Source organism: Actinoplanes palleronii (genome assembly GCF_016862315.1).
Taxonomy (GTDB): domain Bacteria; phylum Actinomycetota; class Actinomycetes; order Mycobacteriales; family Micromonosporaceae; genus Actinoplanes; species Actinoplanes palleronii.
Map to the genome: position 1 here is coordinate 1 of NZ_BOMS01000018.1, position 55,652 is coordinate 55,652.

The 55,652-nt window shown below is 71.2% G+C and carries 53 protein-coding genes, 1 tRNA gene and 1 pseudogene (1 of these 55 running past the window's edge); 31 read left to right on the forward strand and 24 right to left on the reverse strand.

Annotated features, from left to right (window positions below; genetic code table 11):
- Positions 1-685 precede the first annotated feature (685 nt).
- Complete coding sequence (locus Apa02nite_RS06950; RefSeq protein ID WP_239164166.1) at positions 686-2,803, forward strand: galactose oxidase-like domain-containing protein; 2,118 nt, start codon at positions 686-688, stop codon at positions 2,801-2,803.
- Here the strand turns inward: Apa02nite_RS06950 and Apa02nite_RS06955 are convergent.
- Positions 2,797-3,372 carry a helix-turn-helix domain-containing protein gene (locus Apa02nite_RS06955; protein ID WP_203824320.1) on the reverse strand — a complete coding sequence of 192 codons (576 nt, stop codon included), beginning with the start codon at positions 3,370-3,372 and terminating at the stop codon, positions 2,797-2,799. The two genes, Apa02nite_RS06950 and Apa02nite_RS06955, sit on opposite strands and share 7 nt — an antisense overlap.
- Positions 3,373-3,454: 82 nt before the next feature.
- Here Apa02nite_RS06955 and Apa02nite_RS06960 point away from each other — a divergent pair, with 82 nt between their 5' ends.
- Positions 3,455-4,906 carry an MFS transporter gene (locus Apa02nite_RS06960; RefSeq protein WP_203824321.1) on the forward strand — a complete coding sequence of 484 codons (1,452 nt, stop codon included), beginning with the start codon at positions 3,455-3,457 and terminating at the stop codon, positions 4,904-4,906.
- Here Apa02nite_RS06960 and Apa02nite_RS06965 read toward each other — a convergent pair.
- Entirely contained in the window at positions 4,818-5,201 is a 384-nt protein-coding gene (locus Apa02nite_RS06965; RefSeq protein WP_067687958.1) for a MarR family winged helix-turn-helix transcriptional regulator, read from the reverse strand. The two genes, Apa02nite_RS06960 and Apa02nite_RS06965, sit on opposite strands and share 89 nt — an antisense overlap.
- A 102-nt stretch (positions 5,202-5,303) precedes the next feature.
- On the opposite strand from Apa02nite_RS06965, the gene Apa02nite_RS06970 reads away from it, so the two are divergent.
- The gene (locus Apa02nite_RS06970; protein ID WP_239164167.1) at positions 5,304-6,752 is read left to right on the forward strand and encodes an MFS transporter; all 1,449 of its coding nucleotides are present in this window, start codon (positions 5,304-5,306) and stop codon (positions 6,750-6,752) included.
- A 161-nt stretch (positions 6,753-6,913) separates the two neighbouring features.
- Positions 6,914-6,987: transfer RNA gene (locus tag Apa02nite_RS06975), tRNA-Met, on the forward strand.
- Positions 6,988-7,558: 571 nt separating this feature from the next.
- On the opposite strand, the gene Apa02nite_RS06980 is transcribed toward Apa02nite_RS06975, so the two are convergent.
- On the reverse strand, positions 7,559-8,326 hold the full coding sequence (locus Apa02nite_RS06980) for a YlbL family protein (protein WP_067697315.1): 768 nt from the start codon (positions 8,324-8,326) through the stop codon (positions 7,559-7,561).
- Positions 8,327-8,412: 86 nt separating this feature from the next.
- On the opposite strand from Apa02nite_RS06980, the gene Apa02nite_RS06985 reads away from it, so the two are divergent.
- Positions 8,413-9,261 carry an alpha/beta hydrolase gene (locus tag Apa02nite_RS06985; protein ID WP_203824322.1) on the forward strand — a complete coding sequence of 283 codons (849 nt, stop codon included), beginning with the start codon at positions 8,413-8,415 and terminating at the stop codon, positions 9,259-9,261.
- A 33-nt stretch (positions 9,262-9,294) separates the two neighbouring features.
- Here Apa02nite_RS06985 and Apa02nite_RS06990 read toward each other — a convergent pair whose 3' ends face one another.
- Positions 9,295-10,497, reverse strand: a complete 1,203-nt coding sequence (locus Apa02nite_RS06990) for a lamin tail domain-containing protein (RefSeq protein ID WP_239164168.1) — start codon at positions 10,495-10,497, stop codon at positions 9,295-9,297.
- Positions 10,498-10,542: 45 nt separating this feature from the next.
- Here Apa02nite_RS06990 and Apa02nite_RS06995 point away from each other — a divergent pair, with 45 nt between their 5' ends.
- Together Apa02nite_RS06995 and Apa02nite_RS07000 are read left to right on the forward strand one after the other, a co-directional pair.
- Positions 10,543-11,319: a pentapeptide repeat-containing protein gene (locus Apa02nite_RS06995; protein ID WP_239164169.1), complete on the forward strand. Its 777-nt coding sequence runs from the start codon at positions 10,543-10,545 to the stop codon at positions 11,317-11,319.
- 9 nt (positions 11,320-11,328) lie between these two features.
- A pseudogene (locus Apa02nite_RS07000) lies at positions 11,329-12,315 on the forward strand (TerC family protein); the annotation flags it as partial.
- A gap of 234 nt (positions 12,316-12,549) precedes the next feature.
- Here Apa02nite_RS07000 and Apa02nite_RS07005 read toward each other — a convergent pair.
- Together Apa02nite_RS07005 and Apa02nite_RS07010 are read right to left on the reverse strand one after the other, a co-directional pair.
- Positions 12,550-13,677 carry a translation initiation factor 2 gene (locus Apa02nite_RS07005; protein WP_203824324.1) on the reverse strand — a complete coding sequence of 376 codons (1,128 nt, stop codon included), beginning with the start codon at positions 13,675-13,677 and terminating at the stop codon, positions 12,550-12,552.
- Positions 13,678-13,835: 158 nt separating this feature from the next.
- A complete protein-coding gene (locus Apa02nite_RS07010; protein WP_203824325.1) occupies positions 13,836-14,687 on the reverse strand; it encodes a spermidine synthase in 852 nt (283 codons plus the stop codon).
- An 83-nt stretch (positions 14,688-14,770) separates the two neighbouring features.
- Here Apa02nite_RS07010 and Apa02nite_RS07015 point away from each other — a divergent pair, with 83 nt between their 5' ends.
- The 3 genes from Apa02nite_RS07015 (at position 14,771) to Apa02nite_RS07025 (ending at position 18,040) form a co-directional block, all read left to right on the forward strand.
- Complete coding sequence (locus Apa02nite_RS07015) at positions 14,771-16,327, forward strand: DUF1800 domain-containing protein (protein ID WP_203824326.1); 1,557 nt, start codon at positions 14,771-14,773, stop codon at positions 16,325-16,327.
- A 6-nt stretch (positions 16,328-16,333) separates the two neighbouring features.
- Positions 16,334-17,602, forward strand: coding sequence for a DUF1501 domain-containing protein (locus Apa02nite_RS07020; protein WP_239164170.1), 1,269 nt, complete (start codon positions 16,334-16,336; stop codon positions 17,600-17,602).
- A 66-nt stretch (positions 17,603-17,668) separates the two neighbouring features.
- Entirely contained in the window at positions 17,669-18,040 is a 372-nt protein-coding gene (locus Apa02nite_RS07025) for a hypothetical protein (RefSeq protein ID WP_203824327.1), read from the forward strand.
- Here the strand turns inward: Apa02nite_RS07025 and malQ are convergent.
- Positions 17,995-20,043 (reverse strand): 4-alpha-glucanotransferase, encoded by a 2,049-nt coding sequence (gene malQ, locus Apa02nite_RS07030; RefSeq protein ID WP_203824328.1) that lies wholly within the window; start codon positions 20,041-20,043, stop codon positions 17,995-17,997. The two genes, Apa02nite_RS07025 and malQ, sit on opposite strands and share 46 nt — an antisense overlap.
- A gap of 93 nt (positions 20,044-20,136) precedes the next feature.
- Here malQ and Apa02nite_RS07035 point away from each other — a divergent pair, with 93 nt between their 5' ends.
- Both Apa02nite_RS07035 and Apa02nite_RS51860 read left to right on the forward strand, forming a co-directional pair.
- Positions 20,137-20,391, forward strand: a complete 255-nt coding sequence (locus tag Apa02nite_RS07035) for a hypothetical protein (protein ID WP_067697331.1) — start codon at positions 20,137-20,139, stop codon at positions 20,389-20,391.
- A gap of 24 nt (positions 20,392-20,415) precedes the next feature.
- Entirely contained in the window at positions 20,416-21,666 is a 1,251-nt protein-coding gene (locus tag Apa02nite_RS51860; RefSeq protein WP_275412438.1) for a chitosanase, read from the forward strand.
- Positions 21,667-21,669: 3 nt separating this feature from the next.
- Here the strand turns inward: Apa02nite_RS51860 and Apa02nite_RS07045 are convergent, their stop codons facing one another.
- The 6 genes from Apa02nite_RS07045 to aroA all read right to left on the reverse strand — a co-directional run bounded on the left by Apa02nite_RS07045 (position 21,670) and on the right by aroA (position 27,947).
- Positions 21,670-22,920, reverse strand: coding sequence for a glycoside hydrolase family 16 protein (locus Apa02nite_RS07045; RefSeq protein ID WP_203824329.1), 1,251 nt, complete (start codon positions 22,918-22,920; stop codon positions 21,670-21,672).
- Between the two features lie 106 nt (positions 22,921-23,026).
- Positions 23,027-23,797, reverse strand: coding sequence for a carbohydrate-binding protein (locus Apa02nite_RS07050; RefSeq protein WP_203824330.1), 771 nt, complete (start codon positions 23,795-23,797; stop codon positions 23,027-23,029).
- An 83-nt stretch (positions 23,798-23,880) separates the two neighbouring features.
- Positions 23,881-24,438 carry a DUF5709 domain-containing protein gene (locus tag Apa02nite_RS07055; protein ID WP_067697327.1) on the reverse strand — a complete coding sequence of 186 codons (558 nt, stop codon included), beginning with the start codon at positions 24,436-24,438 and terminating at the stop codon, positions 23,881-23,883.
- Between the two features lie 29 nt (positions 24,439-24,467).
- Positions 24,468-25,196 carry an ATP-binding protein gene (locus Apa02nite_RS07060; protein WP_203824331.1) on the reverse strand — a complete coding sequence of 243 codons (729 nt, stop codon included), beginning with the start codon at positions 25,194-25,196 and terminating at the stop codon, positions 24,468-24,470.
- 382 nt (positions 25,197-25,578) lie between these two features.
- The gene (rsgA, locus tag Apa02nite_RS07065; RefSeq protein ID WP_157441641.1) at positions 25,579-26,652 is read right to left on the reverse strand and encodes a ribosome small subunit-dependent GTPase A; all 1,074 of its coding nucleotides are present in this window, start codon (positions 26,650-26,652) and stop codon (positions 25,579-25,581) included.
- Positions 26,653-26,654: 2 nt separating this feature from the next.
- Positions 26,655-27,947 carry a 3-phosphoshikimate 1-carboxyvinyltransferase gene (aroA, locus tag Apa02nite_RS07070; RefSeq protein WP_203824432.1) on the reverse strand — a complete coding sequence of 431 codons (1,293 nt, stop codon included), beginning with the start codon at positions 27,945-27,947 and terminating at the stop codon, positions 26,655-26,657.
- Positions 27,948-28,130: 183 nt separating this feature from the next.
- Here aroA and Apa02nite_RS07075 point away from each other — a divergent pair, with 183 nt between their 5' ends.
- The 5 genes from Apa02nite_RS07075 to rsrA all read left to right on the forward strand — a co-directional run bounded on the left by Apa02nite_RS07075 (position 28,131) and on the right by rsrA (position 31,196).
- Complete coding sequence (locus Apa02nite_RS07075) at positions 28,131-28,808, forward strand: SOS response-associated peptidase (RefSeq protein WP_203824332.1); 678 nt, start codon at positions 28,131-28,133, stop codon at positions 28,806-28,808.
- 192 nt (positions 28,809-29,000) lie between these two features.
- On the forward strand, positions 29,001-29,399 hold the full coding sequence (locus Apa02nite_RS07080) for a WhiB family transcriptional regulator (protein WP_067697288.1): 399 nt from the start codon (positions 29,001-29,003) through the stop codon (positions 29,397-29,399).
- Between the two features lie 46 nt (positions 29,400-29,445).
- The gene (locus Apa02nite_RS07085) at positions 29,446-30,060 is read left to right on the forward strand and encodes an alpha/beta hydrolase family protein (RefSeq protein ID WP_203824333.1); all 615 of its coding nucleotides are present in this window, start codon (positions 29,446-29,448) and stop codon (positions 30,058-30,060) included.
- Positions 30,061-30,114: 54 nt separating this feature from the next.
- Positions 30,115-30,915 carry a sigma-70 family RNA polymerase sigma factor gene (locus tag Apa02nite_RS07090; RefSeq protein WP_373872854.1) on the forward strand — a complete coding sequence of 267 codons (801 nt, stop codon included), beginning with the start codon at positions 30,115-30,117 and terminating at the stop codon, positions 30,913-30,915.
- A gap of 5 nt (positions 30,916-30,920) precedes the next feature.
- Positions 30,921-31,196, forward strand: coding sequence for a mycothiol system anti-sigma-R factor (gene rsrA, locus Apa02nite_RS07095; RefSeq protein WP_067697284.1), 276 nt, complete (start codon positions 30,921-30,923; stop codon positions 31,194-31,196).
- Positions 31,197-31,249: 53 nt separating this feature from the next.
- Here rsrA and Apa02nite_RS52315 read toward each other — a convergent pair whose 3' ends face one another.
- On the reverse strand, positions 31,250-31,324 hold the full coding sequence (locus Apa02nite_RS52315) for a 50S ribosomal protein bL37 (protein WP_369700219.1): 75 nt from the start codon (positions 31,322-31,324) through the stop codon (positions 31,250-31,252).
- 133 nt (positions 31,325-31,457) lie between these two features.
- On the opposite strand from Apa02nite_RS52315, the gene Apa02nite_RS07100 reads away from it, so the two are divergent.
- Positions 31,458-31,673 (forward strand): biotin/lipoyl-binding carrier protein, encoded by a 216-nt coding sequence (locus Apa02nite_RS07100; protein WP_067697281.1) that lies wholly within the window; start codon positions 31,458-31,460, stop codon positions 31,671-31,673.
- A 15-nt stretch (positions 31,674-31,688) separates the two neighbouring features.
- Here the strand turns inward: Apa02nite_RS07100 and Apa02nite_RS07105 are convergent, their stop codons facing one another.
- Positions 31,689-33,164, reverse strand: coding sequence for a tetratricopeptide repeat protein (locus Apa02nite_RS07105; protein ID WP_203824433.1), 1,476 nt, complete (start codon positions 33,162-33,164; stop codon positions 31,689-31,691).
- Positions 33,165-33,391: 227 nt separating this feature from the next.
- Between Apa02nite_RS07105 and Apa02nite_RS07110 the strand changes: the two genes are divergently transcribed.
- From Apa02nite_RS07110 to Apa02nite_RS07135, 6 genes are all read left to right on the forward strand, one after another.
- Positions 33,392-34,426 (forward strand): SIS domain-containing protein, encoded by a 1,035-nt coding sequence (locus tag Apa02nite_RS07110; RefSeq protein ID WP_203824434.1) that lies wholly within the window; start codon positions 33,392-33,394, stop codon positions 34,424-34,426.
- Between the two features lie 36 nt (positions 34,427-34,462).
- Positions 34,463-36,013, forward strand: coding sequence for a sensor histidine kinase (locus tag Apa02nite_RS07115; protein ID WP_203824334.1), 1,551 nt, complete (start codon positions 34,463-34,465; stop codon positions 36,011-36,013).
- Between the two features lie 405 nt (positions 36,014-36,418).
- Entirely contained in the window at positions 36,419-38,110 is a 1,692-nt protein-coding gene (locus Apa02nite_RS07120) for a nitrite/sulfite reductase (protein ID WP_203824335.1), read from the forward strand.
- Positions 38,107-38,265 carry a hypothetical protein gene (locus Apa02nite_RS07125; protein ID WP_203746324.1) on the forward strand — a complete coding sequence of 53 codons (159 nt, stop codon included), beginning with the start codon at positions 38,107-38,109 and terminating at the stop codon, positions 38,263-38,265. The genes Apa02nite_RS07120 and Apa02nite_RS07125 overlap by 4 nt, the downstream gene beginning before the upstream one ends.
- Positions 38,262-39,026 (forward strand): phosphoadenylyl-sulfate reductase, encoded by a 765-nt coding sequence (locus tag Apa02nite_RS07130; RefSeq protein WP_373872856.1) that lies wholly within the window; start codon positions 38,262-38,264, stop codon positions 39,024-39,026. The genes Apa02nite_RS07125 and Apa02nite_RS07130 overlap by 4 nt, the downstream gene beginning before the upstream one ends.
- Entirely contained in the window at positions 39,008-39,772 is a 765-nt protein-coding gene (locus Apa02nite_RS07135; RefSeq protein ID WP_203824336.1) for a sirohydrochlorin chelatase, read from the forward strand. The genes Apa02nite_RS07130 and Apa02nite_RS07135 overlap by 19 nt, the downstream gene beginning before the upstream one ends.
- A gap of 403 nt (positions 39,773-40,175) precedes the next feature.
- On the opposite strand, the gene Apa02nite_RS07140 is transcribed toward Apa02nite_RS07135, so the two are convergent.
- Both Apa02nite_RS07140 and Apa02nite_RS07145 read right to left on the reverse strand, forming a co-directional pair.
- Positions 40,176-40,430, reverse strand: a complete 255-nt coding sequence (locus Apa02nite_RS07140; protein ID WP_067697263.1) for a WhiB family transcriptional regulator — start codon at positions 40,428-40,430, stop codon at positions 40,176-40,178.
- Positions 40,431-40,839: 409 nt separating this feature from the next.
- Positions 40,840-41,790: a diacylglycerol/lipid kinase family protein gene (locus Apa02nite_RS07145; protein WP_203824337.1), complete on the reverse strand. Its 951-nt coding sequence runs from the start codon at positions 41,788-41,790 to the stop codon at positions 40,840-40,842.
- A 52-nt stretch (positions 41,791-41,842) separates the two neighbouring features.
- Here Apa02nite_RS07145 and Apa02nite_RS07150 point away from each other — a divergent pair, with 52 nt between their 5' ends.
- Positions 41,843-42,238 carry a hypothetical protein gene (locus tag Apa02nite_RS07150; protein WP_203824338.1) on the forward strand — a complete coding sequence of 132 codons (396 nt, stop codon included), beginning with the start codon at positions 41,843-41,845 and terminating at the stop codon, positions 42,236-42,238.
- Positions 42,239-42,276: 38 nt separating this feature from the next.
- Positions 42,277-42,984, forward strand: coding sequence for a FadR/GntR family transcriptional regulator (locus Apa02nite_RS07155; RefSeq protein WP_203824339.1), 708 nt, complete (start codon positions 42,277-42,279; stop codon positions 42,982-42,984).
- Here the strand turns inward: Apa02nite_RS07155 and Apa02nite_RS07160 are convergent.
- Entirely contained in the window at positions 42,962-43,369 is a 408-nt protein-coding gene (locus Apa02nite_RS07160) for an ATP-binding protein (protein ID WP_067697254.1), read from the reverse strand. The genes Apa02nite_RS07155 and Apa02nite_RS07160 overlap by 23 nt on opposite strands.
- Positions 43,370-43,482: 113 nt before the next feature.
- The gene (gene sodN, locus Apa02nite_RS07165) at positions 43,483-43,887 is read right to left on the reverse strand and encodes a superoxide dismutase, Ni (protein WP_067697252.1); all 405 of its coding nucleotides are present in this window, start codon (positions 43,885-43,887) and stop codon (positions 43,483-43,485) included.
- 88 nt (positions 43,888-43,975) lie between these two features.
- Between sodN and Apa02nite_RS07170 the strand changes: the two genes are divergently transcribed.
- The 4 genes from Apa02nite_RS07170 (at position 43,976) to Apa02nite_RS07185 (ending at position 47,317) form a co-directional block, all read left to right on the forward strand.
- Positions 43,976-44,284, forward strand: coding sequence for a S24 family peptidase (locus Apa02nite_RS07170; RefSeq protein ID WP_239164171.1), 309 nt, complete (start codon positions 43,976-43,978; stop codon positions 44,282-44,284).
- Between the two features lie 138 nt (positions 44,285-44,422).
- Positions 44,423-45,655 (forward strand): NAD(P)-dependent malic enzyme, encoded by a 1,233-nt coding sequence (locus tag Apa02nite_RS07175; RefSeq protein WP_203824341.1) that lies wholly within the window; start codon positions 44,423-44,425, stop codon positions 45,653-45,655.
- 308 nt (positions 45,656-45,963) lie between these two features.
- Entirely contained in the window at positions 45,964-46,905 is a 942-nt protein-coding gene (locus Apa02nite_RS07180; protein WP_203824342.1) for a zinc-binding dehydrogenase, read from the forward strand.
- 256 nt (positions 46,906-47,161) lie between these two features.
- Positions 47,162-47,317, forward strand: a complete 156-nt coding sequence (locus Apa02nite_RS07185) for a hypothetical protein (protein WP_198171042.1) — start codon at positions 47,162-47,164, stop codon at positions 47,315-47,317.
- A 73-nt stretch (positions 47,318-47,390) separates the two neighbouring features.
- Here Apa02nite_RS07185 and Apa02nite_RS07190 read toward each other — a convergent pair whose 3' ends face one another.
- From Apa02nite_RS07190 to Apa02nite_RS07210, 5 genes are all read right to left on the reverse strand, one after another.
- Complete coding sequence (locus Apa02nite_RS07190; protein WP_203824343.1) at positions 47,391-48,500, reverse strand: acetate/propionate family kinase; 1,110 nt, start codon at positions 48,498-48,500, stop codon at positions 47,391-47,393.
- A complete protein-coding gene (pta, locus tag Apa02nite_RS07195; RefSeq protein ID WP_203824344.1) occupies positions 48,497-50,569 on the reverse strand; it encodes a phosphate acetyltransferase in 2,073 nt (690 codons plus the stop codon). Before pta ends, Apa02nite_RS07190 begins: the two co-directional genes overlap by 4 nt.
- 234 nt (positions 50,570-50,803) lie before the next feature.
- A complete protein-coding gene (locus tag Apa02nite_RS07200; protein ID WP_198171041.1) occupies positions 50,804-50,980 on the reverse strand; it encodes a DUF6104 family protein in 177 nt (58 codons plus the stop codon).
- A gap of 58 nt (positions 50,981-51,038) precedes the next feature.
- Complete coding sequence (locus tag Apa02nite_RS07205; RefSeq protein ID WP_203824436.1) at positions 51,039-54,755, reverse strand: multifunctional oxoglutarate decarboxylase/oxoglutarate dehydrogenase thiamine pyrophosphate-binding subunit/dihydrolipoyllysine-residue succinyltransferase subunit; 3,717 nt, start codon at positions 54,753-54,755, stop codon at positions 51,039-51,041.
- A 140-nt stretch (positions 54,756-54,895) separates the two neighbouring features.
- The gene (locus Apa02nite_RS07210; protein WP_203824345.1) at positions 54,896-55,549 is read right to left on the reverse strand and encodes a hypothetical protein; all 654 of its coding nucleotides are present in this window, start codon (positions 55,547-55,549) and stop codon (positions 54,896-54,898) included.
- 93 nt (positions 55,550-55,642) lie between these two features.
- Here Apa02nite_RS07210 and Apa02nite_RS07215 point away from each other — a divergent pair, with 93 nt between their 5' ends.
- Positions 55,643-55,652 carry the 5' end (the start) of a GNAT family N-acetyltransferase gene (locus Apa02nite_RS07215; protein WP_203824346.1) on the forward strand. It continues 752 nt past the right edge of the window, so only the first 10 of its 762 coding nucleotides appear in the window; it begins with the start codon at positions 55,643-55,645; its stop codon lies beyond the right edge, outside the window.

The following is a 55,652-nucleotide window of genomic DNA, read 5'->3' on the forward strand; positions in this document are numbered from 1 at the left end:
CAAAACGGCCGTCAGGGCCAGCTCGGTCGTCTCGGCTGGGCGTGGCGGCCCTTCTGCGTGTGCCATATCGGCTGTCAGGGCCAGCTCGAGGGCCTCGGCTGGTGGTGGCCCCTTGGGCGGGCCGGCCGGGGTGGCCGGGGTGGCCGGGCCGCCGGGGTGGTCGGGGTGGCCGGCGGGGTCAACCTGGCCGGCTCGGTGCCCTTGGTAGCGGGAGTGGATGGGGCTGGGGGCTGTCCTATTCGGGTGGGGGACAGGGATGGGGACTGCGTCGGGGATGATCCAATTCGGATTGATGGGGTGGGGGCCGTTCGGGTGGGGTGGGCGGCTGTCCGTTTATTGATTGTGGTGGACATTGAAGGTCACCTTTGGTGGGGGTTATGGTGTGCCAAAGGTTGCTGTGATTGGCGGCGCTGAGGATTGTTGCGCGGGGGTCCATTGGTGAGTTCGCCCGATTGATCTTTTGGCGGGCTTTTGGCGTGGGTGGCGTGCTTTCTGGAATCGGGGGAGGCTCGCGGCCCGCGTTGTTGCCGGCTGGGTTCGGCGGGAAATGGGTTCCGATAGGCCTTTTGGGGTGACCGCTGGCTGATTTCGGCGGAGGGACTCATTCATGCGTTCGCGTCGGGCCCTGGTAGCTTCGGGAATTATGTTCGCCCTGATCCTTTTCGGATCATCCGTGGTGAGCCCGGTGGCGGGGCGGGCAGAGGCCGGTGAGCACGTCCACGAGCACGCGCCGGCCGCGGCGCCAGGGCACGAGCACGCGCCGGGTGCGGTGCCAGGGCACCTCCAGACGGAGACGGGTCATCTCCAGGAGGAAGCGGAGCACGAGCACGGGGCTCAGGCGGTGGACGACTCGCCGGAGCACATGGCGGAGGACCTGGTCGGCACCCCGGTGCGGGTGATCGAGGAGCAGACCGCGGCGACTGCGGCGCGGATCCAGCGGGAGACGGGGCTGCGGCCCGGGGTGGCGCGGTCCCGGGCGAACGTGGCCGCGGACCCGGGGGTGTCCGGCGAGTGGAGTCCGGTCACCGCGACCTCGGTGGTTCCGGTGTTCGTGGCGACACTGCCGAACGGCAAGATGTTGATCTGGGATTCGGTGGGTGACAACGCGGCCGAGTCCTATCCGGATCATAGTTTCACCCGGGCGATGGTATGGAATCCCGTCGATGGCACCGAGAAGCGCATTGATCTTCAGGGCACCAACATCTTCTGTGCCGGTTTCGCACACCTCGCGAACGGCAACATCTTGATCGCCGGGGGAAATGCGAACAAACAACTTCAGGGTACGGTCCGGACATATGTCTTCGACTGGCAGGCCGAAACGTGGACCCGCGGGAAAGACATGGCGGCCGGCCGCTGGTATCCGTCGGTGGCGCAGACCGCGAACGGCGAAGAAGTGATCATCGGTGGCGGCCCGGCGACCGCGGAGGTCTATCAGACAGATGGCGCGATTCGGCCGTTGTCCGGGTTCACCCAATACAGCGCGCGGCTCTATCCGTTCCTGGCGTCGCGGCCGGACGCCCAGCTCGGGCTGTTCGGGCCGCACGTCACCGGCTACACGATCACCACGGCCGGCAACGGCGTGATCACGGCGACCACCAACCGGGACGGGATCTACCGGGACTACGGGAGCTTCTCCACGTACGACATCGGGAAGTCGCTGGTGGTCGGGGGTGGCTCGGTCACCGAGGGCGGTGTTGCCAAGGTGCCGACCCGGACCGCGGTCGTGGTGAACAGCGGTGTCGGCTCGGTGCCCTCGTTCGCGGCGACCGGGTCGATGGCGACCGGCCGGCGGCAGTTCAGCGCGACGGTGCTCGCCGACGGTTCGGTGCTGGCGACCGGCGGGCTCGCCAGCACCGCGAAGTCCAGCCTGGTCGACCTGGACAACGCGGTGACGGCGGCGGAACGCTGGGATCCGGCGACCGGGCAGTGGACCGGGCTGGCGAGCGCGAGCCGGATCCGGCAGTACCACTCGACGGCCGCGCTGCTGCCGGACGGGCGGGTGATGACCGGCGGCGGTGGCATCTGTTCGACCTGCATGACGGTCGGCTACCTGGAGAAGAACGTCGAGTACTTCAGCCCGCCGTACCTGTTCGCGAAGGACGGCAGCGGCGCTCCCGCGGTGCGACCGGTGATCTCGACCGCGCCGGCGAGCGTCGGGATCAACACGAACTTCGCGGTCACCTCGGCCCAGGCGGCCGGGATCAAGAAGGTCGCGCTGGTCGGGCTGGCCGACGTCACGCACGGCGTGGATCAGGGCCAGCGCTACGTACCCCTGAAATTCTCGGTGTCGGGGACGACGCTGACCGTGACCGGACCGCCGAACGGTGGCGTGGCACCTCCCGGTTATTACATGCTCTTCGTGATCGACGCGAACGGCGTGCCGTCGGTCGCCAAGATCGTGCAGGTGGCCAAGGGCCCGAGCCCGGTGATGAGCCAGGTCAAGAACAACACCGGCCGGTGCGTGGACGTGCCGTCGTCGGCGATCGCCAGCCGCACCTACCTGCAGCTCTACAACTGCAACGGCTCCAAGGCGCAGTCGCTGACCCGGCTGCCGGACGACCGGACGCTGCGGATCATGGGCAACTGCCTGGACGTGCCGTCCGGGAACTACGTGAACAACCAGCGGCTCTGGGCCTACACCTGCAACCGGTCCGGCCCGCAGACCTGGCAGTTCAACGCGGACGGCACGATCCGGCCGGTGGGCAACACCACGCTGTGCCTCTCCGCGGCGTCGTCGCTGAACCAGGCGATTCTCCGCCTCAACACGTGCACCGGCGTGGTGTTCCAGAAGTGGACCTACTGACCGGCCGCCGGTCGGTCGCCGTGCGGGCCGTACAGGTGCAGGATCTCGGCGGAGGCGCCGCCCGGGCCGAACCAGTGCGGCTCGGCGGTGTCGAAGTCGGCCGTGTCGCCGGGGTGCAGCAGCAGCGTGCGGTCGCCGAGCAGCAGCCGGACCGTGCCGGACAGCACGTGGAACCAGGCGTGCCCGGGGTGGCTGACCAGGGCCGGCGGGGTGCGCCCGGCGCCGAGGATCTGTTTGAAGACCTGGAGCCGGCCCGGGTATGCGGTCAGCGGCACGATCACGCTCGGGTTCCCGGTGCGCGGCTCGGTGCGGTGCGGGGTCAGGTGGGCGCGCGGGTCGCCGGTCGGCGGGGCGCCGATCAGGTGGTCGAGCGCCATCCGGTGCATCCGGGCCAGCGGGATCAGCAGGTCCAGCGTGGGCCGGCGCTTGCCGGACTCGAGGCGGGACAGGGTGCTCACCGACAGGCCGGTCGCGGACGCCAGATCGTCCAGGGTGAGCCCGCGGTCCTGCCGGATCCGGCGCAGGCGCGGGCCGATCCCGTCGAGCAACTCGGCCAGGTCAGGGTCCACCCCTGCAGTTTGCGGTCTTCGCAAGTTCGCTGGGACGGCGGGGCCCGCGCGGCGACCATCACGGTGACACGAAGGAGCCGTGATGGAGAAGACACGTCGTTGGGTGGTGCTGGCGATCTGCTGCACCAGCATCTTCCTGGTCGGGATGGACACCACGGTGGTGAGCGTGGCGCTGCCGTCGATCGGCCGGGACCTGGGCCTCGGGGTCCGTGAGCTGGAGTGGGCGGTCGACGCGTACACGCTGGTGCTGGCGAGCCTGCTGATCACGTCGGGGGCGCTGGCCGACCGGGTCGGCCGCCGGCGGATCTTCCGGGTCGGGCTGGTGCTGTTCGCGGCCGGGTCGGTGGGGTGCGCGCTGGCGCCGGGGCTCGGTGCGCTGGTGGCGGCGCGGGTCGTCCAGGGCGTGGGCGGGTCGATGCTGAGCCCGGTGGCGCTGGCCATCGTGGTCAGCACGATCACCGACGCGCGGCAGCGGGCGCAGGCGATCGGGATCTGGGCGGCGGTGTTCGGGCTCAGCATGGCGGCCGGGCCGGTGCTCGGCGGCGCGATCGTCACGGGCCTGGGCTGGCGGCCGGTGTTCGGGGTCAACCTGCCGATCATCGCGGTCGTGCTGGTCCTGACCGTGATCTACGTGCCGGAGTCGCGGTCACCCCAGCCACGGCGGTTGGACCCCACCGGCCAGGTGCTGCTCACGGTCCTGGTCGGGACGGTGGTCGCGGTTCTCATCGAAGGGCCGCGGGTGGGCTGGTGGTCCGGTCCGTCGATGATTTCGTACGGGGTGATCGCGGCCGCCGCGATCACGTTCAGTGTGGTGGAGGCCCGTCGTGCCGAGCCGCTGATGGACCTGCGGCTGTTCCGGCGGCTCCCGTTCGCCGCGGCCGTCGGCGGCGCGGTGGTGATCTTCACGGCGCTGAACCTGACCCTGCTGCTCGGCACGTTCTACCTGCAGCAGGTACGCGGGATGAGCCCGATCGCGGCCGGCCTGGTCACGCTGCCGATGGCGGTCGCCGCGACGGTCTGCGCGCCGCTCTCCGGCTACCTGGTGGGGCGCTCCGGGCCGCGCCTGCCGCTGCGCCTGGCCGGGGTGAGCACCACGATCGGCGGGCTCCTGCTGGTCGGGCTGAACGAGCGGACCGGGGTGCCGGTGCTGCTCACCGCGTACCTTTTTGTGGGTGTGGGTGTAGGTTTCGCCAACGCGCCGATCACCAATACCGCGGTCAGCGGCCTGCCGGCGGCCCGCGCCGGAGTGGCCGGCGGGATCGCCTCGACGGCGCGACAGGTCGGCGCGGCGCTCGGCATCGCGCTCGCCGGTGGGCTGGTCGCGGACCCCGGCCCGGCCGGCCTGGCCGCGGCGACCCGCCCGGGCTGGTTCCTGGTCGCGGCCGGTGGCCTGGCCCTGCTGCTGATCGCCCAGGTCTCGCTGGCGCCCGGTGACGCCGGCCGGGTCAGCCCGGGGCCGGGCTCAGGTGCTCGGCCAGCACCGCGAGATGGGTCTTACGAGCCTCGGCCCAGCGTTCCCGGCCGGTCTCGGTGATCTCCACGAACACCCCGCGCCGGTCGTCCTCGCAGTGGGTGCGCTCGACCAGCTCGTTCTTCACCAGGCGGCTCACCGTCCGGGACAGGGCGCTCTGGCTGAGATACATCGTCTCGGCGAGATCCTGCATGCGCCGCTTGTCACACTTCTGGGTGGTGAGACGGTCGAGAGTCTCGTACTCACTGAGAGTGATGCCGTGCGCCTCGCCGAGGACCCGCTCGAGGTGACAGGCGACCTCGTTGTAGCTGCTCAGGAGTGCTCGCCAGCGCTCGACGAGGTCTGTTTCCCGCTCCATGGGGGGCATCTTACTCCGTACGAGTCAGTTGATGCATGTGAAATTAATGCTGCGGCATTGGATGCTTGAACATTAGATGCGCACGCATCTAATGTCTCCACCGTGACTATCACCGAAACTCCGGCCCCGTCGGCCTCGCCGGCGCAGGCCGCGGAACAGCGCTGGACACCACGGCTCTGGGGCGTGCTCGCGGTGTTGTGCGCGGTCCTGTTCCTCGACGGCCTGGACGTCTCGATGGTCGGGGTGGCGCTGCCCTCGATCGGCTCCGAGCTCGGCCTCTCCACCACCTCCCTGCAGTGGATCGTCAACGGCTACGTGCTCGGCTACGGCGGCCTGCTGCTGCTCGGCGGGCGCACCGCCGACCTGCTCGGTCGCCGCAAGGTCTTCCTGATCGCGCTCGGGGTCTTCACCGTGGCCTCGCTGATCGGCGGCCTCGTCGACGACGGCGGGCTGCTGATCGCCACCCGGTTCATCAAGGGCCTGGCCGCCGCGTTCACCGCGCCGACCGCGATGAGCATCCTGACCACCACGTTCCCGGAGGGCTCGGCGCGCAACCGGGCGCTCTCCATCTTCACGGTCTTCGGCGCCAGCGGATACTCCTCCGGCCTGATCCTCGGCGGCGTGCTGACCAGCCTGGGCTGGCGGTGGACGTTCCTGGTCCCGGTGCCGCTCGCGCTCGCCGCGCTGATCGCCGGGCTCGTGCTCATCCCGCGCGACAAGCCGGCCGCCGGCGGTGGTCACGACCCGATCGGCGCGGTCACCCTGGTCGGCGGGATGCTGCTCGCGGTCTACACCGTGGTCACCGCCCCGCAGCGCGGCTTCGAACCGCTCACCGTCGGCCTCGCGGTGCTCGCGGTGGCCCTGCTGGCCGGGTTCGTGATCGCGGAGAGCCGGGTCCGGCACCCGCTGGTGCGGCTGAGCATCTTCCGGATCGGCACCATCGTGCGGGCCAACGCCAGCATGGTCGCGCTGATGGGTTCGTACGTCAGCTTCCAGTTCATGATGACGCTCTACCTGCAGGACGTGCTGCACTGGACGCCGCTGCGGATGGCCCTGGCGCTGCTCCCGGCCGGCCTGATCGTCGCGTTCGGCTCACCGTTCATGGGCCGGCTGATCGACCGCTACGGCACCGCGCCGCTGATCGTGGCCGCGATGATCTCGCTCAGCTCCGGATACGTCTGGTTCCTGGTCACCGCCGGTAGCCGGCCCGGCTACCTGGTCACCGTGCTCCCGGCGATGCTGCTGCTGGGTGGTGGCTTCGCGTTCGGCTTCAGCTCGATCATGGCGCAGGCCACCGACGGCATCGACGACTCGGAGCAGGGCCTGGCGTCCGGGCTGGTGCAGTCGTCCGGGCAGGTCGGCACCGCGCTGGTGCTGGCGGTGGTCACCGGCCTGATCGCCTCGGCCACGACGGCGGCCTCCGTTTCCGGCTCCGGGGACTTCACGGCGTTCCGGCCCGGGGTCAATCTGGTCACCGGAGTGGCGGTGGCGGGGCTGCTGCTGAACGCGATTGCGATGATCGCGGCGAGATCCCGCCGCATTTCTGCCTGATTTTCAAAAATGGTCAGCTGATTTTCCGAAAAATGGCCGTTCCCGGCGAGGGGCTCACGCTTCCGTGAGCTCCTCGCCGTTCTTGTTTCCCCTGGTGGGAGTGGGTGCGAGGGGCCGGATTCGTCGTTCTCGGTATGAGTGCGCTAGTCTTTAGAAGCCGACGCGGGGTGGAGCAGCTCGGTAGCTCGCTGGGCTCATAACCCAGAGGTCGCAGGTTCAAATCCTGTCCCCGCTACGAGTGGCAGAGGGTCCTGTGTTCGCGGAAAGCGCGAACTCGGGGCCCTCTTCGCTTTGCTGGCTCCGGGGCCGAGCCCCGGAAACCCGCGTGACGGCGGGGCGCGGTGGGCGGTCCGGTTGCGGTGGGCTGGAGAGGTCCCTGCGGGTCCGGTGCGTCACCGTTGTCAGCCACCTCACGGCCGAGCGTGTGAAGTTACGGCGCGCTCCGCACCGAAAGTCCCCACGCAGCGGTTGCGGCCAGCGTGTGCGGTGCGCGCCGAAAGTCCCCACGCAGCGGCTGCGGCCGCCTTGTGTGTGAAGTTGTGGTGCGCTCCGCACCGAAAGTCCCCACGCAATGCTTGCAGCCGGGCTTGCGTGTGAAGTTGTGGTGCGCTCCACGCCGAAAGTCCCCACGTTGCGGCTGTTGCTGGCTTGTGTGGGGAGTTGTGGTGCGGTGCGCGCCGAAAGTCCCCACGCAACGGCTGCGGGCGGCCTGCGTGTGAAGTTGTGGTGCGCTCCGCACCGAAAGTGCCCACGCTGCGGCTGTTGCTGGCTTGTGTGGGGAGTTGCGGTGGGGTGGGTGCCTGCGGTCAGCAGGGGGTGGGGGTGCCGCCGGTGGTGTAGGTGCGGAGGGCCGTGAGGGCGTCCGTCACGGTGGCGACCTTGGCCAGGGTGAGACCCGGGACGGTGTTGCGGGAGGCTTCGGCGCAGTTGGCGGCCGGGACCAGGAAGAGCTCGGCGCCGTCGGAGCGGGCGCCGACGAGTTTCTGGGGGATGCCGCCGATCGGGCCGACCTTGCCGTCGTCGTCGATGATGCCGGTGCCCGCGATGATCCGGCCGCCGGTGAGATCGGCCGGGGTCAGCTTGTCGATGATGCCCAGGGTGAAGATCAGGCCGGCGCTCGGGCCACCGATCTTGTCGAGGTCGATGGCGACGGTGAACGGCGCGGTCTTCTCGGGCGGGTAACCCAACTCGCGCAGGGCGACCTTCTCCGCGCTGGTCTGCGACGAGGTGAACTGCTCGGCGTTCTGCGTGTCGACCTGCTTGGTGGTCTTGTCGGGCGGGAAGACCACGCTGCGCGGCACCAGCGCGCGGGTGTCGTCGAACCAACTGCTGGCCGCCTCGCCGAGGCCGACGTCGGTCTGCACCTCGACCGTGGTCATCCGCAGCTGCCCGGCGGACACCGAGGCCTCCGTGCCGGTCACGGTGATCACCTGCTTGCCGTCCTTGCTGCCGAGCACGTCGATGGTGGGTCCGGGCTCCAGCACCACGTACGGCAGTGGGAGCAGGCCGGCACCGGCACCGAGCAGCGCGGTGACCACGGCGCCCGCGATGACGGCGACACCACGACGATTCATGTCCGCGAGCGTACCGATCGGGATCGGCGGGGTCGGAGGACCATGGCGCCGGGCTTAAGATCCGCCCGAGTGCGAGGAGCGACCTGATGACCGACCTGCCACTGCCGGTGCACTACAGCCGGCGTGCGGCGCTGCGCCACCGCGCCGCAAACCCGCGAGGCCTGCCGCCGGGCGCCAAAAAGCCCGGCATCGAGCAGGCCGGCATCGAGCAGGCCGGCATCGAGCAGGCCGGCATCGAGCAGGCCGGCGTCGAGCAGGCCGGTGGAGGGGACGCGAAGCTGCCGGTGGTGCTCGTGCACGGGACCAACGGGCGATCAGTTTCGGACTGGTTCACGCTTGCGCCGCTGCTGGTCAACGACGGGCGGGACGTCTTCCCGTTCGACTGGCGCCGGGCCCGGCCGGTCGGGGACGTCAGCGCCACCCACCACCACGCCGTCGAGCTGGCCGCGTTCGTCGGCGAGGTCCGGGCCGCGACCGGCGCGGAGCGGGTCGACCTGGTCGGGCACTCGTGGGGCGCGGTGCTCGGGCAGTACCTGGTGCGCTGCCTGGACGGCGACGCGGCCGGGTCGGTCCGGTCGCTGGTCGGGCTGGCGCCGACCTACGGCGGGACGACGCTGCACGGGGTGCTCCGCCGGCCGCAGCACCTGCCGGCCGGAGTGCGGCGGTGGCTGGACGCCAAGATCCCCACCTGGGTGGAGCAGATCCCGGACTCCGCGGTGCTGCGGGCCATCCAGGCCGCCCCGGCGCCGCCGGGAGTGCGGTCCACCACGATCGTCACCCGGTACGACCAGATGGTCACGCCGTACCGGGCGTCGTTGCGTGCCGTCCCCGGCGCGACCCCGGTGGTGCTGGACCGGCGCGCGGTGGTCGGGCACCTGGGGATCCTGCACCACCCGGCGGCGCTGAGCCGGGTCCTCGCCGCCCTGCGGGACTAGGGCCTCGCACTCGGCCGACCTCCGGAAAAGGGACTAGCAGGCGGTGTATCCGCGGCCGGCCGACGACCAGGAGCAGGTGTCGATCGTCTTGCCGCCGCTGCTGCGCAGCGTGGCGGCGTCGCCGCCGTTGTTCCAGATGTGGCCGGTCCGGCCCCAGAAGCGGGTGCTCGCGGTGTTCGAGCCCTTTCCGGTACGGATGAGCACGCTCTTGCCGGCCCCCAACCGGAAGGTGCTGAACGTGTAGGTGTTCCCGGCCCGGTCCCGGACCGTCCAGCCGGTGAGCGTGGTCGTCACCCGGGTCTTGTTGGTGAGCCTGACGTATTCACCGTTGACGCTGGCGTTCGTCCGGGTGTCGGTGCCCGCCGCGTTGTACCGGATCCGGGTGAACCGGACCGAACCCACGGCCGGCGCGCTGGGTGTGGCCGCCTGATCCGGATCGGTCCAGGTCGGGGCGGGCACCGGGGTGGCCCCGGTCGGCGCCGGTGTGGACCCGGCCGTGCCGGCGACCGTCACCTTCGTGGTCGCCGAGTACCCGGCGACCACGAAGTTCTCCGGGTCGGCCCAGTCGCCGCCGGTGCTGATCCAGGCGCGGTAGGCCGGCGTGCCGCCCGGCTGGCCGGTGGCCGTCGCGGTGTATGAGATCGGCGACTCCCCGATCCTCCCGGACACGACCGTGGTCCAGCCGCCGTTGGTGTACCGCTGGATCGTCACCGGCAGGGTCGGCTCACCGGGGTTGACCGTCACGGTGAAGGCGGCCGTGTTGTCCGCGCTCGAGGTGACCTTGAGCTCCGGTACCACCCGGACCGCGGCGTACCGGCGGTTGGAGTACCCGTCGTCGGTGCCGACCATCATGATGTGGCCGGAGTCCAGCGGCCGCTTGATGCTCCAGTGCCCGCTGCTGTCCGCCTTGGTGGTCAGCGCCGGCCAGGGCCCGGTGTCCGAGTGGCTGTAGTCGTTCGCCGGGTGCTGGGCCAGCTGCGCCTTGGTGTCCTTGGCGCCGTAGACGTACGCCTCCTCGTAGAGCGTGACGACGTCGCCGGCCTGCGCGGTGCCGGACAGCGTGATCGGGTGGTTGGCGTCGTACCCGGTGGCGATCGGTATCCGGTTGAACGTCGGGAGCTGTGCCGCCGGCGCGGGGGTTCCGCCGATCAGCGCGGCGGCGCCGAACAGGCCGAAAGCGCCGGTCAGGCCGATGATCGAAAGTGCTGGGCGATGCTTGTGGCAGTCCTCGGTCATGACCTTCGAAGCTATCGAGGAGTCGTGCCGGAGAATGGCAGTTCTATGGAAACCAATGAGATGCCCCGGCTGGAAGCCGACTGCTCACGCTGCGCGGGGCTCTGCTGTGTGGCACCGGCGTTCGCCAAGTCGTCGGACTTCGCGGTGAACAAGCCGGCCGGGCAGGCCTGCAAGAACCTGAGCGACGACTTCCGCTGCCGGATCCATGAGGAGCTGCCGGAGCGCGGGTTCCGCGGCTGCGTGGTGTTCGACTGTTTCGGCGCCGGGCAGCGGATCACCCAGGAGACGTTCGGCGGGCAGGACTGGCGGTCCACCCCGAAGATCGCGGGTGGGATGTTCGCCGTGCTCCCGGTGATGCGGCAACTGCACGAGCTGCTCTGGCTGATCGACGAGGCGTTGCGGCTGGACGAGGCGCGCAAGCTGCACCCGAAGCTGCGGGCGGCCCGCGACGAGATCGACGCGGTGGCCGGGCGACCGGCCGCGGAGCTGCGCGGGACGGACGTGGACTCGTACCGGAAAAGGGTTGTGCCGTTGTTGCGCCGGGCCAGTGAGCTGGCGCGAGCCGGCGCCGGAGGCCGCCGCCCGGACCACAGCGGCGCGCAGTTGATCGGCAGCCGGATGCGCGGGGCCGACCTGCGCGGGGCGAGTTTCCGCGGCGCCCTGCTGATCGGTGCCGACCTGCGCGACGCGGATCTGCGGCGGGCCGATTTCACCGGGGCGGACCTGCGGGGCGCGGACCTGCGCGGCGCCGATCTGACCGGCGCGCTGTTCCTGACGACGTCACAACGGCGAGCCGCAGTGACCGACACCGATCACCTCTAAGCTGAGCCGATGCAGCAAGTGTCCCCTCTGGTGTGGCTGTTGACGGTTCTCGGGATCGTCGGTCTGCTGCTTTTCGACTTCTTCGTCCATGTCCGCCGCGCGCACGTGCCCCGCCTGCGCGAGGCGGCGACCTGGACCTCGATCTACGTGGCGATCGCGATCCTGTTCGGTGTCGGTGTGTGGATCTTCGGTGGTTCCACCATGGGCGCCGAGTACTTCGCCGGGTACGTCACCGAGGAGGCGCTCTCGGTCGACAACCTGTTCGTCTTCCTGCTGCTGCTCGGCAGCTTCAAGGTGCCCCGGGCCGATCAGCAGAAGGTGCTGCTGGTCGGGATCGCGGTGTCGCTCGTCGCCCGGACCGCGTTCATCCTGCTGGGCGCCGCGCTGATCAACTCGTTCGCCTGGATCTTCTACCTGTTCGGGCTGATCCTGCTGCTCACCGCGGGCAACCTGGTGCGCGGCACGAGCCAGGAGGAGGACGAGACGCCGGACAACGTGGTGATCCGGCTGGCCCGGCGGGTGCTGCGGACCTCCGACGAGTACGACGGGGACAAGCTGGTCACCCACCGCGACGGCAAGCGGGTGCTGACCCCGATGCTGCTGGTCATGGTCGCGATCGGCGGCACCGACATCCTGTTCGCGCTGGACTCGATCCCGGCCATCTTCGGGCTCACCCAGAACGTCTACCTGGTCTTCACCGCGACCGCGTTCTCGCTGCTCGGGCTGCGGCAGCTGTACTTCCTGATCGACGGGCTGCTGGACCGGCTGGTCTACCTGTCGTACGGGCTGTCCGCGATCCTGGCGCTGATCGGCGTGAAGCTGATCCTGCACGCGCTGCACCAGAACAACGTGCCGTTCATCAACGAGGGCGAGCACATCGGGGTCATCGAGATCCCGACCGCGGCCTCCCTGGCGATCATCGTGGGGGTGCTGCTGCTCACCGTGGTGGCGTCGCTGCTGAGCCCGAAGGGCCGGTTCCGGACGTACACCGCGGCGGCCCGGCGCCGGGCCGTGGAGTTCCTCGAGGTCGAGAAGGACCCGGCGTACTGCGACGAGGTGTACCACCGGCTGCTCGACGAGGAGAAGCACCTGCGCTCGCTGCCGGAGCGGTACCAGGACCGGATCCGGCAGCAGGACGACCTGATGAACCTGCTGCGCCGCGCACACCAGGTGCACGCGGAGCGGGTCGCAGCCGGGAGTTGCTTCGTGCCGTCGGAGCCCGCGGAGCCGTCAACGGCGTGAGTGCGGGTCCTCCGACCGGTTCAGGTAGGTGGACAGGTTGGTGGTCCGGCCCTCGAGCCGGGTGAGCCCGCTCTGCTCCTCCTCGTCGTCGGAGGACGACATCAGGCTGGCCACCCGGGCCGCCAGCGTCGACGCGCGGGAGGCCAGGTCGGGTTGGGAATACCGGGAGTCCAGCTCGGCGCGCTTGGCCTCCTCGGCGCGCATGGCGTCGGCCTCCACGCCGGGGCGGGCCACGTATCCGCGGTTGCCCGAGGTCGGCATCGACGAGATCGGCACCGAGGACACCGGGATGTCCTGTTCGTAGCTCTGCTCCTGGTAGCCCTGGTCCTGGTAGCCCGGCTCCTGGTACGCCTGCTCCTGGTAGACCGGCTGCTGGTAGGACTGCTCCTGGTAGCTCTGCTCCTGGTATGCCGGCTCGGCGTAGACCGGCTCCTGGTAGCCCTGCTGCTCCTGGTAGGCGGGCTGCTCCTGGTAGGCGGGCTCGGTGTAGGCCGGCTCGTCGTAGGTGGCCTCGGCGTAGATCGGCTCGGCCGGCTCCGGCTCCGGGCCCGGCACCTGCACCGAACCGAGCAGCGACACCGTCTGCCCCTCGCCGCCCTGGTAGTTGCTGAACTCCGGGCCGATCACCAGCCGGGACAGCATCCGGGCGTGCGCCGGCGCGACACCGATCTCGGTGGCGTTCTCCACCCGGAACCGGGCGATCGCCTGGCGTAGCACGTTCGCCAGGCGGTCCGCGTCGCCGACCGTGGCCAGGTCGCCGCCGGCGAACACCAGGGCCGGGTAGCTGCCCTCGGGGCCGTTGCAGACCAGCTGGATCTGGGTGACCGTGGCGGTCCGGCCGGTGTCCCGGTTGCCCGGCTGCACCCGCAGGTGCTGTGGCCAGAGCCAGAACAACTCGCCGCTACTGAGCGTGTTGCCGTCCGCATACGTATAGCGAACTCGCCGGTCGGTGACGAGAACCTCGGTCTCCTCCGGCAGGGTCCATCGTGGCAGCGAGGAGGCCTCGTCGAACGCATACTCGGCCACGGCGCAGCGGCCGCGCCAGAGCACCCGCTCGCCGCTGTCCAGCGGACCGGGGTCAATACCCGGGGCCGACAGGAAGTGCTGGTGGAACATGGTTCCCTTCCCCGTTCACGCCACGATCGGAAAACGCAGCCGCAACGATTACAGCCCTGTCCTGCCAGTGCCGCCAGTGACCCGACGCGAATCACACCGGAACTTACCGTTTTGACACCGGACGGTGATGACCGGTGAACCATCGGCCGACAATACCGTTACTTTCGGTTACCGAACAGGGCGGCCGGTGGGGCCGGGGACGCGACCGCCACCGCGTCGAGGACCGGGACCGCTCCGGCCGCGAACCGATCAAGATCAGTCTCCACTCGTCCCGGGAACCAGTCACCCGCGGCTCGCCGGGTCAGCTCGGCCACCGGGGGTGGTGTGCGGCCGGCGAGCACCACCAGATTGCCGAACCGGCGGCCGCGGAGCACCCCGGCGTCGGCAACCAGACAGGCCTGCGGCAGGACCGACCGGATCGTGGCGACCTGACTGCGGGCGTGTTTGAGGGGCGGGCCGTCGGCCACGTTCGCGATCAGCCAGCCGTCCGGGGCGAGCACCCGGGCCAGGTGCCGGGCGAACTCGACCGAGGCGAGGTGGGCCGGGGTGCGTGCGCCGGCGAAGACGTCCAGGACGATCACGTCGTACCCGGAATCCTTCATGCCCTCGACGGCCTCGCGCGCGTCGCCCACCCGGACCCGGATGCCGGCCTGTGCCGGGAGCGGAAGCTCCCGCCGGACCAGCTCGACGAGCGGACCGTCGATCTCCACCACCCGCTGCGCCGAGCCCGGCCGGGTCGTGGCCAGGTACCGCGGCAGGGTCAGCGCGCCACCGCCCAGGTGCAGCGTGCGCAGCGGGCGGCCGGGCGCCGCGACCAGGTCGATCGCGGCGGCCATCCGCCGGATGTACTCGAACTGCAGGTACGTCGGGTCGGCCAGGTCCACGTGTGACTGCGGCGCGCCGTCCAGCAGCAGTGTGAACGCGGTGTCCCGGTCCGGGTCCGGTACCAACTCGGCGACGCCCGAGGCGACCGTCTCCACCCGGCGTCGTGACGCCCTGCGCTGTGCCATCCGATCATTGTCCCCGGTAGCAGATCGGGAGCGGCGGGCCGGGAACCCGACAGTGGCCCGGGTGACTTCCGACGTGTAGCCGCGTGACGGTTATCGAGCAGACCCTGAACCGGCGTACCGCGATCGGTGGCGCGGTCGCGACCGGCGCCGCCGCCGTGCTTCTCGACGGTGCGCCGGCCCGCGCCGCGGCGGAGCCGGGTGCCGGGACCGGCGGCCTGCTCCCGGCCGACCCGCTGCTGCACCTGCTGCGCCGGGCCACGTTCGGGCCGAGCCCGTCCTCGATCGCCGAGATCCGCAAGCTGGGCGCCGGCGCCTGGCTGGACCGGCAGCTCACGCCGGCCTCGATCGACGACGCGGCGGCCGAGCGGCTGATCGCCCGGCTGCCGCTGAGCGGCCTGAGCATCGCCGAGATCCGCGCCAAGGTCACCGCCGGGCAGCTCAAGCAGTACGGCTGGGATCCGATGTGGCAGCTCGCCTTCGCCGCGCCGGTCCGGGCGATCTGGAGCGAACGGCAACTCTACGAGGTGATGACCGACTTCTGGTCCAACCACCTCAACGTCACCTGCCCGTCCGGCGACGTCTGGGACAACCGCACCGACTACGACCGCACGGTGATCCGCAAGTACGCCCTGGGCACCTTCGCCGACCTGCTCAAGGCCTCGGCCCGGCACCCGGCCATGCTCACCTACCTGGACAACCGGTTCTCCACCCGGCTGGCGCCGAACGAGAACTACGGCCGGGAACTGCTCGAACTGCACACCGTCGGGCTGGGCTACACCGAGGCGGACGTGAAGGACGCGGCCAAGCTGCTCACCGGCCTGACCGTGAACGGCACCACCGGGGCCTACCGGTACGACGCCGCCAACCACGCCGTCGGCCCCGTCAAGATCCTGACCTTCGCGCACGCCAACGCGACCACCACCGGTGGCGAGGCGGCCGCCCTGGCCCTGCTCGACCACCTGGCGATGCACCCGGCCACCGCCCGCCGGATCGTCAGCAAGCTGTGCGTCCGGTTCGTCGCCGACGAGCCGCCCGCGACCCTGGTCACCAAGCTGGTCAAGGTCTACCTGGACAACCGGTCGGCGATCGTGCCGGTGCTGCGCGCGCTGTTCACCTCTCCGGAGTTCGCCGGCGCGATCGGCGCGAAGACCCGGACCCCGCTGGAGGACCTGGCCGCCACCGTCCGGATCCTCGGGTACGGCCCGCCGGCCAGCGGCACCAAGACCTTCGAGAGCCTGTACTGGATGGTCCGCAACGCCGGGCACGCGCCGCTGGGCTGGGGCCCGCCGAACGGCTACCCGGACGTCGCGGCGGCCTGGGCGTCCCCGTCCGGGCTGCTGGTCCGGTGGAACTTCCACCTGTCGATCGCGGCCGGGTACTGGCCGGCCGATCTGGTCAGGCCGGCCAACCTGCTGACCGGGATGATCGGCGCCGCGCCGGCCACCTACGGCGCGCTGATCGACGCGACCGCCGTGCGGCTGCTCGGTACCACGCTCACCGCCGCGCAGAACGCCGCGCTGGCGACTTTCTACGGCAAGGCACCGTCCTCGCAACTGAAGGCCAACGATCCGGCCGCAGGCTGGATGTATCCGTACTTGATGGCGATGCTGCTGAACTCGCCGACCTTCGCTCTGAGGTGAGGACTGTTGACGACGACTGCCTGTGGTTGTGAGGAAGAGCGCCGGGTGACCCTGTCCCGGCGGCGGGTGCTGGCCGCCGGTGCGGCGGGCGCGTTCGCCGGGCTGGCCGGTTCGCAGCTCGACACCCAGCTGGCGTTCGCGGCCGACCCGGCGTACTCGGGGGACGTGCTGGTGCTGCTCTCGCTGCGCGGCGGGTTCGACGGGCTGTCCGCGGTGGTGCCGGCCGGCGATCCGGCGTACTACGCGGCCCGGCCGACGATCGGGGTGCCGAAAGGGCAGCTGATCGGCGGGGGGACGTTCTTCGGGCTGCATCCGGCGCTGGCGCCGCTGCTGCCGTACTGGACCTCGGGCACGCTGGCCGCCGTGCACGCGGCCGGGCAGCCGGCACCGAACCGGTCGCACTTCTCCGCGATGGAGGAGCTGGAACGGGCCGCGCCGGGCACCTCGACCCGGACCGGCTGGCTGAACCGGATGCTCGGCTCGCTCGGCGCGGACGACCCGTTCGGCGCGGTCGCGATGGGCACCGCGCGGCCGTCCCGGGTGCTGGACGGGCCGGCGCCGTACCTCGGCCTCACCTCGGTCGACGGGCTGACGCTGAGCGGGGACGACGCCGCCAAGCCGCTCGCCGCCGCGATGGCGGCGCTCTACACCGGCGCCCCGCCCGCGCTGGCCCGGACGGCCGGGCAGCTCACCGGGGCCCTGGCCCGGGCGAAGACGCTGCGGGCCGCGGGGTACACGCCGGCCAACGGGGCGGCGTACCCGGACTCCGAGCTGGGCGCCGCGCTGCGCGACGTGGCCCGGCTGATCAAGACGGACGCCCGGCTGATGACCGCGACGGTGGACTCCGGCGACTGGGACATGCACGAGAACCTGGGCATCGCCCAGCCCGGCCGGCGGATGCACGACCAGCTCGCCAAGCTGGCCGCCGCGATCGCCGCGTTCGCCACCGACCTCGGCGCCGAGGGCCTGCGCCGGGTCACCCTGATCACGATCAGCGAGTTCGGCCGCCGGGTCGGGCAGAACGGCTCCGGCGGGCTGGACCACGGGTACGGCAACGCCATGTTCGTGCTCGGCGGCGGTGTGCGGGGCGGCAAGGTCTACGGCACCTGGCCGGGGCTGGCCGCCGCCCAGCTGCGGGACGGCGACCTCGCGGTGACCACCGACTACCGCGCGGTGATCGGGGAGATCCTGCGGGCCCGGTGCGGGGTGGGCAGTCTGTCCGCGGTCTTCCCGGGTGTCACAGCGTCGTCGCTGGGACTGGTTGACTTTCGCTGAAAGCCATAAAACGGATATAGCCGTTGTTTCACACTGTCACCGATATTCCGACGTACGGAGGTGACGGTGACCAGCAACCTGTTGGCCGAGCTCATCGGGCAGCGACGCCCGGCCGGCCCACCCCCGGCCGGCGCGATGCCGGCGATCCTGCGAGCCGCCAAGCACCGGGCCGGCCCGCCGCTGCGGATCCGCCGGCATCACTCCGAGGAGGGCGTGCCGTTCTGGCGCTGGGACTGCGAGGGCTGCGGTGAGTACGGCGGCGGCCGGCACCACCCGGACGCCGTCAACCGGGCCATGCGGCACTGCCACGAGCACCCGGCGCACCGCTCCTCACTGCTGCCCCCGGCCAGTTGCCGGCAGCCGGACACGTTCCTGCCGCTGCACCCGATGCTCTACGCCGTCGACGACGACCCGGGCCCCGAACCACTGGCGGTCTGAGCCGACGTCCGCGTCGTGCTCTCGGCCTGCGCCGGCGCCTGCACGGCGGCCGGTGCCGGCGTGGGCGTCGGAACGGCGCTGTCGGCCCGAGCCGGCACCTGCCGGTCGCCGAGGATCTTCGCCACCCGCCGGAAGAGCGGGTCGGCGACGACCTCGGTGAGGTCGGCGCCCAGCGGGATCCGCCAGTTCGGATATTCGTCGAACGTGCCCGGCAGGTTCGGCTGCCGCCGCTCCAGCAGCACGTCGTGCAGGGACGCGGCGACCAGCCGGCACGGGGTGCGGGCCAGGAACTCGTGCATCGCCAGCACTGCCTCCTCGGGCGCCGGATCCGCGCCGACCAGCCCCTCCGACCGCAGCAGCTCGAGCAGCGCGGCCCGATCCGCCCGCCAGGTGGTCCACTCCTGCTCGACGGTGCCGGCCAGCTGGCCCAGCTCGGCCCGGACCTCGACCTGCTCACCGGCCAGGAACCCGGCCGCGGTCGGCAGATCGTGGGTGGAGATGCTGGCCAGCGCGTTGCGCCGGTAGTCGGCCGCGGGCCGGAACTCGCCGGTGTCCCAGTCCCGGGTGAACCAGAGCACCGACGAGCCGAGCATGTTCATCCGCTCCAGCGTCGCGGTCATCTCCGGCAGCACGGTGCCCAGGTCCTCGCCGATCACCACGGCGCCGGCCCGCTGCGCCTCGAGGGCCAGGATGCCCAGCATCGCCTCCGGGTCGTAGTGCACGTAGGTGCCCTCGGCCGCGCCCATGCCCGGCGGCACCCACCACAGCCGCCACAGGCCTGCCACGTGGTCCACCCGCAGGCCACCGGCGTGCCGGAAGATCCGGCGCAACATGTCCCGGTACGCCGCGTAGCCGGTCTCGATCAGCGTGTCCGGCCGCCAGGCGGCCAGCCCCCAGTCCTGCCCGAGCTGGTTGAACGCGTCCGGCGGCGCGCCCGCGCGGACACCGGGCGCCAGCGAGTCCTGCAGCAGCCAGCCGTCCGCGCCGGTCGGGTCGATGCCGACCGCGAGGTCGTGCACGATGCCGACCGGCATCCCGGCGGACGCCGCCCGGGCCGCGTCCAGCTGCTCCTCGACCTGCCGCTGCACCCAGACGTGGAACGCGATCCGGTCGCTGCGGTAGGCCAGCACCGCCGGGGCGTCCGGCCGGCGCAGTTCCTCCGGCCACTTGTGCCAGTTCGGCCCGTGCTCCTCGGCCAGCGCGCAGAACCGGGCGAAGTCCGCCAGCCCGGGGTCGTCGTCGAGGTCGACCGGCCCGGCCAGCGGCCAGAGCAGCTCCAGGGCGGTGAGCTTGGCGGCCCAGGCCGCGTCGTAGTCGATCAGCCCGTCCGCGGCCGGCCCGGGCTTGAGGTCGTCGATCCGCTTCCGGACCGAGGGCTCCGCTTCCCGGTACGCCGTGAGATCAGAAATCCGCAGGTAGAGCGGGTTCGCAAAGCGCCGGCTCGACGGCGAGTACGGCGACGCTGGCACCGGCCGTACCGGAGTGATCGCGTGCAGCGGGTTGAGCAGCACCATCCCGGCGTCACCGGACTGCTCGACGAAGGTCCGCAGGTCGCCCAGGTCGCCCATGCCCCACGAGTCGGCCGAGTGCAGCGTGTAGAGCTGCAGCATCCAGCCCCAGGTCTCCGGCGGCTGGGGCAGCTCGGCCGGGACCACCACGAGTGTCGCGTCGCCCAGCCGGTGCCAGCCCAGCGGCAGGTTCGCCGCCAGCCGGTCCACGGTCCGGGTGGTGCCGTCCTCCAGGGTCAGCTCGACCGGCGCGGGCAGTTCCCGGCTCTGCCCGGCGCGCAGCACGACGGTGCCGGGCAACCGGGCGCCCTGATCGCGGCGGCCCACTTCGGCGAGCGCCGCGGTGACCGCGGCCGGCGTGCCGGCGTCCACCCCGAGCAGGCCGAGGACACCGATCACCGACTCCGGCGCGACCTCGGTGCGGCGCCGCTGAAAGTTCTCGTACCAGGTGGCCACCCCGTGTGCCGCGGCCAGCGCTTCCAGCTGCGCGTCCATGCTGCCCCTCCCGTCGGTGACCGGACCCTTACCCGGGTTGTCCACCGGGTACTCCGGGTGCGGTCGTTGCTTCCATCGGCCAGCATGGTGCACATGGCAGACGTGGTGAAATGGTGGTCCCGGTTGACGGCCGCGCTGACCGGCGCGGTGCTGGCCCTGGTGGTGCCGGTGCACGCCTGGGCGGCGAGCAACGGCACGGCCGACCTGATGATCGAGGCGGCGGTGAAGCGCCGGTCCCGTGGCCGTGGTGGTTTCTTCCTGTTCGGCGGAGCGCTCTGCTGCCTGATCGTGGTCGGCGGGGTGGTGCTGGCGATCGTGTTGATTTCCCGCAATCGCAGGCGTCGCTGACGACTTCCGCCCTAGCTTGGGAGCATGCGGACGGTCAACAGGCGATCGATGGCCCTCGGTGGCGGGATCGCCGCCATCCTCTGTGTGCCACCGGCGATCTCGGTGGCCGCCAACGCGTCCGCTGACGTCGTGCTCAGCCTGGGCCGCCCGGCGGTGGCCTCGTCGACGCTGAGCGTGGCCTGGCCGGCCACGGCGGCCGTGGACCACACGACCGGCACCCGGTGGGCCAGCGGCGCGGCCGTCGGCACCCAGTGGCTGCGGATCGACCTGGGCGCGGCACAGGTCGTCAACCGGGTCCGCCTGCACTGGGCCGGCGCGTACGCCAAGGGCTACCGGGTGCAGCTCTCCGACGACGGGGCGACCTGGGCCGACGCGTATCGTACCGCCACCGGCAACGGCGGGGTGGACGACCTGCGCGCGCTCAAGGGGCACGGGCGCTACCTGCGGGTGCTGGCCACTCAGCGGGCCCAGCCGAGCGGGTACTCGCTCGGGGACGTGCGGGCGTACGGTCCGGGTCCGGCGAGCAAGGTGCCGGAGTCGGGCACGGCGCCCAGCGCGGCGACTCCCGCGGCGGCGGCCCCGCTGACCGCGAGCGTCAAACGGGAGACCGCGTTCCAGCTGGTCTCCAGCGCGGAGAACTCGACGTTGAACTGGCGTGGCGAGTTCGACTACATCGAGGACCTGGGCGACGGCCGGGGCTACACGGCCGGGATCGTCGGGTTCTGTTCCGGCACCGGCGACATGCTCGACCTGGTCACCGACTACACCCGCCGGAAGCCGGCGAACGCGCTGGCCCGATACCTGACTGCTCTGCGTACCGTCGATGGCAGTGACTCACACCGCGGCCTCGACCCGGGATTCTTGGCGGCCTGGCGGGCGGCCGCGGCCGACCCGGTCTTCCAGAAGGCCCAGCAGGACGCGCGGGACCGGATGTACTTCACGCCGGCGGTCCGGCTGGCAACCGCGGACGGGCTGCGCGCGCTGGGTCAGTTCGCCTACTACGACGCGGCGGTGATGCACGGCGTCAACGGGCTGCGGGCGATCCGCTCGCGGGCGGTGCAGGCCCGGAAGACGCCGTCGCAGGGCGGTGACGAGATCGCCTACCTGGGCGCGTTCCTGGACGCCCGGGACACCGAGATGCGCCGGGAGGCCGCGCACAGCGACACCACCAGGGTCGACACCGCGCAGCGGGTGTTCCTGCGCGGCAGCAATCTCGACCTGGTGGCGCCGCTGACCTGGCACGTCTACGGCGACAGGTACAGCATCAAACGCTGACCTCTACGCCTTGGTCCACTTCTGGTTGGCGGTGCCGGCGCAGTCCCAGAGCTGGAGCTGGGCGTTGTTCGCGGCGTTGTTGTCCTTGATGTCGACGCACTTGTTCGCCGACACGTTCACCAGGTCACCGGCGCCCGAGAGGGTGAACCGCTGGACCGGGTTGCCGTTGCAGGTGACCAGCTGGATCGGCGTGCCGTTGGTGAGCGCGCCACCGGCCGGGTCCATGCACTTGCCCATCGCGCGCAGCGTGCCGTCGCTGTTGAACGTCCACTTCTGCGGGTCGAGGCCGTTGCAGTCCCACATCTGCAGCCGGGTGCCGTCGCTGTTGTTGCCGCCCGGGATGTCGATGCACCGGCCGTTGAGGTTGCTCTTCAGCGCGTTCCCGGTGGTGGCCGGCGGCGGGGTGGTGGTGCTGGTCGAGCCGTTGACGTGCACGTAGTCGATCAGCATCTTGCTCTCGGCCGGCAGACCGGCCGGGTTGCCCTGGCCGAAGTTACCGCCGATGGCCAGGTTCAGGATGATGAAGAACGAGTGGTCGAAGACCCAGTTCACGTTGCCCTTGGCGGCGCGCAGCGAGTCCGGGGTGGCCCGGAAGTACTCCTGGCCGTCCACGGTCCAGACGATCAGGTTCGGCGACCAGTCCACCGCGTAGTTGTGGAACGCGTTGTACCACGGCGAGCCGGCGACGAGGGTGCCGCCGAACGAGCTGCCACCGGAGTAGCCCGGTCCGTGCAGCGTGCCGAACAGCCGGTTGGGGTCCCGGCCGACGATCTCCATGATGTCGATCTCGCCGTCGGTCGGCCAGTTGCCGCCGCCGAGCATCCAGAACGCGGGCCAGAGACCGGAGCCGTTGGGCACCTGGATCCGGGCCTCGACGTGGCCGTACTGCTGGGTGAACTTGCCGGCGGTCTGGATCCGGCCGGAGGTGAACTGGCAGGTGCCGTTCCAGCAGTCGTTGTGCCCGCCGCTGCCCTTGCGGGCCGTGATGACCAGGTGGCCCTGGCCGTCCATGGCGACGTTGCTGGTGCCGCTGTTGTAGTACTGCAGCTCCTGGTTGCCGAAGCCGCCGCCGCCGGTGTCGAAGTTCCACCGGGAGGTGTCGACGCCGGTGCCGGCCGCGCCGTTGAAGTCCTCGTTCCAGGTGACCGCGGCGACCGCGGCGTCCGCGTTGTCGTTGCGCGACGCCAGGAACATCGAGGACGCCAGGGTCGTCGCGACGACGGCCGCGCTGAGCAGTATTCGTAACTTACGCATGGGGGAACCTCCGGGGGAGAGGGTGCCGAACTCCAAACAGTCTTAAGAGATTGACTGTCGCGGGTCAATGGAGACGGGTTCCGGAACCCCCGGATAACAGGATTTCTCAGATCTTCGGTACGAATTCCTGGTCGACCTTGCTGAACAGGGCCGGCACCTTGCCGGGCTGCCAGCCGGGCAGCGCCGTGTGCCGGGCCTTCACCAGGTAGTTCGCTCCGCGGTACGACACCCGGTCACCCACCTGGTACGTGGTGTGCACCTTCCACGCCGGCGCCGGTTTCACGGTGACCTGTGTCGTCACGCCGACCGCGTCGACCAGGATCCCGCTCGAGTTCCGGCCGCCCCCGCCCAGGTTGAGCACCAGGCGGAACGGCTGGCCGGCGGTCGTCGGGGTCAGCCGGAGCACCTGCCGGCCGTCGATCGACCAGACGAACGACGTCCGGGTCCAGTCGATCGCGTACGTGTGGAAGTCGTAGTCGTCCGCGCTGTCGTCGCCGAGCGTCTCGACCTGCCCGGACAGGTACTGCCCCTGCTCGCCGAGCACCCCGAGCAGCCCCCAGGAGCCGTCCCGGCCGGCCCGGATCCGTGCCGACGCGCGCCCGTTCGCCTGGTTGAAGGTCGCCGCCGTGAAGATCGACGAGCCCAGCACCAGGTTCCCGCTGCCGTCCAGCCACCCGCCGCCGGTGTCACCGGTCCACTTCACGGTGTCCACGCCCTGCCCTTGCACCCCGGTGAAGAAGTCGCTGAACAGCGTTTTCGCGACGGTTTCGGCGTGCGCGGCGCCGGAGACGGCGAGCGCCGAGACGACGACCGCGGCCGCCATCAGCGACCGCAGCCCTCGCCGGACGACACCGGCACGCTCGTGTGCCTGACCCATCGCTCACCCCTACCTCGATCCCGCGCTCAGACTCTGCACAGGCGAAGCGGATACGGCAAGCTCGTGGCCGGCTTTTTAATGGATCAGTTGTAGTCCGGCGCCCGGGTCTCGTGGATCGCCAGCTCCTCGGCGCTCGCGCCGCCGCCGGCCGCGCCCGCGTCCCACGCCACGCTGTCCGCCTCGTCGTCCGAGCCGGAACCGCCGTCCGGGGCGACCAGCCGGCCGACCCGGCCCGGGTTCTCCTCGTCGAGCTGACCGTCGTCGTAGAGCGAGATGGCCGAGTTCGGGTCGGACGTCGGGCTCTCGCCCCACACGTCCCGCTCGAACTGCTCGCGCTCGGAGTCGTCGACGGTCTCGTCGATCGGGTCACGGCGCGGCGGCAGCGGGTCCTCGGCGCCGACGTCCGGCTCCTCCTGGCTGAGCCGCCGGTCGAGGCTCTCGCCCTGGCGGGCCTCCTCCGCGGTGTCACCGAACCGGTTCGAGCCGCCCGGCCCGACACCGGCCAGCGCGGCCGGGTCCGCACCGTCGGCCCAGCGGCCACTGTCCACCTCGTCGTATGCGGTGGAGTCGTCGTCGGCGGTGTCCGGCAGCCCGGAGGCCTCCGGGTCGCTGACCTCGGCGGGGTAGTCGTTGTCTCGCATGTGCGCAATGTACCCGCGTGCGGGGCCGGTCATGCCGTGATCCTTCCCGGGTTCAGATGAGCCCAGACGACCTTGCCGTCGGCCAGCGCCAATCCACCCCAGCGCACCGCCACCGCATCGATCAGAAGCAGACCCCTTCCGCCGTACGCGGTGACCGGCGCCGGTCCGGGCAACCGGGGCAGCACCGGCGAACCGTCCCGCACCGCCACGCTGACCGTGTCGTCGTGCCGGGCCAGCAGCACCCGCATCGGGGTCCGGGCGTGCGCCACCACGTTGTTGACCATCTCGGTGGCCACGATGCACGCGTCCCCGGCGGTCTCCGGCCGGTCCCAGCGCACGCAGGCCTCGGTGATCAGCTCACGTACCCGCCGGGCGGCGCCGACCACCGGGTCCAGCTCCTGGCTCACCCGGAACCCGTCGCCGGGCGCGCCCAGCGCGGCGAAGGCGCCGGCCGGGTCGGGCCACACCGGCCAGCCGGTCGCGTCCCAGGGCGTGCCGTCGGCGGCGCCGCAGAGCGCGAGCCGGGCCCCCGGCCAGCCCCGGGTCTCGTCGAGCACCTCACGCAGCACGGACAGCGTGCCGGCCTGCGCGACCCGGAGCCCGGCGACGTCCAGCACGACCGCTTCGGGCGCTCCGGCCAGCACGTCGAGCAGGGCGGAACGGACCGCCGCCGTGGTGCCGGCGTCGAGCACCCCGGTCAGCCGGACCAGTGGATGAGTCTGGCCGCTGTCCACCAGGTGACGAACCTCGCTCGGCATGATCGCTCCATTGTGCCTAACGCCGACCCGTCGCGCATTTCGGCGAGCGGTGGCCGCGTTCCCGCAGCCGGCGCCCGGTCCCCCCGGAACCGCACGAACCGGAAGTACCCCATTCGTGTCCCCTCATGCCGCGGCAGCCGGCTGGCCCCGAGAGGTGCCTCCGGCCCCCTGAGACACCCCCGGGAGCCAGCCGCGATCTTGAGGGTGCGCCGCGGTCCGGACCCACGCGAGGCCGTGCCCACTCCGGCCCGCAGCGCGCCTGCCGGGTGATCGGCTGGTTCTCAGGGGTGCCTCCGGCACTCTGAGACACCCCTGCGGGCCAGCCGGGATCGTGGGGCGCGCGGCGGTCCGGACTGGGGCGGGTGTGGCGGAGCTGCCGGGGCTAGGCGGTCAGGCCGGTGTCGGGGGGTTGGTCCTGCCAGTCGAGTTCGCCGGCACGGGAGGCCAGCAGGCGGCGGTAGGAGTCCAGGCGGCGGCGGTCGGCGTGGCCGGCGTTCACCCAGGCGTCCAGGTGGCAGTCGGCGTCGGCCGCGGTGTGACCGCAGTTCGGCTGGTCGTCCAGGGTGCCCTCGACCAGGTCGGGGAAGCCGTGCAGCAGGCTCTCGGCGCTGACGTGGGCCAGGCCGAAGCTCCGGATGCCCGGGGTGTCGACGATCCAGCCCGGGTCCTTGCGGGACTTGCCGACGACGGGCAGCCGCAGGGCCACCGCGCTCGTCGACGTGTGCCGGCCCTTGCCGATCGCGCTGACCACGCCGACCGCGCGCAACGCGTCCGGCACCAGGCGGTTGACCAGCGTCGACTTGCCCACCCCGGAGTGGCCGACCATGACCGAGATCCGGCCGGCCAGCGTGTCGCGCACCTCGGCCAGGTCGCTGCCCGGGCGGACCAGCACGTGCCGCAGGTCGAGCTCGGCGTAGTAGTCGAGCACCTGCTCCGGACCGGCCAGGTCGGCCTTGGTCAGGCAGAGCAACGGCTCGATGCCGGCGTCGTACGCCGCCACCAGGCACCTGTCGATGAACCCGGTGCGCGGCGGCGGGTCGGACAGCGCGCTGACGATGACCAGCTGGTCGGCGTTCGCGACGACCACCCGCTCGAGGCGGCCCTCGGGGGTGGTGTCGTCGTCGTCCGCGGTCCGGCGCAGCACCGAGGTGCGTTCGCTGATCCGGACGATGCGGGCCAGCGCGCCGTCCGCCCCGGAGACGTCACCGACCAGCCGCACCCGGTCGCCCACCACCACCGACTTGCGGCCCAGCTCGCGGGCGCGCATCGCGGTGATCAGCTCGGTGCCGGCGTCGTCGTCCTCGCGGACACAGCCGTACCGGCCGCGGTCGACAGTGATCACGAGCCCGTCGATCGCGTCGTCGTGCTTGGGCCGCGTCCGGGTACGCGGGCGGGACGACCGCCCCGGACGGATCCGGACATCGTCCTCGTCGTACTCCCGCTTTCGGCCTGGCAGGGTCAGCTCCTCGCCGCGAGTCCCGCCCAGAGTTCGGGGAACTCGGGCAACGTCTTCGAGGTACAACCTACGTCGGTGACCTGAACACCCTGCACGGCGAGTCCGATAACCGCGGCGGCGTGTGCCATCCGGTGGTCCGCGTACGTCTCGAAGGACGCCCCGCGCAGCGGCCGCGGCTCGATCCGCAGCCCGTCCGGGAACTCGGTGATCCCGGCGCCCAGCGTGGTCAGCTCGGCGGCCAGCGCGGCGATCCGGTCGGTCTCGTGGCCCCGGATGTGCTCGACCCCGCGCAGCTCGGACGGCCCGTCGGCGAGTGCCGCGAGCGCCGCGAGGACCGGGGTCATCTCGCTCACCTCGGAGAGGTCGGCGGTGATCCCGCGCAGCGTGCCGGTGCCGCGCACGGTCAGCCCGTCGCCCGTCCGGGTGACCTCGGCGCCCAGCTCGGTGAGCAGCGCGGAGAGCTGCTCGACCGGCTGCCAGCTCGCCTCGGGCCAGCCGGCCAGGGTGACCGCGCCGCCGGTGACCATCGCGGCGGCGAAGAACGGCAGCGCGCCGGAGAGGTCCGGTTCGATGGTCCAGGTGCGGCCGCGCAGCGGGCCGGGTTCGACCACCCAGGTGTCCGGGACGCTCTCGTCGACGACGGCGCCGGCCGCCCGCAGCATGTGCGTGGTCATCCGCAGGTGCGGCGCGGACGGCACCGGCGGGCCCTGGTGCCGCAGGGTCAGGCCCTTGGTGAACCGGGCCGCGGAGAGCAGCAGGCCGGAGACGAACTGGCTGGAGCCGGACGCGTCGACCACCGCCTCGCCGCCCTCGATCAGGCCGGCGCCGTGCACGGTCAGCGGCAGCCCGTCGGACGCGGAGGCCTCGATGGTGACGCCGAGCGAGCGCAGCGTCTCGATGATCGGGCGCAGCGGCCGGTTGCGCGCGTGCGGGTCGCCGTCGAACTCGACCGGCCCGTCGACCAGGCCGGCCAGCGGCGGCAGGAACCGCATGATGGTGCCGGCCAGGCCGACGTCGACGGTGGCCGGTCCGCGCAGCGGGCCCGGCTCGACCCGCCAGCGGTCGTCGTCGGAGGTGTCCACGGCGACGCCGATGGCGCGCAGGGCGGCGGCCATCAGGGTGGTGTCCCGGGCCCGCAACGGCGCCTCGATCACCGAGGGGCCGTCGGCCAGCGCGGCGAGCACCAGCGCGCGGGCGGTCATCGATTTCGAGCCGGGCAGGCGCACGGTCGCCGTGACCGGGCCGGCGGCGGACGGGGCGAGCCAGGGGCGGAGTTCAGCGGGCATGGTCGCCATTCTGCCGGTGGCCGCCGCCATTCCGGCCGCGCGTTCCCGGCTCCCGGGACGGTGCGTCGCTGCGAATTCCACCGTACGAGCCGTTCCGGCCGACTGATTCCCGTTCTGTGCTCGTTCCGACGTGGCCTTTTCCTCGGCGTTCCGCGCCCCCTGCCACCGTTTCCGTTGGCGTACGCTGCACCCATGTGCGGGCGGTACGCGACCACGCGGAGCAACGCGGATCTCAGCCAGTTCTTCGAAGCGGCCGACGTCGCCGGGGACTTGTCGCCGAGCTGGAACGTCGCGCCCACCGATCCGGTCCCGCTGATCCGCGAGTCGCGCACGCACGCCGCCCGGGTGCTCGACACGGCACGCTGGGGGCTGGTCCCGCCGTGGGCCGCCGACCTGCGCCAGGGCGCCCGGATGATCAATGCGCGGGCCGAGACGGTGGCCGGCCTGAAGACGTTCGCGCCGTCCTTCGCCCGTCGTCGCTGCCTGATCCCGGCGGACGGCTGGTTCGAGTGGGTCCGCAACGGCAAACAGAAGCAGCCGTACTACATGACCTCGGCCGATGGCTCCCCGCTGGCGTTCGCCGGGATCTGGTCGGCCTGGGGGCCGGAGTCCCTGCTCACCTGCAGTGTGATCACCACGGCGGCGCTCGGTGACCTGACCCGGGTGCACGACCGGATGCCGCTGATCCTGTCGGCCGACCGCTGGGCCGGCTGGCTGGCCGGCGGTGGTGATCCGGAGTCGCTGCTGCGCCCGCCGGCCGAGGCGGTGTTGGCCGCGATCGAGGTGCGCCCGGTCGGTCAGGCGGTGGGTTATGTCCGCAACAACGGTCCGGAGTTGCTGGCACCGGTGGCCGAGGTAACGCTTTTCTGAACAGCAGGAGATCAACGAAGTTCTTTGTCGGTTTATGCACTGATTCCAAACTGAGAACTTTGTTTCAACATAGATCACCCCCTTGTTCTGATCTTGTACGGTGCGGTACAAACCAGCGCCGGAGTGGTGCCGCTCCGCAAGGTGCGGGAACGGCGGCCACAGCATTACCGGTCCCACGGGGGAGGTGGGCTGATGACACGAGCACGCATGCCGCGTCCGCACGAGGTGGCTATCGCGCGGCGCGACCCGCGGTTGCTCGACGCAATTGCGCAACGCCGGACAGATGAGGCCTGGCGGACCCGAGGGTCCTGTCGCACCGTCGATCCGGAGACGTTCTTTCCAGCTCCGAACGAACCGTCCGGCGGGGCCATCGCGCTCTGCGGGACCTGTCCGGTGCAGGGCCCATGCCTGGCCTGGGCGCTGCAGGTGGGCGACTGCCACGGAGTCTGGGGTGGCACCACGCCACGGGAACGACGCGCCATGTTGGTGGCCTGGCGCGAGCGCGTCCAGCCCGACGGCGAGCCGGTCGAGGACGAACCGGCCGACGAGGAGGACCGGAGATTCCTGACGCTGATCCCGGTGAGCCGCTGAGCTCGAACGGGTCGCGCCGAGGAGAACGCTGATAGAAACGGAGCTTGTGTCAAGCTCCGAGAAGACCGTCGAGACCCCGCGCGGGCCGGCCCGTGTCCGGGTCACCGAACCGGCCGGCCCCGCACACAGTCAGCTGTTCCTCGGCCACGGTGCCGGGGGTGGGGTCGACGCGCCGGATCTGACCGCCGTGCACGACGCCGCGGTGGCCGCCGGGGTGCGGGTGCTCCTGGTGACCCAGCCGTACCGGGTGGCCGGTCGGCGGGCGCCGGCTCCGGCCGGGCACCTGGACGAGGCGTGGACCGCCGTCGTGCGGGCGATGGTCGTACCCCATCTGCCGTTGATCGTGGGCGGGCGGTCCAGCGGCGCGCGTGTCGCGTCGCGGACCGCGACCCTGCTGGACGCCGCGGGGGTGCTGGCCCTGGCCTTCCCGCTGCACCCGCCGGGCAAGCCGGAGAAGAGCCGGGCCGGTGAGCTGGACGCCGCGGTGCCGACGTGTGTGGTGAACGGGGACCGAGATCCGTTCGGGGTGCCCGAGGCCGGCGGCGCGGTCGAGGTGATCACGCGGCCGGGCGCGGTGCACGACCTGCGCAAGGATCTGCCCGGCACGGTCCGGCTGGTGATCGAGTGGCTTACGCGACACCGCTGGGCGGCGGAATTCTGACCCCGGTACCGGCGTTACAGACCGCGGAGACTTTCGTGGGAAGGGGATCGTCAAGTGCGTGCCGGTACCGAGCGCGTGAAGACCGAGCACCGGGGGACGACCACCCGGGTGCGGGACCTGTTGGACTCCCCGGAGTGGCCCGCGGTCGAATCGCCGCCCGTCGCCTCACTGGTGAGCGTGAGCACACCGGTTTTCGAAGGCGTGAGTGGGGCACTACCCGTATCCTCGGCGGGGCGGTCGAGGGGAGAGTCCAGGGTGGCCCAGAAAGAACGGACCGACGAGCGTCGGGAACGCTTCGAGCGTGACGCGCTGCCGTTCGTCGATCAGTTGTACGCCGCCGGCCTGCGGATGACACGTAACCCGGCCGACGCTGAGGACCTGGTGCAGGAGACGTTCCTCAAGGCGTTCTCCGCGTTCCACCAGTTCGAGCAGGGCACGAACCTGAAGGCCTGGCTGTACCGGATCCTGACGAACACCTACATCAACTCGTACCGGAAGAAGCAGCGCCAGCCGCTGCAGTCACCGACCGAGGAGATCACCGACTGGCAGCTCGCCTCCAGTGAGTCGCACACCTCGTCGGGCCTGCGCTCGGCCGAGACCGAGGCGCTGGACCGGCTCCCGGACAGTGACATCAAGGAAGCGCTGCAGTCCCTGCCGGAAGACTTCCGGCTCGCCGTCTACCTCGCCGATGTCGAGGGTTTCTCGTACAAGGAGATCGCCGACATCATGGGCACGCCGATCGGCACCGTCATGTCGCGGCTGCACCGCGGCCGTCGCAACCTGCGCAAACTGCTCGAGCAGTACGCCGTCGGCCGGGGTATCACCCGGACCGCCGCCGAGCCGCAGGAGGCGTGACGCGGATGTCGGGCGACGAGATCGACCACGAGACGACGGATTGCACGATCGCGCTCAGCGAGGTGTACCTCTACCTCGACCTGGAGTGCAGCGAGGACCGGCGGCAGCTGATCCAGAAGCACCTGGACGAGTGCTCCGGCTGCATGCGCGAGTTCGGCATCGAGATCGAGGTGAAGGCCCTGGTCGGGCGCTGCTGCGGCGAGGAGCGGGCGCCGGCCGAGCTGCGCGAGCGGCTGCGGCACAAGCTCGGTCAGCTGGAGACCCGCGAGCACCAGGCATAACCGCGTACGAAGAGGGCCGGCAGATGTGACATCTGCCGGCCCTCTTCGCGTCTTCAGCTGTTGGGACGCTTACCGTGGTTCGCGCCGCTCTTCTTACGGGCCTTCTTCTTGCGAGCCTTCTTGGCCATAAGGGCCTCCTTCCTCACGCTTGCTCAGTCGCCGATCGTAGTCGGAACATCTCCGCGCCCGGGACTCACCCGTGGGTGATCCGTGATTTGATGACGTTCCCTACAAGGGTGCGACAAGGGAGGGCGATCCAGCATGGCCGAGGAGATCCGGGCCGAGATGGTGGCCAACGTATGGAAGATCGTGGCCGGCGTCGGTGACACCGTCGCCGAGGGCGACACGCTGGTGATCCTGGAGTCCATGAAGATGGAGATCCCGGTGCTGGCCGAGTCGGACGGGACGCTCGACCAGCTGGCCGTCCACGAGGGCGACGTCGTCCAGGAGGGCGACCTGATCGCCGTCATCGGCTGACGTCCTCACCCGCTTCTACTTGCGGAGCCAGCGCAGCAGGTAGGACCGGCGGCGCTGGCGCGGGACCGCCGGCACCCGGATCGTGGCCGCGGCCAGCTCCCGGGTGGACCGGTCCAGCTCCGGGGTGACCAGGGCCAGCTCGGCGACCGCCCGGGCGTGCGGCCCGCCGGCCACCTCGGTGAACCGCCCGGCCACCACGGCCGCCACGTCCGCGCGCGCGGCCGGATCCACCCAGGCGTACGTGACGAGTGCGAACAGGGCCGCCTGGGTGACCCGGTCGACGCCGCCGTCGAGCAGGCCGAGCAGCAGCCGCCGGCGGGCGGAGTCCAGCCACGGCTCGTCGGTGCCGTGGTGCAGCAGGCCCAGACAGGCCCAGATCTCCGCGGCGCCGGGCTGTTTCGCCCGGGTGACCGACGGGTGGCCGAGCAGGGCGAGCAACTCCCACGGCTCGACCAGGACCAGGCCGAGCGCCCGGTCGTAGGCGGCCGGCGGGTGCGGCCAGCCGGCTGAGGCGACCCGCAGCAGCCGGGCCACCGCGTCGTCGGACGGCTCCGCCTCGACCGTCGACCGGCCGGGCCGCAGCCGGGTCAGGCCGACCGGCACACCGCCGAGCCACGCCGCGTTCCGGCAGCACTCGTCGAGGTCGGTGTGCTCGTGGGTGTCGTCCGGGTGGTCGCGGATGTAGTCGGCCAGCCCGATCAGGTGCGCCACGTCGCCGTCGGCGCGGTACCGCAGCCGGTGTGCGGTGTGCACCACGCAGTCGAACTTCGGGTCGCGTTCCAGCGCCCGGGCGGTCCAGTCCAGCGCCTCGTCGAGCCGGCCCAGGTCGGCGAGGGTGGCCGCGACGTCGGCGTACACCGAGAGGTCGTCCGGGTCGTAGAGGACCGCGCGGCGCAGGGCCGCGAGCGCCTCCGGGATGCGGCCGGCGCTGCGGTACGCGTAACCGAGCCAGATCTCGCCGAGCTTCGACGGCCGGGAGCGGGCGCCGCGCTTGGCCCAGTCGACGGCCAGCCCGGCCTCGCCGAGCCGGCGGGCCAGCGCCGAGCCGGCACCGAGCAGCATGGCGTGCTCGCCGTGCGCGTCGACGGCGTGCCGGACCACCGTCAGGTAGGGCCGCAGCGGGATCGCGGTGGCCTCCGGCGCCGGGTCGCCGACCGCGGTGCACAGGCGCATCACGGTGCGGGCCAGTGAATCCGGGTCGATCCGGCCGCCGAGCACCGGGTCGCTGACCCAGGGGACACCGGCCCAGTCCACGCCGGGGGTGTGCCCGCTGGCCGCGGCGAGCAGGGCCAGCGCGTCCTCCTGACGTCCGGCGGCGGCGAGCAGGTGGGCGTGCGCCGCCACCCGGCCGGCCGGCGCGTGCGCGTCCAGCGGGAACAGGTCGAGGCCGCCGTGCGAACCGGCGGCCAATCGACTGAGCAGCTCGTGGATCTCCGGGAGGGTGGGTGCGTGGGCGAGTGCTCCGGCCAGGTGGCGGGCGGCCTGACTCATCTCCCCGCGGTCGAGGGCGGCGCGGGCGAGGGTGAGGTCGTGGTGGACCTGGGGGTGGGCATCCACGAGTGAAGACAGTACGGGCACCCGGACGATCTGTCAGTCCTCATGTTTGCGCAATAGTGCTCGAAAGATTGACTTACCAAGCTTTATCTTGCAAGACTGAGCATCTAATGCGCGAGAACTGCTCATCTCGGGAGGATGACGTGACACAGCGAGGCCACGGGATGGCGGCGGACATTGCGGAACAGCCGGAAGGTTTCGCCCGCCTGCTGGACGGACCGCACGCGGACGCGATCGCCGAGGTCGCGGCGCAGATCGCGGCCCGCCGTCCGCGGAACGTGCTCTTCGTCGGACGCGGCACGTCCGACCACGCCGCGTTGTACGGGGCGTACCTGACCGAGATCCGGCTCGGCCTGCCGGTGGCCAGCGCGTCACCGAGCGCGATCACGCTCTACGGCGCCCGCCCCGACTTCACCGACAGCCTGGTCATCGGGGTCAGCCAGAGCGGCGGCTCACCCGACCTGACCGGGGTGCTCTCCGCCGCCCGGGAGACCGGCGCGCTCACCCTCGCGGTCACCAACAACCCGGAGTCGCCGCTGGCCCGGGCCGCCGAGCTGTCCGTGGACGTGGCGGCCGGGCACGAGCGGGCCGTCGCGGCGACCAAGTCGTACACCGCCGAGCTGCTCGCGCTGCTGGTGCTGATCGAGGGGATCCGGGCCGGCGACGGACGGCTGCCGGAGTCCGAGCGGGCCGCGCTCGCCGCCCTGCCCGGTCTGGCCGAGGCGGCGCTCGCCGACCGGACCGCTGACGACCTGGCCCAGCGCTACCGGTTCGCGCCGCACATGGTCACCACCGGCCGGGGGTTCGGCTACCCGACCGCCCGGGAGGCCGCGCTCAAGCTGATGGAGACGTCGTACGTGCCGACCCTGGCGTTCTCCGGCGCCGACCTGCTGCACGGCCCGCTCGCGATGACCGACGCCGACGTGCCGGTGCTGGCCGTGGTCGGCGAGGGCCCGGGCGGCCGGGCCATGCAGGACGTGATCACCCGGCTCGGTGAGCAGCGGGCCGACGTGGTCACCATCGGGGCCACCGACGTGCCCGGCGCGGCCGGTCGGCTGGCCGTCCCGGCGGTCGACGAGCGGTACAGCCCGCTGCTGGACATCCTGCCGCTGCAGAAGCTGGCGCTCGCGCTGGCGCTGGCCCGCGGCGAGGACCCGGACGCGCCCCGGGGTCTGAAAAAGGTCACCAGCACCCTTTAGAGAACTGACGAAACATCCGCGTGGCAGGCTTGGCGCGTGTCCACCCTGCGCGACCTCGTCGAGGAACACACCAACCTGGGTTCCGCCGACATCGACCACCTGCACCGGCTGGCCGGTGACTGGCAGCTGCTCTCCGACCTCTCCTTCGCCGACCTGCTCCTCTGGGTGCCGATCAAGGGGGAGCAGCCCCGGCAGTTCCTCTGCGTCGCCCAGGTGCGCCCGACCACGGCGCCCACGGCGTACCAGGACGACCAGGTGGGCAAGATCTTCGGCGGACCCGAGGTTGCCCACCTGGACGTGGCGTTCACCCAGGAGCGGATCTGGCGGGAGGGCGACCCGGTCTGGTATGGCGACACCCCGGCCCGGCACGAGGCGATCCCGGTGCGCCGCCGCGCCGAGAACGACCACGAGGAAGGCCGCAGCGAGGTGATCGCGGTGATCGGCCGGGACACCAACCTGAGCACCGCCCGGACGCCCAGCCAGCTCGAGCTGAACTACCTGACCACCGCGGACGACCTGGCCCAGATGGTCGCCGACGGCACGTTCCCGCCGACCAAGCAGCCCGGCGAGGTGACCACCTCGGCGCCCCGGGTCGGCGACGGCCTGATCCGGCTGGACGCCTCCGGCAAGGTCACCTATGCCAGCCCGAACGCGCAGTCCGCGTACCGGCGGCTCGGTTTCAACGCGCACCTGGTCGGCGAGGAGCTGGCCGTGCTCTCCAGCCGGGTGGCCGCCGACCCCCTGGAGGGCAACGACGCCGCCGAGCGGATCCGGCTGGCGCTGCGCGGGATCACCCCGCCCCGGATGGAGTTCGAGGCGCGCGGCGCGACGGTGCTGACCCGTTCCCTGCCGCTGCTCCCGGCCGGTGTGCCGATCGGCGCGCTGGTGCTGGTCCGCGACGTCACCGAGGTGCGCCGCCGGGACCGCGCCCTGATGACCAAGGACGCCACCATCCGGGAGATCCACCACCGGGTGAAGAACAACCTGCAGACCGTGGCCGCGCTGCTGCGCCTGCAGGCCCGCCGGGTGGACGCGCCGGAGGCCCGGATGGCGCTGGAGGAGTCGGTGCGCCGGGTCGCGTCGATCGCCCTGGTCCACGAGACGCTCTCGATGTCCAGCGACGAGGCGGTCGAGTTCGACGGGATCGTCGACCGGGTGGCCACCGCGGCCACCGAGGTCGCCTCGACGAGCGTCTCGGTCCGGATGCGCCGGGAGGGCACGTTCGGCGTGCTGCCCGCGGAGATCGCCACCTCGCTGGTGATGGTGCTGAACGAACTGCTGATCAACGCGGTCGAGCACGGCTTCCCGGCGCCGGACGAGGACGCGCCGGAACCCGTGCCGGCGCCGGACGCGCCGGCCCCCGAGGTGGTGGTGGCCGCGCACCGGTTCCGCAAGCAGCTGCACGTGACGGTCGCCGACAACGGGCGGGGGCTGCCGGAGGGCTTCCGGCCGGACGCGGGCGGGCGGCTCGGGCTGCAGATCGTCCGGGCGCTGGCCACCGGTGAGCTGCGCGGCAGCATCGAGATGCGCAACCGGGCCGGTGGGGGCACCGAGGCCGTGCTGGTGGTCCCGCTCGGGAAGCGCTGACCCGGCGCCGGTCGATGCCCGAGGGTTGCCTGGTGGACCCGTACGTCTAGATCGTGATCGATGGGTCCACCGCCGCCACCTGCGATGTAACGGCTTTGTAACGACAGTAGGAGAAGTCCGCCAAGTGCCGTGGACCACACTCCCGGATTGTGGACCTCGCTGGCCCACATTCGATTTGCGTGAGAGGCTTACCGGCATGACCGCTGCAATTGACCGCCGCTTCGTGGCCCGCCGCCACGTCGACTACGGCCGTGTCTTCAGCGCGATGTGTCCGGCTTCCTGACGCCGCCCCAAAGAGATTCGGGCGCGGAAGACAAGCCGGCCCTTCCCCGACGCTGATGTCGCGGAGCCTCCAAGTGGCCGCGAGTGTCCTCCGGTGCCCACGAAACCCGGAGGACCGCCGCCATGGCGCCCAGCAACACACCCGCAACACCCGCAGCTCGCCCCCGCAAGGCGCGCGGCGAGGGTCAGTGGGCGCTCGGACACCGCGAGCCGCTCAACCCCAACGAGCGCAGCAAGAAGGACGACAACCCGCTCAACGTCCGGGCGCGGATCGAGAACATCTACGCCCACGGCGGTTTCGCCTCGATCGACCCGGCTGACCTGCGTGGCCGGTTCCGCTGGTGGGGGCTCTACACCCAGCGCAAGGCCGGTATCGACGGCGGCCGCACCGCGGTGCTGGAGCCGGAGGAGCTCGAGGACGAGTTCTTCATGCTCCGGGTCCGGATCGACGGCGGCGCGCTGAGCCTGGCCCAGCTGCGGGTCATCGCCGGGATCGCCACCGAGTTCGCCCGCGGCACCGCCGACTTCACCGACCGGCAGAACATCCAGATGCACTGGATCCGGGTCGAGGACATGCCGGAGATCTGGCGCCGGCTCGAGTCGGTCGGCCTGCAGACCACCGAGGCCTGCGGCGACTGCCCGCGGATCGTGCTGGGCAGCCCGGTGGCCGGTGTCTCGGTCGACGAGGTGATCGACGCGACGCCGGCGATCGACGAGATCGTCAAGCGGTACGTCGGCGACCCGGCCTACTCCAACTTGCCGCGCAAGTTCAAGTCGGTCATCTCCTGGCTGCCGGACGGGCCGTACCAGGCGAACGACATCTCGTTCGTCGGTGTCGAGCACCCGGAGCACGGCCCCGGCTTCGACCTCTGGGTCGGCGGCGGGCTCTCCACCAACCCGCGGCTGGCCGAGCGCCTCGGCGTCTGGGTGCCGCTGGACGAGATCCCGGACGTCTGGGAGGGCGTCGTCGCGATCTTCCGGGACTACGGCTACCGCCGGCTGCGGCACCGCGCCCGCCTGAAGTTCCTGCTCGCCGACTGGGGTGTGGCGAAGTTCCGGGAGGTGCTGGAGAAGGAGTACCTCGAGCGCGCCCTGATCGACGGGCCGGCGCCGGTGCTGCCGGAGAAGCCGATCGACCACATCGGCGTGCACAAGCAGCGCGACGGGAAGAACTACGTCGGCGCCGCGCCGGTGGTCGGCCGCTCCTCCGGTGAGCAGCTGACCAAGCTGGCCGACCTGGTCGAGCAGCACGGCTCCGACCGGGTGCGGCTCACCGCGTACCAAAAGCTCTTGGTCCTTGATGTTGCCGACGACCAGGTGGAATCCCTGATCAGCGGGCTCAGCGGGATCGGTCTGGAGGCGCGGCCGTCGGCCTGGCGCCGCGGCACCATGGCGTGCACCGGCATCGAGTACTGCAAGCTCGCGATCGTCGAGACCAAGGCGCGCGGCGCGGAGCTGGTCACCCGGCTCGAGGAGCGGCTCAAGGACTTCGACGCGGACATCTCGGTGCACATCAACGGCTGCCCGAACTCCTGCGCCCGCACCCAGGTCGCCGACATCGGCCTCAAGGGCCAGCTGGTGATGAACGCGCAGGGCGAGCAGGTCGAGGGGTTCCAGATCCACCTCGGCGGCGCGCTCGGCATGGCCAAGGGCGAGACCGCCGGGTTCGGCCGCAAGCTGCGCGGCCTGAAGGCCACGGCCGACGAACTTCCCGAGTACGTCGAGCGGGTCGCCCGCAACTACCTGGACGGGCGCTCCGAGTCGGAGACGTTCGCGACCTGGGTGATGCGGGCCGAAGAGGAGCTCCTGAAATGAGTGACGCCAGGTCAGCTCCGCTCTACTGCCCCTACTGCGGTGAAGAGGACCTCCGCCCCAACGAGTCCTCGCACGGCGCCTGGGAGTGCCACTCCTGCGCCCGCGTCTTCACGGTCAAGTTCAACGGGTTGCTGTCCAAGGGAGCTACATCATGAACCTCCTGAACGCCTCCGGCCTGGGCCTGATCGACCTGGGCGCACCTGCCGCCCCCGCCGACCCCGCCCGTCGCACCCCCGAGCAGCTGCGGGAGCTGGCTGTCGCGGCCGCCCGTGACCTCGAGGGGAGCTCCGCCGAAGAGATCGCCACGTGGGCGACCGGCACCTTCGGCGCGCGGTTCTGCGTCACCAGCTCGATGGCCGACGCCGTCGTCGCGCACATCTTCTCCCGCGTCGCGCCCGGCGTGGACGTGGTCTTCCTGGACACCGGCCTGCACTTCCCGGAGACCCTCAAGGTCCGCGACACGGTGGCCCGCACGATGAACGTGAACGTCCGCTCGATCCGCCCGCGGATGACGGTCGGCCAGCAGGACGGCGAGTACGGCCCCCGGCTGTTCGCCCGCAGCCCCGACGAGTGCTGCTTCATCCGCAAGGTGGAGCCGCTGGAGCGGGCCCTGAGCGAGTACGACTCGTGGGCCACCGGCCTGCGCCGCGACGAGTCGCCGACCCGCGCCAACACGCCGGTCGTGGCGTTCGACGCGAAGAAGGGCAAGGTCAAGGTCAACCCGATCGCGGCCTGGACCGAGGCCGACGTGGACCGCTACATCAGCCGGTGGAACGTGCCGGTCAACGAGCTGTTCAAGAAGGGCTACGGCTCGATCGGCTGCTGGCCGTGCACCCGGCGCACCAAGGCCGGCGAGGACCCGCGCGCCGGCCGCTGGGCCATGTTCGAGAAGACCGAATGCGGTCTGCACGTCTGATCACGGCGGCTCGGCCCGCCGTGGTGCTGGTGGCACACGGCAGCCGGGATCCCCGGGCCGCCGCGTCGACCGAGGCGCTGGCCCGGGCGGTGCGCCGGGCCCGGCCGGAGTGGCTGGTCCGGGCGTCGTACCTGGACCATGCCGGGCCGCGTCCGCTGGAGGTGCTGGGTTCGCTCGGCGCCCGGCGGGCGGTGCTGGTGCCGTTGCTGCTGACCGAGGCGTTCCACGGCCGGGTGGACCTGCCGGCGGTGCTGGCCGGAGCGGCCGGCCTGCCGGTCGACGTCACGCTCGCCGGTGTGCTCGGGCCGCGATCGGCCGGCCCGGGGCGGACGCGGATGCCGCGGCTGCTGCTGGAGGCACTGGTGCGGCGACTGCCGGCCGGTGCTCCGGACGCGGTGGTGCTGGCCGCGGCCGGCACCCGGGATCCGGTGGCGCGCGGGACGGTGGAGCACGCCGCCGCGGTGCTGGGCGAGCGGCTCGGAGTTCCCTCGGCGGTGGCGTACTCGTCCGGGGTGGGACCGCGTGCCGGTGAGGCGGTGCTGGCGCTCCGGGAGGCCGGGGCGCGCCGGGTGATGGTGGCCGGGTACTTCCTGGCGCCCGGGCTGCTCTACGACCTCGCGGTGGCGTCGGCGGTGGAGGCCGGTGCGGCCGGGGTGGCGGAGCCGCTCGGCGATGCGCCGGAACTCGTCGGGCTGATCGGCGAGCGGGTGGCGGCGGCCGGCGTGCGGATGCTCGCTGCGGCCTGAGCGCCCCTGTCCCTTTGTTTCCGTGTCAGAGCCCGCTCCAGCGGGCTTCTGGCGGCTCTGCAGGCCCGGCTGGTTGTCCGGGGTGTCTCCCGGCGCTCTGCGGATCAGCCGGCTTCTCCAGGGCTCACGCATCGATGTATCGAGGAAGTGGGTAGCTCTCCGTGACGATCACTCTGCGCTATGCGACCGGGAAGTCGTCATTGGATCGTCCACAGCGGAGTGTGCGTGACTCGCGACAGAAACCGATCCGTGAGCCATTTCGAGATCATTTCGGGAGTGCGGGTAAACGTACGGTGATCGAATTGACGCACTGCGGAATGGGAACGGGGGGTAAGCGGCCCGAAACAGCAAGACGCCCCGGAGCCGAGAGGCCCGGGGCGCAAATGCTGTGTGGGGGATTGATTCAGGCGGTGGGAGCGGAGACCCGAAGGCCGCCGCGACGCTTGACCGCGCGCCGCTCGTCCTCGCTCATCCCGCCCCATACGCCGGCGTCCTGGCCGGACTCGAGTGCCCACTGGAGGCAAGACTCGGTCACAGGGCACCGCCGGCACACGGCCTTGGCCTGCTCGACCTGCAGGAGCGCGGGGCCAGACGTCCCGATCGGGAAGAACAGCTCCGGGTCCTCGTCGCGGCAGATCGCATCGTGACGCCAGTCCATGGCGGCAAACTCCTTGTTTCGGATGGGGTAATGAAAAAGTGCTGTTTACCTATATGCATGAGCAGTGGTGTCGACCGGTTGTACCCGTACACTCACCAGTGCGTCAGCAAGCCTTTGTGTTTGGTAGCCGTTCTGCGCTTCTAGATTAGGAACGCGCACAAGCGGCAACCGGTTACTTCTTATCGCTTGTGAATGCTTTCACGAACTCTCGCGATGTCAAGGGTAGCGCTGGAAGTTTCTTCCAGCGGGTGAGCTGCCTCACGCACCCTTATGTCCGATTCTCCCGCTCCTCTCGGAGCCGGTTCACGAACGCTCCCATCAATGTAGTACGGTCCGGGCCACTTCGCCGACCTTTTGCCCGTGTTTCTGTAACGGATCGTGAGCATGTCCCGAAAGACGTACCCACAAGTCAGCAGATCACACGCAGCGCTGATGGGACGGACACGAAGTGCACCTTCTGCCGCTCGCCGAGATAGTCGCCGTCCAGCTGGAACGCTTGGGGTCGGGACGAGACCACGGTGAACTCGGCAAGGTCATGAAGCCGAAACACATGTTTACCGTGTGGATCACCGGATCGCCACGCGAGTTGTGTCACCGTCCTCGCTGTTGCCGAAACCTTGAGTCGGCGTAACGCGAGGAGATCCAGCCCGAGATCGAAGGAAGCGTCCGGATTCGGATCCACCGGACGGTCACCCACATAGGTCCAGGGGGCGGTGTTCTGCACGATGACCGTGCCGAGACCGGGCTCCGAAGATTCACCCGGGCGTTCCAGGGTCAGCGGCGGATCCGCGCGGTCGGCGCCGGTGAAGACCTGGCCGGCCAGCGCGCGCAGGTAGAGACCCGGCGTCGACGTCCGGCCGCGCAGCCGGGCCTGCTCCACCCGGCGGACCACCGCGGCGTCCAGACCCAGGCCGGCCGTGAAGGTGAAATAACGATCGTCGGCGCGACCGAGACTGATCACCCGGTGCCGCCCGTCGCGGAGTCCGTCCAGGATCACGCTGGTCCCGTCCGCCCAGCCGCGGGGCAGACCGAGCGCGCGGGCGAAGACGTTCGTCGAGCCACCCGGGACCACGGCCAGCGCCGGCAACCGGAACGCCGGCAGCCCGGCCAGCCCGGCGAGGGCGGCGGGCGCGGTCATCAACCCGTTCACCGCTTCGTTCACGGTGCCGTCGCCGCCGAGCGTGACCACGACGTCGACGCCGCTCTCGGCAGCCGCGCGGGCCAGCGTGGTGGCGTGCCCGCGTCGCTCCGTGTAACGCACCGTGAGGTCGACGGCGCTCTCCAGCGCCCGGACCAGAATGTCCCGGCTGCGCTGGGTGGTCGCCGTCGCCCGGGGGTTGACCACCAGCAACGCACGCATGGGCGGCACCTTACCCGGCAGAACGGCGCCGGACTGTCGGTATGGTGCAGCAGTGACAGGTGAGAATTCCGTTACGGCGGCGACCGCACCCCTCGACTGGGGGGTCCGGTTGCTCTACCTGCAGTTCGCCGGGCTGGCCGCGCTCACGGCGTACCTTCTGGTCCTTGATCTGACCGGTGTCTTCGCAAACTTCGGCGTGGCGGCCTCGCTCACCGTGATGGCGGCGCTGGCCGCGGCGGCGGTCTTCCTGGTCGCGCGCGCCCTCGGGCGCCGCCAGGTCCGGGCCCGCGGCCCGGCCGTCGTGGTGCAGCTGTTCCTGCTGGCCACCGGGGGTTTCCTGCTCCAGGTCGGGCCGGTCTGGCTGGGTGTCGTGGCGCTGGTGCTGGCCGCGGTCACCGCGGTGCTGGTGCTGCTCCCGGCGAGCAGCCGAGCGTTGGGCGTCGATTAGCGGGTCCGATCCGGCCGATCTGGGCCTAACCTGGATGAGTGACCGGCTCAGTGGTGCGCCCGCCCGCCTATCAGCAGCTCGCGGATGACTTGCGTGCCGACATCACGTCGGGGCGCCTGCAGCCTGGTGAACGGCTGCCACCCGAGCCCGAGCTGTGCGTGAAGATCGGTGTCAGCCGCAGCACGGTGCGCGAGGCGTTGCGCCTGCTCGCCAGCCAGCATCTGATCGTCACCACCCGCGGCGTGACCGGCGGGAGTTTCGTCGCGCACCCCGACGCGGGGCAGCTCGCCGAGGGGTTGTCGACCGGGTTCACCCTGCTCACGCACTCGGCCGGGGTCGGCCTGGCCGACCTGCTCGAGCTGCGCCGGGCGCTGGAGGTGCCGGCTGCCGGGCTGGCCGCGGTCCGGCGTACCGAATCGCATCTGGCCGAGCTGCGCGGTGCGCTCTTCGACCCGCTGATCGACGACCTGGACACCATGCTGGCCGCGCACTCGGCGTTTCACCGGGCGCTGGCCAAGGCGACCGGGAATCCGTTGTTCGAGCTGGTCGGGCGGCCGCTCTACCAGGCGTCCTACGGTGAGGAGCTGGTCCGTGACCTGCCCGTGGACTACTGGCACCACATCGACGCCGACCACCGGCAGTTGCTGGCCGAGCTGACCGCGCAGGATGCCTCGGCGGCCACCGGGACGGCCGTGCGGCACCTGGATTACATCGCGCTGACGACTAGTACTCCGTCCGGCGGGTGAGCAGCCGGATCGTCGCGTGCTGCCCGTTCGCCTCGGCGGACGCCGAGGTGGTGAGCGCGGTCAGCACCTTCCACGCGAAGGACGACTCGGAGGGCAGCCGGGCGCCTCGGACCGTGGAGACGGTCACCTCGACGGTGAGCGCGTCGTCGGTCACCGCGAACCGGCATTCCAGCTCGGCGCCGCGGGTGGCGATGGCCAGCAGCATGGCGCAGGCCTCGTCCACGGCGATGCGCAGGTCCTCGATCTCGTCGAGGGCGAAGTGCAGGCGGGCCGCGAGGCCGGCGGTGGCCGTCCGGAGCACGCCGAGATAACCGCCGTCGGCCGGAACCGTCAGCAGGACGACGTCGTCTCCGACCTCCGGCTCCGCGTGGGTCAGCTGAGTCACTTGAACTCTCCTCCGGTCGGTCTCCCGGTCTCCGTGCTTGCAGACTCTAACCGGTTACAGCCAGTGACGGGAGCGGCCGGCACGCCTCGGTGGGCGTACCGGCCACAGGCACGTCAGGCCTGCTTGGTCTCCCAGAAGATCTTGGTGATCTCCTCGATCTTGCCGAGCAGCTGGTCGGCGACAGCGACGTCCACCGAGCCCTTGGCGCCGGACGCGCCGGCGAGCTTGGTGGCCTCGTTGAACAGCTGGTGCAGCTGCGGGTACTTCTCGAAGTGCGGGGCCTTGAAGTAGTCGGTCCACAGCACCCACAGGTGGTGCTTGACCAGCTCGGCCCGCTGCTCCTTGATCAGGATCGCCCGGGTGCGGAACTCGGGGTCGGTGTTCGCCGCGTACTTCTCGGCGATGGCCTTGACCGACTCGGCCTCGATCCGGGCCTGAGCCGGGTCGTAGACGCCACACGGCAGGTCGCAGTGCGCGCTGACGACGGTGCTAGGCATGAGGAAACGCGGAAGTCGCATCAGGACTACTCCTCCATTAAGTTTGCGATGATCCAGGACTGACAGTACCCCTTACATCCCGGGCCTAACGCGACGGAGGCTTGATGCCTTGAGGTGGCAGTTACCACTGTTCGCCGTCTTGGTGAGCGGCCCGTCCATGGCACCGGTGCTGCGCCACGGCGATGCTCTGATCGTTCGTCGCGGCGCGACGGTAAGGACCGGCGACATCGTGGTCGCACGCTTCCGTTCCCGCCCCGGCCTGCTCGTCGTTAAGCGGGTGGTGCGGGAACAGGACGGCGGCTGGTGGCTGGAGGGGGACAACACTTTCGTCCAGGACGACTCGAGGTCGTACGGGGTGGCGGATGTCATCGGGCGTGTGTTGTTTCGCTACTACCCCGGCCCCTGGCGATTAAGTTAGTCTCCAGTATCCCCAGCGCACACCCGCGCTGCGGTCGCTTTCCCGGGTGACCCCCGCATCGCACCGCCCCCTGGCGCATACTCGCGACCAGGTAGTGCAGGTGCCACGTATCAATGTCGATGCCGTGTGGAGTTCACCGTGTCTTTCTTCAGTTTCGAGCTCGATCCTGCCCTCGCCGCCGATCCGGTCTTCGACCTGCACCGCCGGGGCAAGATGACGATGAGCGCGACCATCCCCCTGGCCAGCCGGGACGACCTGTCGCTGGCGTACACCCCGGGTGTCGCCCGGGTCTGTGAGGCCATCGCCGAGGACGAGTCGCTCTACCCCGACTACACCTGGACCGCGAACACCGTCGCCGTCGTCACCGACGGCTCCGCGGTGCTCGGCCTGGGCAACATCGGGCCCAAGGCCGCGATGCCCGTCATGGAGGGCAAGGCGATCCTGTTCAAGCAGTTCGGCGGGGTCGACTCGATCCCGATCTGCCTGGACACCCAGGACGTCGAGGGGATCATCGCGACGGTCAAGGCGATGGCCCCGTCGTTCGGCGGGATCAACCTGGAGGACATCAGCGCGCCGCGCTGTTTCGAGATCGAGCGCCGCCTCGACGCCGAGCTCGACATCCCGGTCTTCCACGACGACCAGCACGGCACCGCGGTGGTCACGCTCGCCGCGCTGCGCAACGCGGCCGCGCTGCTCGGGCGGACCTTCGCCGACCTGCGCGTGGTCGTCAGCGGCGCCGGCGCGGCCGGTGCCGCGATCACCAACACCCTGATCGCGGCCGGCGTCCAGGGCGCCAACATGATCGTCGTCGACTCCCGGGGGATCATCCACGGCGAGCGCGGCGCCCTCGGCGGGATGAAGGCGGAGCTCGCCGCGACGACGAACATCTCCGGCCGTACCGGCGGCATCACCGAGGCCCTGATCGGCGCGGACGTCCTGGTCGGGGTGTCCGGCGGCACCATCGCGGAGGAGGCCCTGGCCGGCATGGCGCCGGGCGCGATCATCTTCGCGCTGGCCAACCCGACGCCGGAGGTCCTGCCCGCGGTCGCCCACAAGTACGCGGCGATCGTCGCGACCGGCCGCAGCGACTTCCCCAACCAGATCAACAACGTGCTCGCGTTCCCGGGGATCTTCCGTGGCGCCCTGGACGTGCGCGCCTCGACGATCACCGCGGGGATGAAGGTGGCCGCGGCCGACGCGATCGCCGCGATCGTCGCGGACGAGCTGCGTCCGGAAGCGATCGTTCCGTCGCCGCTCGACCCGCGGGTCGCTCCGGCGGTGGCGGCGGCTGTCGCGGCGGCTGCTGTCCGGGACGGGGTGGCTCGGCGACTTCCGGCGGCCGCGCCGGTCCAGGTTCGTCAGACGGTCTGAGCTGCTGGTTCTTCCGGTTCTATCGGATTTGTTGCGCGCCGCTTCGCCTGTTGGGCGGGGCGGCGCGTCCCTTCCGGCGGGGCGGGCGCCTTCCGGTCCTTCCCGGGCCGTGGCGCGGTTTTTTGGGTACGGGCGGTGGCTGCGGTCGGCGGGCCGGTTGCGGTCGTCGCCGGTCCGGATCCGGTCTCTTCGGTACGCGGGTGGTCGCGGTCGGCTGTCCGCTTCCGGTCTCTTCCGGTACGGCCGACGCCGTGACGCGGGCTGATCGACAGCAGGCGCGGGCGGCCGGTGGGGTTTAGGGTCGGCTCATGCGCGCCGCCTATGTCTCCTCGCTCCAGCCCGACGCGCCGCTGAGCGGCCTGACCGTCGGTGACCTGCCCTTCTCCGCGCCGGACGGCTGGGTGCCGGTCACGGTCCGGGCGAGTTCCCTCAACCAGCACGACATCTGGTCGCTGCGCGGGGTGGGACTGCCCGCTGACCGCCTCCCGATGACGCTCGGCTGCGACGCGGCCGGCGTGACCCCGGACGGCGACCCGGTCCTGGTCTTCCCGGTGGTCGAGGACAAGGCCGACCCCCGCGGCTATTCGCTCTTCTCCGAGCGGCACCCCGGCACGCTCGCCGAACAGGTCGCCGCACCGCGGGAGAACCTGCTCCCGATCCCGGAAGGGGTGCCGTTCGCCGAGGCGGCGTGCCTGCCGACGGCCTGGCTCACGGCGTACCACATGCTGGTGACCCGCGGTCGTGCCGCGGACGCCGGAGCCGTGCTGGTCCAGGGCGCCGGCGGGGGTGTCGCCACCGCCGCGGTCGCTCTCGGTGTCGCCCTCGGCAAGCGGGTCTATGCCACCAGCCGTGACCAGTGGAAACGCGACCGGGTCGCCGAGCTGGGCGCGATCGCCCTGGAACCCGGCGTCCGCCTCCCGGAACGCGTCGACGTGGTGATCGAATCCGTCGGCGAGCCGACCTTCGAGCACTCGATGAAGTGCGCCGCCCCGGGCGCCCGCATCGTGGTCTGCGGCGCCACCGGCGGCCACCTGGCCCGGATCGACCTGCGCCGGGTCTTCGCCATGCAGCTGGAGATCCTCGGCAGCAGCATGGGCACCCCGGCCGAACTCGCCGAACTCCTCCGCCTCTGCGCCACCGGCCAGATCCGCCCGGTGATCGACTCCACCTACCCGTTCGACGCGATCCCGGACGCGTTCACCCGCCTCTCCTCCGGCGACGTCTTCGGCAAGGTCGTCATCGAGCACTGACCCCGCCGGTCCGGGCCAACCCTTTCCGGTACGACGGCGCCGCCCCGCCCGACGGCAGCCCAGCTGGCGCTGAGGGTCGTCTCACGGCGGCCGAGGCAGCCGCCGGCACCAGCCGAGTGGGTTCGGCTGGTTCCCGGGGGTGCCTCGACCACCGTGAGGCACCCCGGAGAGCCAGCCGGGGTGGGGACGCACACGTTGTCCGTCGGGTGGGTGGTGCCTTGGCGCGGACGTGCGTTATGTGGCTAGGGTCGTGCGCATGTCTGACAACAGCGTCGACCCGAGCGGCAACACCGAGGCGTTCCGGGCTTTCACCGGTCCACCGGAGTCCGCGGCGCCGTCCAAGGCGCCCTACGTGATCGGCGGCGTGGTCGCCGTCGCCCTGATCGTGCTGATCGCCTGGCTGGCCCTCTGACGGGCTTGCACCGCAGAACGCCACGAGGCCGGCCCGTGCGAGATCGCGGGACCGGCCTTGTGGCGTTTTCTGATCAGAGCGAGAGCGCGCGGCGGGACTCGTCGGCGATCTCCAGCTCCTCCTCGGTGGGTACGACGCAGACCGTGATCGGCGCGCCGGGCGGGGAGATGATCAGAGCGTTGGCCCGGTTGCGGGCCTCGTCGATCCGGATACCGAGGGGTTCCAGGCCGGACAGGGCGGCCGCCCGGACCTCGGGGGAGTTCTCGCCGACACCGGCGGTGAACGTGATCGCGTCGACCCGGCCGAGCACGGCCAGGTAGGCGCCGACGTACTCGCGCAGGCGGCGGGTGTAGACGGCGAAGGCCAGCACCGCGTCCGGGTCGCCGGAGGTGACGCGCTCCTGGACCTCGCGCATGTCGTTGGCGCCGGTCAGGCCGAGCATGCCGCCGTGCCGGGTGAGGGACTCCTCGATCTCGTCGAGGGACATGCCGGCCTCGCGGTGCAGGTGGAACACCAGGCTCGGGTCGATGTCACCCGACCGGGTGCCCATCACCAGGCCGCTGAGCGGGGTCATCCCCATCGAGGTGGCCACGCACCGGCCGCCCCGGACCGCGGCGGCGCTGGCGCCGTTGCCCAGGTGCAGGGTGATCACGTTGGTCTCGGCCGCCGGTGTGCCGAGGACCCGGGCGGTCTCCCGGGAGACGTACGCGTGCGACGTCCCGTGGAAGCCGTACCGCCGCAGGCCGTAGCGCTCGGCCAGGTCGCGGTCGACGGCCCAGAGCACACCCTCCGGCGGGATGGTGGAGTGGAACGCGGTGTCGAAGACGGCTACCTGCGGCACCTCCGGCAGCAGCTTGCGGGCCACCCGGATGCCGGTCAGCGCGCCCGGGTTGTGCAGCGGCGCCAGCGGGATCAGCTCCTCGACCGCGGCCACCACCTCGTCGGTGATCACCGTGGACGTGGTGAACCGCTCGCCGCCGTGCACCACCCGGTGCCCGACCGCGGCCAGCCCGCTCAGGTCGAGCCGGTCCATCAGCGTCCGCAGCGCCTCGTCGTGGTCGGCCGCGTCGCCGCCGGACTCGCCGATCCGCTGGACCAGGCCCTTGGCCAGCACGTCGCTGCCGTCGTAGAGGCGGTAGCGGACCGACGAGGAGCCGCAGTTGAGCACGAGCACCCGGGTCATTTCGCTCCCGCCTGAATCGCCGTGATGGCGACCGTGTTGATGATGTCCTTGACCGTCGCGCCGCGGGACAGGTCGTTCACCGGACGGCGCAGGCCCTGCATGACCGGGCCGACCGCGACCGCGTTCGCCGAGCGCTGCACGGCCTTGTAGGTGTTGTTGCCGGTGTTCAGGTCGGGGAAGACGAACACCGTCGCCTGGCCGGCCACCGTGCTGCCGGGCAGTTTGGCGGCCGCGACCGCCGGGTCGATCGCCGCGTCGTACTGGATCGGGCCCTCGACCGGCAGGTCCGGGCGGCGTTCCCGGACCAGCGCGGTGGCCGCCGCGACCTTCTCCACGTCGGCGCCCGCGCCGGACTTGCCGGTCGAATAGGAGAGCATCGCGACCCGCGGCTCGATGCCGAACGCGGCCGCGGTCGTCGCCGAGGAGAGCGCGATGTCGGCGAGCTGGGCGGCGTCCGGGTCGGGGTTGACCGCGCAGTCGCCGTAGACCAGCACCCGGTCGGCCAGCAGCATGAAGAACACGCTGGACGCCACGGACACCTCCGGGACCGTCTTGATGATCTCGAAGGCCGGGCGGATGGTGGCGGCCGTGGTGTGCACCGAGCCGGAGACCATGCCGTCGGCATAACCCGAGGCCACCATCATGGTGCCGAAGTAGTTGACGTCGCGGACCACGTCGTAGGCCAGCTCCAGGGTGACCGCCCGGCCCTTGCGGATCTCGGCGTAGCGGGCCGCGAAGTCGTCCCGCCACGGGCTGGTGGCCGGGTCGATCAGCCGGGCGTCACCGAGGTCGACACCCAGCTCCCGGGCCCGGCGGGTGATCTCGTCGGGGTCGCCGAGCAGGGTCAGGCCGGCCACCCCGCGGCGCAGCAGGGTCTCGGTGGCGCGCAGGATCCGCTCCTCGGTGCCCTCCGGGAGCACCAGGTGGCGGCGGTCGGCGCGGGCCCGGTCGATCAGGTCGTTCTCGAACATCAGCGGGGTGACCTTGGACGAGCGGGCCACGTCGAGCACCGTGGAGAGCGCCGCGGTGTCCACGTTCGCCTCGAAGACGCCGAGCGCGGCCTGCACCTTGCGGGGCGTGCCGAGCCGGGCCTCGACCCGGTCGGAGGCGGCGATCGTGTGGAAGCTGTCGGACTTGGTGACCAGCATCGCGAGGCCGGTGTTGAGCCGCTCGATGACCTGCACCACGCGCGGGTCGGGCGGTTCGCCCAGGGTCAGCACCAGCCCGGCCAGGGTGACCGTGCCGGCCGCGTGCGCGGCGCTCGCGGCCACCAGCAGGTCGGCCCGGTCGCCCGGGGTGATCAGCAGCGCCCCGTCGGTCAGGTGCGCCAGGACGGTGGGCACGTGCGCCGCGCCGACGACGTAGTCGAGCACGTCGCGGTCGAGGGCGCCGGGGGTGCCGGAGAGGACCGTGGCGTCCAGCGCGTCGGCGACCTCACCGACCGTCGGTGCGGCCAGGACCGGGAACTCCGGGATCGCCCAGAACGGCACCGGAAGGCCCGGCGCCGGGCCGCCCGAGGCGGCCGGCGGCACCCGGTTGGCGATCACCGCGGCGACCGTCGCGCCGAGGTCGGCGAGTGAGTGGTACGCACTGCGCACCGCCCCGGCGAGGGACTCCCCGCTCCGGCCCTCGCCGCTCACCACCGGGATCACCACGCTGCCGAACTCGGTCGCGAGCCGGGCGTTGAAGGCCAGCTCGCGGGGGAGTTCGTCGCGGCCCTCGTCGCTGTTGTCGGAGAAGTCGCTGCCGATGATCACGACGGCGGTGCTCAGCCGCTCGACCGCGCGGTACCGCTCGACGATCCGGCCGATCAGCTCCTCGCGCTTGCCGTCGGCGATCAGCGCGGATGCCTCGGCCATGGTGACGCCGAACGAGTCCGCCGCGGGCACCGGCCCCGGATAGCGCTCCTGCAGCGACGTCACCAGGGGGTCGCTGCCGGCGCCCGAGACCAGCGGCCGGAACACCGACACCCCGGCCACCTGCCGGGACAGCAGCTCCACGATCCCCAGGGCGACAGCGCCCTTGCCGACACTCGGGCCCAAGCCCATTACATAGACACTGCGCGCCACGTGCTCAACCTACCGGCCCGGGTCGGCCCCCGCCGGGCCGAAGGTCCCCCGGCCGAGGAGCCCATCGGCCCGGCTGTGACTCAGGGGTGCCTCCCGGCACGGGAGCCACCCCTGAGTCACAGCCAAGACCGGGAGGCGCGCCACGGCCTGGACCGGCCGCGGTGTCGCGCGAGACCATCACGGGACGCGGCTCGTAGCCTGCGGACGTGCGCTCGGTATTCGTACCGGAAAGGGTTATTCGTCGTCCTCGTCGTGGCGAGCGAGCCAGGTGGCGAAGCGCTCGATCGGGGTCTCGAACTCGGGGTTGATGTCGACGAAGGTGCGCAGCTGCTCGGCGAGCCACTCGATGGTGACGGTCTCCTCGCCGCGCCGCTGCGTCAGTTCCTCGATGCCCCGATCGGTGAAGTACATGCACGGATAGTAAAAGGGGGCGCCCCGCAAACGCGGAGCGCCCCCTGTCACCAGCGGATCATGGGCGCGGCAACGACGCCTCGATCAGAGCCTGCTGCTCGGCCTCGTGCATCTTGGCCGAACCGACCGCCGGAGCGGCCGCCGCCGGGCGGGAGATCCGCCGCAGCCGCACACCCTCCAGGTGCTCCAGCAGGTTGAGCGCCACGAACGACCAGGCACCCTGGTTGGCCGGCTCCTCCTGGACCCAGGCGAAGTCCTCGGCGTTCGGGTACTGCGCCAGGATCGCCTTGAGCTCGTCGACGGGCAGCGGGTAGATCTGCTCCATCCGGATGATCGCGGTGTCGGTGATGCCGCGGTCGGCCCGGGCCTGGAACAGGTCGTAGTAGACCTTGCCGGAGCAGAGCAGCACCCGCTTCACCGCGCCGGCGTCCAGCGGCTGGCCGTTGATACCGGCGTCGCCGAGGACCGGCTGGAAGGCACCCTGGGTGAAGTCGGACACCTGGGACACCGCGAGCTTGTGCCGCAGCAGCGACTTCGGCGAGAAGACCACAAGCGGCTTGCGCTTGCTGGACAGCGCCTGACGACGCAGCAGGTGGAAGTAGTTCGCCGGGGTGGTCGGGTTCGCCACCCGCATGTTGTCCTGCGCGCAGAGCTGCAGGAAGCGCTCCGGGCGACCGGACGAGTGGTCCGGTCCCTGGCCCTCCTGGCCGTGCGGGAGCAGCAGCACCAGCGACGAGCGCTGGCCCCACTTCACCTCGCCGGAGGAGAGGAACTCGTCGACGATCGACTGGGCGCCGTTGACGAAGTCACCGAACTGGGCCTCCCAGACGACGAGCGCGTCCGGGTTCTCCACCGAGTAGCCGTACTCGAAGCCCATCGCGGCGTACTCGGAGAGCAGCGAGTCGTGCACGAAGAACCGGGCGTTCCCGGTGGCCAGCGTGCCGATCGGCAGGAAGTCCTTGCCGGTCTTGGAGTCCACGATCGCGGCGTGCCGCGAGGTGAATGTGCCACGCCGGGAGTCCTGACCGGCCAGCCGGACCGTGACGCCCTGCGCGAGCAGCGAGCCGAACGCGATCAGCTCGCCGAAGCCCCAGTCGATGCCGCCGTCGCTGGACATCTTGGCGCGCCGGTCGAGCAGCTGCTGGACCCGCTTGTGCGGGGTGAAGCCCTCGGGCAGCTCGACGTGCGCCTGACCGACCGCCCGGACCGCGTCGGCCGTGATCGCGGACTCGACCTCGGGCTCCGGCTCCTCGGTGATCAGATGCGGTCGCGGCGGGTTACCGGCCGCGTCCCGGGTGGCCTTGAAGACCTCCTCGAGACGGGACTGGTAGTCGCGCAGCTGCTCCTCGGCGTCCTGCACGGTGATGTCACCGCGGCCGATCAGCTCCTCGGTGTAGAGCTTCCGCACGCTGCGCTTGGTGTCGATGATCTGGTACATCCGCGGGTTGGTCATCGACGGGTCGTCGCCCTCGTTGTGACCGCGGCGGCGGTAGCAGATCATGTCGATCACGACGTCCTTGTTGAACGTCTGGCGGTACTCGAAGGCCAGCTTGGCGACCCGGACCACGGCCTCGGGGTCGTCACCGTTCACGTGGAAGATCGGGGCCTCGACCATCCGGGCCACGTCGGTGGAATACATCGACGAGCGGCTGTACTCCGGAGCCGTCGTGAAGCCGACCTGGTTGTTCACGATCACGTGGATCGTGCCACCGGTGCGGTACCCGCGCAGCTGGGAGAGGTTCAGCGTCTCGGCGACCACGCCCTGGCCGGCGAACGCGGCGTCGCCGTGCACCAGCACCGGCAGCACCGTGTACCCGTGCAGGCCCAGGTCCAGGCGGTCCTGCTTGGCCCGGACGATGCCCTCCAGGACCGGGTCGACGGCCTCCAGGTGGGACGGGTTGGCGACCACGCTGACCGTGGTGGAGTGCTGGCCGTCCGGCGTGGTGTATTTGCCGGTCTGGCCCAGGTGGTACTTCACGTCGCCGGAGCCGTGCGCCGACTTCGGGTCCATCCAGCCTTCGAACTCGTTGAAGAGCTTCTCGTACGGCTTGCCGACGATGTTGGTGAGCACGTTGAGCCGGCCGCGGTGGGCCATGCCCATCACCATCTCGTCCAGCCCGGACTCGGCGGAGAGCTGCAGCACCGAGTCGAGCAGCGGGATCAGCGACTCGCCGCCCTCCAGCGAGAACCGCTTCTGCCCGACATACTTGGTCTGCAGGAACGTCTCGAAGGCCTCGGCCCGGTTGAGCCGGAGCAGGATCTGCTTCTGCTCGTCGTTGTCCGGCTTGGCGTACTTGACCTCGATGCGCTCCTGGACCCAGCGGCGCTCCTCCGGGTCCTGGATGTGCATGTACTCGATGCCGATCCGGCGGCAGTAGCTGTCGCGCAGCACGCCGAGGACGTCGCGGAGCTTCATCTTCTGCTTGCCGGCGAAGCCGCCGACCGGGAACGTGCGGTCCAGGTCCCACAGGGTCAGGCCGTGCTGCAGCACGTCCAGGTCGGGGTGCTTGCGGATGGTGAACTCGAGCGGGTCGGTGTCGGCCATCAGGTGACCGCGCACCCGGTACGCGTGGATCAGCTCGATCACCCGGGCGGCCTTGTCGATCTGCCCCTCGGACGTCCGGGCCACGTCGCGCACCCAGCGGACCGGCTCGTACGGGATACGCAGCGACGTGAAGATCTCGTCGTAGAAGTCGTGCCCGCCGAGCAGCAGCTCGTGCATCACCTTGAGGAACTCGCCGGACTGCGCGCCCTGGATGACCCGGTGGTCGTACGTGCTGGTCAGCGTGGTGACCTTGCTGACGCCGTGCTCGGTCAGCGTCTCGTCGCTCATCCCGGCGTACGGCGCGGGGTACTCCATCGCGCCGACGCCGATGATCGCGCTCTGCCCGTTCATCAGGCGCGGGATGGAGTGCACCGTGCCGATGCCGCCCGGGTTGGTCAGCGAGATCGTGGTGCCGGAGTAGTCCTCCATGGTCAGCTCGTTGCGGCGGGCGCGCCGGACCACGTCCTCGTACGCCTGCCAGAACTGCCGGAAGTCCATCCGCTCGCAGCCCTTGATGGACGGCACCACCAGGGTGCGGGTGCCGTCCTTCTTCGCCAGGTCGATCGCGATGCCCAGGTTGATGTGCTCCGGGTCGACCAGGGTGGGCTTGCCGTTGATCTCGGCATAGCTGTAATTCATCTCGCGGTGCGCGACGACCGCCCGGATCAGCGCCCAGCCGATCAGGTGGGTGAAGCTGACCTTGCCACCCCGCCCGCGGGAGAGGTGGTTGTTGATCACGATGCGGTTGTCGACCATGAGCTTCGCCGGGACCGCGCGCACCGACGTGGCGGTGGGGACCTGCAGCGAGGCTTCCATGTTCTGAACGATCTTGCCGGCCACGCCACGGAGGACCGTGGTCTTGGCGCCCGCCGGAGCGGTGCCGTTCGCGGCGGGCTTGGGCGCGGGCTTCTCGGCCGGCGCCTTGGCCGCCTCAGGCTTCGCGGCCGGTGTGGGCGGCGTCACCGTCTTGGCGGGTGCGACCGTGGCCGCGGCCGGCGCGTCAGTGCCCGCCTTCGCCGCGGACTTGGTCGCGTTCGCCGCGGTCGCCTCGTCGGGCGTCGCGATCGAACCCTTGGCCATCGCCGGCTTGTAGTCCGCGAAGAAATCGTGCCAAGCAGGGTCGACGCTGGTCGGATCGGCCAGGTACCGCTGATACATCTCGTCGACGATCCACTCGTTGGGACCGAAGTCCGCGAGTGGATTGTCCTGCGAAGTCTGCTGCGTCGACACTGCCGCGTTCGCCTCTTTCACCGTGTTTGTCATCACGTGACATCTCCGTCACGCGGGACGGGCTAGGATCCGGTGTCTAGGCTACGCCGTGCGCGAGCGTCGCCCGTCCGGACGTCCGGTCTGTGACCCGATCCTCGGTCCTACGCCGTCCTGATCCAGGTGGCCCGGGCGACCGCGAGCCGCTGCCCGTCCGGGCCGTGCACCGCCGAGTCGACCAGCGCCTTCCGGCCCGTGAGCTCGACGACCGCCCCGGTGATCACGCAGTGCGCACCGGGTTCGGGAAGAGTGGCGAGGGCCACCGCGATCCGGCCCAGGACGTAGGCCTGTCCGGGTGTGATCGCGGTCCAGCCGCCGGGGCAGTCCAGCGCGGCCCAGAGCAGCGGGGCGGACACCTCGTCCGGGACCGTCCAGGGCGCCGCGGTGCGGCCGTCCGGCAGCGGGCCCGGGAAGATCCGCAGACCGTCGCCCTCGGCCCGCTCCGGCCCGCAGACGAAGCAGGTCGGGAACGGGTGGGCGGTGAAGCCGGGGTAGTCCCGCGCGGCGGTGACCGCGGTGTCCCATCCGACCGGGTCGACGCCCGGGCCCGCATCGGGGACGTCGGCGAGTTCGGCGATCAGGGAGCTGCCCGCGTACACGAGATCGTCGCGGACCTCGAGGTCGGCCTCCAGTGGCGGAGGCAGCCGGAGGGTGACCTGACGGATGCCGGAGCCGGGCGCGGCGGCGGCGAAGACGCCGGCCGACCAACCGCCGTTTCCGGAGCCGGGCGGGCCGTTGAAGCGTGCCGGGATACGCATCCACCGACCTTCGCACAAGCCGTTCATCAACCGGCCACGCATCGCCTCCTGGCGCGACACGCCATCGGCAGCTGTCACCCTTACAAAAATCACATGGCAGTTC

Coding starts and splice junctions, on each gene's coding strand:
- sodN (WP_067697252.1), bottom strand. CDS start 43,887: ATGCGACTTCCGCGTTTCCTCATGCCTAGCACCGTCGTCAGCGCGCAC.
- Apa02nite_RS07135 (WP_203824336.1), top strand. CDS start 39,008: ATGCGGTCTGCACGTCTGATCACGGCGGCTCGGCCCGCCGTGGTGCTG.
- Apa02nite_RS07060 (WP_203824331.1), bottom strand. CDS start 25,196: ATGCCGAGCGAGGTTCGTCACCTGGTGGACAGCGGCCAGACTCATCCA.
- Apa02nite_RS06960 (WP_203824321.1), top strand. CDS start 3,455: ATGGAGAAGACACGTCGTTGGGTGGTGCTGGCGATCTGCTGCACCAGC.
- Apa02nite_RS07055 (WP_067697327.1), bottom strand. CDS start 24,438: ATGCGAGACAACGACTACCCCGCCGAGGTCAGCGACCCGGAGGCCTCC.
- Apa02nite_RS07075 (WP_203824332.1), top strand. CDS start 28,131: ATGTGCGGGCGGTACGCGACCACGCGGAGCAACGCGGATCTCAGCCAG.
- Apa02nite_RS06980 (WP_067697315.1), bottom strand. CDS start 8,326: ATGAATCGTCGTGGTGTCGCCGTCATCGCGGGCGCCGTGGTCACCGCG.
- Apa02nite_RS07050 (WP_203824330.1), bottom strand. CDS start 23,797: ATGGGTCAGGCACACGAGCGTGCCGGTGTCGTCCGGCGAGGGCTGCGG.
- Apa02nite_RS06995 (WP_239164169.1), top strand. CDS start 10,543: ATGGAAACCAATGAGATGCCCCGGCTGGAAGCCGACTGCTCACGCTGC.
- Apa02nite_RS07120 (WP_203824335.1), top strand. CDS start 36,419: ATGGCGCCCAGCAACACACCCGCAACACCCGCAGCTCGCCCCCGCAAG.
- Apa02nite_RS07130 (WP_373872856.1), top strand. CDS start 38,262: ATGAACCTCCTGAACGCCTCCGGCCTGGGCCTGATCGACCTGGGCGCA.
- Apa02nite_RS07045 (WP_203824329.1), bottom strand. CDS start 22,920: ATGCGTAAGTTACGAATACTGCTCAGCGCGGCCGTCGTCGCGACGACC.
- Apa02nite_RS07005 (WP_203824324.1), bottom strand. CDS start 13,677: ATGTTCCACCAGCACTTCCTGTCGGCCCCGGGTATTGACCCCGGTCCG.
- Apa02nite_RS07140 (WP_067697263.1), bottom strand. CDS start 40,430: ATGGACTGGCGTCACGATGCGATCTGCCGCGACGAGGACCCGGAGCTG.
- Apa02nite_RS07080 (WP_067697288.1), top strand. CDS start 29,001: ATGACACGAGCACGCATGCCGCGTCCGCACGAGGTGGCTATCGCGCGG.
- Apa02nite_RS07145 (WP_203824337.1), bottom strand. CDS start 41,790: ATGCGTGCGTTGCTGGTGGTCAACCCCCGGGCGACGGCGACCACCCAG.
- Apa02nite_RS06990 (WP_239164168.1), bottom strand. CDS start 10,497: ATGACCGAGGACTGCCACAAGCATCGCCCAGCACTTTCGATCATCGGC.
- Apa02nite_RS06985 (WP_203824322.1), top strand. CDS start 8,413: ATGACCGACCTGCCACTGCCGGTGCACTACAGCCGGCGTGCGGCGCTG.
- Apa02nite_RS07105 (WP_203824433.1), bottom strand. CDS start 33,164: ATGAGTCAGGCCGCCCGCCACCTGGCCGGAGCACTCGCCCACGCACCC.
- Apa02nite_RS51860 (WP_275412438.1), top strand. CDS start 20,416: ATGCGGACGGTCAACAGGCGATCGATGGCCCTCGGTGGCGGGATCGCC.
- Apa02nite_RS07100 (WP_067697281.1), top strand. CDS start 31,458: ATGGCCGAGGAGATCCGGGCCGAGATGGTGGCCAACGTATGGAAGATC.
- Apa02nite_RS07190 (WP_203824343.1), bottom strand. CDS start 48,500: ATGACCCGGGTGCTCGTGCTCAACTGCGGCTCCTCGTCGGTCCGCTAC.
- Apa02nite_RS07210 (WP_203824345.1), bottom strand. CDS start 55,549: ATGCGTATCCCGGCACGCTTCAACGGCCCGCCCGGCTCCGGAAACGGC.
- Apa02nite_RS07110 (WP_203824434.1), top strand. CDS start 33,392: ATGGCGGCGGACATTGCGGAACAGCCGGAAGGTTTCGCCCGCCTGCTG.
- Apa02nite_RS06965 (WP_067687958.1), bottom strand. CDS start 5,201: ATGGAGCGGGAAACAGACCTCGTCGAGCGCTGGCGAGCACTCCTGAGC.
- Apa02nite_RS07185 (WP_198171042.1), top strand. CDS start 47,162: ATGTCTGACAACAGCGTCGACCCGAGCGGCAACACCGAGGCGTTCCGG.
- rsrA (WP_067697284.1), top strand. CDS start 30,921: ATGTCGGGCGACGAGATCGACCACGAGACGACGGATTGCACGATCGCG.
- Apa02nite_RS07010 (WP_203824325.1), bottom strand. CDS start 14,687: ATGGCACAGCGCAGGGCGTCACGACGCCGGGTGGAGACGGTCGCCTCG.
- Apa02nite_RS07200 (WP_198171041.1), bottom strand. CDS start 50,980: ATGTACTTCACCGATCGGGGCATCGAGGAACTGACGCAGCGGCGCGGC.
- aroA (WP_203824432.1), bottom strand. CDS start 27,947: ATGGCGACCATGCCCGCTGAACTCCGCCCCTGGCTCGCCCCGTCCGCC.
- Apa02nite_RS07035 (WP_067697331.1), top strand. CDS start 20,137: ATGGCAGACGTGGTGAAATGGTGGTCCCGGTTGACGGCCGCGCTGACC.
- malQ (WP_203824328.1), bottom strand. CDS start 20,043: ATGGACGCGCAGCTGGAAGCGCTGGCCGCGGCACACGGGGTGGCCACC.
- Apa02nite_RS07180 (WP_203824342.1), top strand. CDS start 45,964: ATGCGCGCCGCCTATGTCTCCTCGCTCCAGCCCGACGCGCCGCTGAGC.
- Apa02nite_RS07125 (WP_203746324.1), top strand. CDS start 38,107: ATGAGTGACGCCAGGTCAGCTCCGCTCTACTGCCCCTACTGCGGTGAA.